The organism is Nonomuraea sp. NPDC004354 (assembly GCF_053602555.1).
Genome location: NZ_JBSGDV010000006.1, coordinates 284,888 through 342,558 on the forward strand (window position 1 = coordinate 284,888; position 57,671 = coordinate 342,558).

Consider the following 57,671-nt stretch of genomic DNA (forward strand, 5'->3'; position numbering starts at 1 on the left):
GGATGTGGATGGCCACGCGGTCGCGGGTCTGATCGGCGCCGGGCGGCTTGACGCCGATCTCCCGGAAGGCGACGGCGCCGTCCTGCCAGTCGACGCCGCCGTCGCCGTTGGCGTCGGGGGTGACGACGACCTTGGCCCACGGCAGTTCCTCGGTGAACGGCGCGCCCGCGGCCCGGTAGGTCCACTGGCCGCTCCACACCCCGACGGTGACCCGGCCTGCCGCGTCCTTGCGGGCCTGGTGCCAGAACCTGGCCGCGTCCACGTTGGTGGGGCCCGAGGGCTGGTCGTAGCTGGAGTTCGACTCGATGGCGGCGGCGAGCCCGCCGGTGTTCACGATGGCGTAGGTGGCGCCCACGGGGGCCGTCTCGGCCGGGGTGGCCGGGGTGACCTGCGCGAACCTGTCCGCGGTGCGGGTGGAGTCGGGGTCGAGCCTGGTGAAGGCGGTGGCGGCGCCCGCCTGGTCGCTGGAGACCGACACCAGGTCGTGCCCCGGGATGTCGATCGTGCCGACCCTGAAGGCCTCGGTGTCCTTGACGGCGTCGATCCTGAACGTGGTGGTCCGGCCGTCCAGGGCGATGCTGGCCTCCAGCTCGACGCCGGGCAGCGCGTCGAAGGTCAGCCGGTACCGGGCCGCCGCGGCGTCGCTCCCGATGGAGACGCCCTTGACCGGGTACGGCTTGCCGTTCAGCACCACGTCGGTGACCGGGGCGGCCGAGCCGCCGAGCTTGTCGCCGCTGGGGGCGGTGTAGCCGAGCACGCGGGGGAAGTCGCTCGCCACGGCGACGGTGAGCTCCGGCGAGGTGAGGGTGATCACCTCCTCGGCGGCGGCCGGGGGCGTGAGTGCTAATCCGGACAGCGTGAGGCCGCCCGCCAGGGCAGCCGAAAGCAGACGCATGGGCATCGCTCCTGCGCGTTAGGGGGGTGTAAGGGGGGTGTTGGGGGTGAGAAGGGGGTGGAGCAGGCTCAGAGCTTGACGCCGCCCGCGGCGAGGTCCGCTTTCCAGAACCTCTGCAGGCCGATGAAGGCGAGGATGACGGGGATGACGGACACGAACGCGCCGGTGATGACCATGTCGCGGTAGAAGCCGTAGCGCAGGCTGTTCCACTTGACCAGGCCGAGCGTGATCGGCCACAGCGACTCGTCGTTCAGGACGATATTCGGCAGGAAGAAGTTGTTCCAGATCGCCACGAACTGGAACAGGAAGAGCGTGACGAGGGCGGGGGCCATCAGCCTGATGGCGACGGTGAAGAAGATGCGCAGCTCGCCGGCGCCGTCCAGCCGGCCCGCCTCCAGCAGCTCGCCGGGCACCGCCGCGTCGGCGTAGACCCTGGCGAGGTAGACGCCGAACGGGCTGACCATGCTCGGCAGCAGCACCGCCCACATGGTGTTGAGCAGGCCGATCTGGGTGAGCAGCAGGTACAGCGGCAGGCCCAGCAGCGGGACGGGGATGAGCACCGCGAACATGATCGTGGCGAAGACGGCGCCGCGTCCCCTGAAGGGGTACTTCGACAGCGCGTAGCCCGCCATGGCGGAGATCACGGTCGCGCCGAGCGCGCCGCCGACGGAGTAGACGACCGTGTTGAGCATCCAGCGGGGGTAGACGCCGCCGTCCTGCTCCATCAGCCTGGCGAGGTTGGTGCCGAGGTTGAGGTCGCCGAACCACAGCGCTGGCGTGTCGAACAGGTCGCCGCCCGACTTGGTGGCCGAGACCAGCAGCCACCAGATCGGCAACAGGATGTAGACCGCGACGAGGAACATGAACGCGGTGGTCAGCGTGCGCGAGCGCACGGTCGGCTTCATCGGTTCACTCCCCGGGCGGTCAGCCAGGCCGACAGTCGGATGAACAGGTAGGACAGGCCGGCCGCGAGCACCGCGAGCGTGAGCGCGATGGCCGTGCCCTGGCCGTAGTCGTTGTTGTCGAGGGCGACCTGCAGCGACCGCATCAGCGGCGTGTAGTCCCTGCCGACGGCGGGGGTGATCCTGCTGAGCACCATCGGTTCGTTGAACAGCTGCAGGGTGCCGATGATGGAGAACACTCCGGTGAGCACCAGCGAAGGGCGCACCAGCGGGATCTTGACGTACCAGGCGGTCTTCCAGCCGCCGGCGCCGTCCAGCTCGGCCGCCTCGTACAGCGAGGAGGGGATCGACTGCAGCGCCGCGTAGATGACCAGCATGTTGAAGCCGACCCAGGTCCAGGTGACGATGTTGGCCATCGACCACATCACCACGTTGTCCGACAGCAGGTCGAAGGGGAGCAGGTCGGCCACCGGGGAGATGTCGGGGGTGTAGAGGAACGACCAGACGATGGCGGCGATCACGCCCGGCACCGCGTACGGCAGGAAGTAGGTCAGCCGGAAGAAGCCCTTGAACCGGGCGCTCGCGCTGTCGAGCAGGAGGGCCAGCACCAGCGAGAGACCCAGCATGATCGGCACCTGGACGACGCCGAACAGCAGCAGCCTGCCGACGCCGGCCACGAAGCTGCCGTCGGCGAAGACGGCGGTGAAGTTGTCCAGCCCGGAGAAGACCCGCTCCGGGGTGCCGAAGCCGAGCCCCGAGCGCTTCACCCGGTAGAAGCTCTCGTTGATCGCGTAGCCGATCGGGACCAGGAAGAAGACGACGAACAGCACCGTGAACGGCAGCAGGAAGACGAACGCCGCCTTGTTGCTGGTCGGCCTGCCGCGTCTGCGGGCGGGGGCGGCTCTGGTCTCGTCGGCTCGGAGCTGGATTGCTGCCATCGGTCCTCCACGTCACCGCCGGTCGGGGCGGTGACGGTCTCGCACGGTCGAAGCTGTGGGGTGTCGTCGGGGGGTGCGGGCGGCGCGTCAGGGGGCGACGGTCAGGCCCTTGTCCTTCACGGTGGCCACCGCCTTGTCCTGGATGGTCGCCAGCGCCGAGCCGAGCGTGCCGCCCTTGCCGTTGGCGGCCTTGGCGAACTCCTCGCCGAAGACGGCGTTCACCGCCGGCATCGTCGGGCCCCACCCGAAGTCGGGGCTGACGTTCTTGCTCGCCTCGGCGAAGGTCTGGAAGACCTTCTGGTCGCCGTAGAAGGGCCGGCCCGCGTTCATGTTCGGCAGCGATGCGCCGTCGACGGTGACCGGGAACAGGCCGCCCTTGGCGATCAGCCCGTCGAAGGCGGCGGCGTCGGTCGACATCCAGGCGGCGAAGTCGACCGCCTCCTTGACGTTCCGGCAGCCCTTCAGCACGGCGCTGGGCGAACCGCCCGCGTTGCCGACGGCGGGGCTGGCCGGGTCCCACACCGGCATCGGCGCGACCGCCCACTTGCCCGTGGTCTTGGGGACGGAGTCCTCGAGGACCTTGGTCATCCAGACGGCGCCGACAACCGTGGCGCTCTTGCCGTCGGCGTAGTTCTTCCACATCGCGTCGGACCAGCCTGGCAGCACGTCGACGACCTTCTTGTCGATCAGGCCCTGCCAGTAGTCGGCGACCTTGACCGACGCGGGGTCGTTCATCTTGACGTGCCAGGCGTCGCCCTCGATGCCGAACCACTTGGCGCCGGCCTGCTGGGCGTACCCGGCGAACAGGTACATGTCGTCGGGGGTGAAGGTGGTGATGGAGACCTCGGGGTCGGCCTTGCGCAGCTTCTCGCCGGCGGCGGCGAACTCGTCCCAGGTCTTCGGCACCTCGATGCCGTGCTTGTCGAAGATGTCCTTGCGGTAGAACATGCCCATCGGGCCCGAGTCGACGGGGACGCCGAACTGCTTGCCGCCGAAGGTGACCGTCTTGAGCGTCCAGGGCTGGAACTTGGCGTTGTACGGCTGCGCGTGGGCGGTGATGTCCTCGAGCGCGCCCTCGACCAGGAAGCTGGGCAGCGTCTCGGCCCCCACCTGCGCCAGGCACGGCGCGTTGCCGGCCTTCACGGCGGCGAGCATCCGCTGGTAGCCGCCCTGCGAGCCCGGCTGCGTCTGGGTGAACGTCACCTGGACGTCGGGGTGGGTGGCGTTCCACGCCTTGACGGCGTCCTCGTAGCCGGGCGCCCAGCCCCAGAACTCCAGCGTCACGGGCCCGCCCTTGGCGCCGGTCGGCGCGGCGGCGGAGGGCGCCGCCGAGCTCGCGGTTCCCGCCTGCCCGCCGCACGCGGCCACCAGCGACACACAGACCAGCGCGCCCGCGGCGCCCAGGATCGTCCTTGACTTGCCCATCGTCTTTCCCTCCAGGCCACGCGGGTGCACCACCCGCGTCCGATGCCCGTAACCTTGGCCCGCGTGCCGGTCGGGAGCCATGGACAAACGATGAGCAGCCCTTGCACTTACGTGTTCAGAGGGCGGCGATATCGCACAGAAACAGAAACGCGGCTGTCTTGTTACGACAGCCGCGTCGCATCTGTTACTTCCATGCGAGCTGTATGAGCCATCTCCATGCCGGCGTGACGGCGGTCGCCGTCGGCGTGGCGGCACCCCACGGAGGGGACGGCGGCGCGCCGGGACGGCCGGTCGCCTCCCGCGGTAGCGAGCGGGTCAGCGGGCGGCGACGCCCGCGCGCATCTCGGCGGCCAGCGTGCGCACGTCGGCCAGGCCGGCGGCCTGGTCGGGCGCGTCGAGCAGGCGGCGGATGAAGGCCGAACCCACGATGACGCCGTCGGCGTAGCCGGCCACCTCGGCCGCCTGCGCGCCAGTGCCGACGCCCAGGCCCACGCACACGGGCAGCGAGGTGTGCGCCCGCGTGCGGGCCACCAGGCCCTCGGCGGCCACGTTCACGGTCTCCCTGGCGCCCGTGACACCCATCAGCGAGGCCGCGTAGACGAAGCCCGTGCAGCACTCCACGACGGCCTTGATGCGCTCCTCCGTCGAGCTGGGGGCCACCAGGAACACCGTGTCGATGCCCGCCTCGGCGGAGGCCGCCCGCCACGGGCCTGCCTCCTCGGGCGTGAGGTCAGGCGTGATGGTGCCCACGCCGCCGGCGTCGGCCAGGTCGCGGGCGAAGCGCTCGACGCCGTAGCGGTCGATCGGGTTCCAGTAGGTCATGACCAGCGTCGCCGCGCCGGTCCTGGCCACGCCCTCGACCGTGCGCAGCACGTCGGCGATGCGCGTGCCGTTGACCAGCGACCGGTGCACCGCATCCTGGATGGTCGGGCCGTCCATGAGCGGATCGGAGTACGGCAGGCCGATCTCGATGACGTCGCAACCGGCCTCGACCATGGCGGTGGCGGCCTCGACCGCGCCTTCCTTGGTCGGGAACCCCGCGGGCAGGTAGCCGACGAGCGCCGCCCTGTTGTCGGCCTTGGCCTTGGCGAACACCGTCTGAAGAGTCGTCATCTCACAGCCCAAAGTACTTCATGGCGGTGCCCATGTCCTTGTCACCGCGGCCGGACAGGTTGACCAGGATCGTGGCCTCGGGGCCGAGCTCGCGGCCGAGCTGCAGCGCGCCCGCCAGGGCGTGGGAGGACTCGATGGCCGGGATGATGCCCTCGGTCCTGGCCAGCAGGGCGAAGGCGTCCATGGCCTCGGCGTCGGTGATGCCGTGGTAGGTCGCGCGGCCGGTGTCCTTGAGCCAGGCGTGCTCGGGGCCGACGCCGGGATAGTCGAGCCCCGCCGAGATGGAGTGGGACTCGATGGTCTGGCCCTCGTCGTCCTGCAGCACGTAGGTGCGCGAGCCGTGCAGCACGCCGACCGAGCCCGCGGTGAGCGTGAGCGCGTGTTCGCCGGTCTCCAGCCCCCGGCCGGCGGCCTCGTAGCCGTGCAGGGCCACGTCGTGGTCGTCGAGGAAGGCGTGGAAGATGCCGATGGCGTTGCTCCCGCCGCCCACCGCGGCGCAGATCGCGTCGGGCAGCCCACCGGTCAGCTCGAGCATCTGGCGGCGGGCCTCGACGCCGATGATCCGCGCGAAGTCGCGGACGATCTCGGGGAAGGGGTGCGGGCCCGCGATGGTGCCGAACAGGTAGTGCGTGGTGTCGACGTTGGTGACCCAGTCGCGGAAGGCCTCGTTGATGGCGTCCTTGAGGGTCTGGCTGCCGTTGGTGACGGGCACGACCCTGGCGCCGAGCAGCTTCATCCTGGCGACGTTGAGCGCCTGGCGCTCGCAGTCGACGGCGCCCATGTAGATCACGCACTCCAGGCCCATGAGGGCGGCGGCCGTGGCCGTGGCCACGCCGTGCTGGCCCGCGCCGGTCTCGGCGATCACCCGGCTCTTGCCGAGCCGCTTGGTGAGCAGCGCCTGGCCGAGCACGTTGTTGATCTTGTGGGCGCCGGTGTGGGTGAGGTCCTCGCGCTTGAGCACGATCCTGGCGCCGCCGGCGTGCTCGGCGAAGCGCGGCACCTCGGTCAGCGTCGTGGGGCGGCCCGCGTAGGTGCGCAGCAGCTGGTCGAACTCGGCGATGAAGGCCGGGTCGGTCCTGGCCGCGGCGTAGACGGCGGCGACCTCGTCGAGGGCCGGGATCAGCGCCTCGGGGACGAATCTGCCACCGAAGATGCCGAACTTGCCGGCGGCGTCGGGGTCGTCGCCGCGGGCTCCGTTGCCAGCCAGGTCGGCGGCGGTCAGGACAGTCATCTCATCCCTCTGATCCGTGGTCGGGTCGCGTCGCGGGGTGGGCGCCGGCCGTCACCAGGGCCTCGACCGCCTTGCGCGGGTCCTTGCCGGTCACCAGGCTCTCGCCGACCAGGACCGCGTCAGCCCCCGCCCGCGCGTACGCTAGCAGGTCGTGCGGGCCGCGAACGCCCGACTCGGCGATCTTGATGATCCCGTCGGGAATCTTGGGCGCGAGCTTGGCGAAGACGTCACGGTCGACCTCCAGGGTCTTGAGGTTGCGCGCGTTGACGCCGATGATCCTGGCGCCCGCCGCGACCGCCCGCTCCACCTCCTCCTCGGTGTGGACCTCGACGAGCGGCGTCAGGCCGATCGACTCGGCGCGCTCGATGAGGGAGACCAGCGCGGGCTGCTCCAGCGAGACCACCATGAGCAGGACCAGGTCGGCGCCGTGGGCCCGCGCCTCCCACAGCTGGTAGGAGGTGACGATGAAGTCCTTGCGCAGGATCGGGATGTCGACCCTGGCGCGGACCGAGGCCAGGTCCTCGAGGCTGCCGCCGAAGCGGCGCCGTTCGGTCAGGACGCTGATGACGTGGGCGCCGCCCTCTTCGTAGTCGGCGGCGAGCGCCGCGGGGTCGGCGATGGCGGCCAGCGCGCCCTTGGACGGGCTCGACCGCTTGACCTCAGCGATGACCGAGACCTTGTCGCCGCCGAGCGCCGCGTAGGCGTCCTTGGCGGCCGGGGCGCGCCTGGCGCGCTCCTTCAGCTCGTCGAGCGACACCGCTTTCTGCCGTTCGGCAAGATCTTCTCGCACACCGGCCAGGATGTCGTCGAGAACGGTCCCGCTCAGGCTCCGCTCGTTCACGCGATCAAGATCCCTCCGGTCGGCTGTGGTGGGGGCGACGAGGAGTTCGCGCCGGCGTCCGCTCCCCTTCTTGTCTTGCGATGGTATCGGCCGCGCCGAGGTCACCTCGCCACAGCCCCCCTGCTACGGGGCAAGAAACGCGCCGAAAGGCAGGTTACGGACGACCCAGAAGACCAGGATGAGCGCCAGCAGCGACCAGATCAGGAGGGGCCGCGGCGCGGGCGGCCGCCAGGGCCGCCCTCGCCATCCGGCGACCAGCCATCTGGTCCAGAAGTAGGCCAGGACCGGCACCGCGAGCACGATCAGCGGGTTGAGGCCGAGCGCGGCCACCGGGTCGAGGTGCGCGAGCGCGTGGGCGGCCCGCAGCCCGCCGCAACCCGGGCAGTACCAGCCGGTGAGCGCGAGGAAGGGACACGCCGGATAGTGGCCGGGCTGGTTGGGGTCGACCAGCCCCACGTAGGCGAAAGCCGCCCCCGCCACCAGGGCCACGCCCAGCGGTGCGAGGACGGCTTTCCGGCCGCGTGTGCCGGTGAACACGCTTCCCACGTTCCTAGTAGGTGGCGCTCACCGAGGCCGCCCAGCCGAAGAGGCCGATCCAGAAGATCAGGAAGAGCACCCAGCCCGCGATGCCGACGTAGGACAGGATGAGACCGGCCAGGGCCATGCCCCTGCCCTCCTCGCCGGTCTTCTTGATCTGGCCGAGCGAGATGTGGCCGAGGATCACCCCGACGATGGAGGCCACACCACAGGTGATCAGACCCACGATGCCGCTGATCAGCGCGGCGATCGCCATGCCGTTGGTCTTCGTCGGCTGCGGACCGCCGTAGCCGTAGGGGTCGTAGCCGCCACCGGGAGGAGGCGGGTAGCCGCCGGCGGGCTGCGCTCCGTAACCACCCGAGCCGTAACCACCCTGCTGGTACCCGCCCGAGCCCTGGCCGGCGCCGTAACCACCGGAACCCTGGCCCGCGCCGTAACCGCCCGAGCCGGCCCCGTACCCTCCCGAGCCCTGACCCGCGCCGTAACCACCGGAGCCCTGACCACCCGCCGGCGGGCCGTAACCGCCACCCCCGGGCGGCTGTTCGCCGTAGCCCCCGCTACCGCCCTGGTTTCCGTAGCTCATACCGACGACTCCTCATGAATAGCGAATTGCCCGCCGAGCTTAGCGAGAAGCTGTCCGCCACGCGCAGAAGCCGCTGTTTTGTGGGCCTTTTGTGATCCTGCGATCAGGCGTGCCGCTCGCCGAGCCCCACCGGTTACGTGATCGTGCCGACCGTGACCCCCTGCCGTCTCGCCGAGCCCTCCCCAGCAGCCTAGCCCCGCGACCGGCGCCAGGCCGAGACGCACGGGGACCGAGCCGCCGGGCGATCCGCGCCGGGCTCTCACGGCGATCCGCACCGCCGTCCCACCGCGGTCCGGACCGGGATCCGCGCGGAAGGGTGCCCGGCTCCCGTCAGCGCTCCTCGGTCGGGTCGTCTCCCCTGTCGATCGCCTCCCACAGCGACCTGTCGTCGCGGGGCCCCGCGGCCGGCCCCGGGCGGTCGTAGCGGGCCGACATGCCGGCCCACCCCGTGGCGCGCAGCACGGCCAGCACGCCGCCCGCGCAGAGCAGCACGCCGCCCGCCACCGCCACGTACGGCCAGGCGGTGTGGGCGATCGCCACGGCGTCCTGCGTGGCCGCCCCGACGGGATTGCGCCGGGCGGCGAGCTCCAGGGCCGCCGAACCCGCCGTCGCCACCCAGGCCGACAGCGCCACGCCCAGCCCGCACAGCGCCAGCACCGCGCCGACGACCCTGCGCCACACGCCCCTGGTCGCGAACAGCGCCACGACCGCCGCCAGTCCGGCCAGGGCCAGCGGCTGCGCGGCCGGCGCCAGCTCGCCGCCGGTCAGCTCGACCGGCGCGCCCGCGCCGTACGTGACGGTGGTCCAGACGCGGCCGGCGGCCAGCAGCGACAGGCCGGCGCCCGCCGCGCACAGCAGCAGCCAGAGGGTGAGCTCTCGTTTCACGACAGGGGCAGCGGATCGGCGTCGAAACAGGTGCGGTCGCCGGTGTGGCAGGCGGCGCCCACCTGGTCGACCTTGACCAGGATCGTGTCGCCGTCGCAGTCGAGCGCGACGGACTTGACGTGCTGGACGTGGCCGGAGGTGTCGCCCTTGACCCAGTAGGAGGCGCGGCTGCGCGACCAGTAGGTGGCCCTGCCCGTGGTCAGGGTGCGATGCAGCGCCTCGTCGTCCATCCAGGCGAGCATGAGGACCTCGCCCGTGTCGTACTGCTGGACGATGGCGGGCACGAGCCCGTCGGGATTGCGCTTCAGTCGCGAGGCGACCTTCGGGTCGAGGGACATGCGGCCATTCAACCAGGCACGGGCGGCGATGCCGTCCCTCACCCCGGCGCACCGCCACCGCCGGTGAACCGGCACCGGCGCCCGCCGTCCTGTCACCCCCATACGGCACCGGCGCCCGCCCGTCCCGCCGCCTCATGCGGCACCGGCGCCCGCCCGTCCTTCCGCCCTCGCAGGGCACCGGCCGCCGCCCATCGTCCGCGGGCGGCGGCCGGTGCCCCTGCGCCTCGCGGGCAGGGGCGGGTCAGGAGCGGGCGGCGGAGACCCAGGAGGCGTGCAGGTCGGCGTAGACGCCGGGCTCGCGGACCAGGTCGGCGTGCGGGCCGCGCTGGACGAGGCGTCCGGCGTCGAAGACGAAGACCTCGTCGGCGTTCTCGGCCGTCGACAGCCGGTGCGCGATCGAGATGGCGGTCCGCCCCCTGGTGACCCCGTCGAGGGCACGGGCGAGCCGTACCTCGGTGGCCGGGTCGACGGCGGAGGTCGCCTCGTCCAGCAGCAGCAGGTCGGGGTCGGCGAGGTAGGCGCGGGCGAGGGCGACCAGCTGGCGCTCGCCCGCCGACAGTGACTCGCCGCGCTGTCCCACCGTGGTGGACAGCCCCTCGGGCAGGCCCTCCAGCCAGTCGGCGAGGCCCAGCTCGGTCAGCGCCAGCGCGATCTCCTCGTCGGTGGCCGACGGCCTGCCGAAGCGGACGTTGTCGGCGAGTGTCCCGTCGAACAGGAAGCCGTCCTGCGGCACCATGACGATCCGCTCCCGCAGCGAGGAGAAGCGCACGTCGCGCAGGTCGTGGCCGTCGACGGTGACGCGCCCGTCCACCGGGTCCATCAGCCTGGTCAGCAGCTTGGCGAAGGTGGTCTTGCCGGACCCGGTCTCGCCGACGACCGCGACGCGGGCGCGCGGGGGGATGGCGACCGACAGCTCGCGCAGGACCGGCGCGCCGCCGGGGTAGGCGAAGTGGACGTCCTCGAAGGCCACGGAGATCGGCCCGCGGGGCAGGCTGACGCCCTCCTCGCCGGGGTCGGCGACGTCGGGCGGCGTGTCGAGCACGCCGAGGACGCGCCGCCAGCCGGCGACCGCGTTCTGCGCCTCGTTCAGCACCTCGGTGGCGATCTGCAGCGGCGAGACGAACAGGGTGACCAGGAACAGGAAGGCGACCAGCCGGCCCGCGGTGATGTCGCCCGACAGGCCCAGCCTGACGCCGAGCAGGACGATCCCTGCGATGGCCGCGGCCGCCACGATCTCGGTCAGCGGGAAGACCAGGCCGACGATCTTCTGCGCCCTGACCTGCGCGCTCCGGTTGGCGTTGATCGCGGCGTCGATGCGGTCGGAGGTCCGGCGCTCGGCGCCGTAGGCGCGGATGACGGCCGCGCCGACGACCGACTCGCTCACGGCGGCGAGCATGTCGCCCGTGCGCTCGCGGACGATGGTGTAGGCGTTCGACAGCCAGCGCTGGAAGCGCGGCAGGGCGATCATCAGCGGGATGAAGCAGACCCAGACCAGCAGGGTCAGCTGCCAGGAGTAGACGAACATCAGCACCGTGGCGACCAGCAGCTGGCCGAACGCCACGATGATCATCAGGCCGCCCCACTGCATGAAGTTGCTGATCTGGTCGATGTCGTTGGTGACGCGGGAGACCAGGGCGCCGCGGCGCTCGGAGTTCTGGGTGAGCACGGACAGGTCGTGGACGTGCCGGAACCCGCGGACCCTGAGCGTGGCGAGGGAGGCCTCGGTGGCCTTGTAGAGGCGGACGTTCATCACGTAGCCGCACAGGGCGGTGATGACGACCGCCGCGGCGCACAGCAGGACCGCGCGCGAGATGTAGGAGATGTCCGGCGTGCCGGTCTTGAGGCCGGTGTCGATCGTCTGCTGCACGGCGATCGGCACGATGACCTTGCCGATGGTGGCGACGACGGCCAGGACGAGCGTGCCCGCGAGGCCCTTGCGGAACTCTGGCGTCAGCGAGAGCCCGTGGCGCACGGTGGCGAGCGCCGACCGCCCCGAGTCCTGGAAAGCGACGCTCATGCCACGACCTCTTCCTCTTCCTCTTCCGCCGTGATCGCGGCCCGCTCGGCCTCTTCGCGCTCGTAGGCGGTGACCAGGTTCCGGTAGCCGGGGCAGCGCTCGAGCAGCTGCTCGTGGCTGCCGCGGTCGACGACGTTGCCCCTGTCGAGATAGACCACCTCGTCGGCCAGCGCGATCGTGGCCAGCCGGTAGGCGATGACGACCACCGTCGAGGCGTCGCCCGGCCGGCCGGCCGTGTCCTGCTCGCCGGTCGCGGCCGCGTTCAGGTGGCGCAGGCCGTACAGGATCTTGGACTCGACCTGGGGGTCGACGCTGGAGGTGGCGTCGTCGAGGATGAGCAGGCGCGGGCGGCGGACGACCGCGCGGGCCAGCGCGATGCGCTGGCGCTGGCCGCCCGACAGGGTGGTGCCGCGCTCGCCGACCTTGGTGTCGAGCCCGGCGGGCAGCTTGGCGACGAAGCCGTCGGCCTGGGCCAGGCGCAGGGCGGCCCAGACCTGGTCCTCGGAGACGTCGAGGCCGAGCGTGATGTTGCCGCGCACGGTGTCGTCGAACAGGAACGTCTGCTGCGGTACCAGCGCGACCGTGTCGGCGATGCCGCCGTAGGCGATGTCGCGCAGGTCGACGCCGTCCAGGCGCACCTCGCCCTTGTCCGGGTCGACCAGGCGTCCCAGCGCCTGCACGAGCGTGGACTTGCCCGAGCCCGTGGGCCCGACCAGCGCCACGGTACGGCCCGCCGCCACCTCGAAGGTGACGTCGTGCAGCACCTCGGCCGTGCCGTAGGAGTAGGACAGGCCGGAGACCGCCAGCCCCACGGCGCCCGAACCGGGCACGCTCGAGCGGCCGTAGTCCATCGAGCCCGTCGCGTCGAGCACCGCCTGCACCCGCTGCCAGCCGACGACGCTGCGGGGCAGCTCGGCCAGCACCCAGCCGAGCGCGCGGATCGGGAAGGCCAGCAGCGTGAACAGGTAGGCGACCTGGACCAGTTCGCCCGAGGTGATGGAGGCGGCCGACAGCCGCAGCGCGCCGACCATCAGCACGATGAGCACGCCGAGCGTCGGCAGCGCCTCCAGCATCGGGTCGAACAGGCCGCGCACCCGGCCGACGGCGATGTTGGCGTCGCGCAGCTCGCGCGCCCTGCGCTCGAACCGCGCGGTCTCCAGGTCCTCGCGGCCGAGGGTCTTGACGACCAGGGCGCCGTCGAAGCTCTCGTGGGCGATCTCGCTGACCTCGGCGCGCAGCTGCTGGGCGCGCGTGGCCAGGGGGCTGAGCCTGCGCTGGTAGACCAGGTTCAGGACGGCGATGGCCGGGAAGATCAGGAAGCCGACGAGGGCGAGCACCGGGTCGGTGATCACCATCGCGACCGCGGCGGTGACCAGCATGACGATCACGCCCACGGCCATGGGCAGCGGCGCCAGCGGCGCCCAGGCGGCCTCGGCGTCGGCGCTGGCGTTGGACAGCAGCTGTCCCGTGGGGTGCTGCTGGTGCCACGACAGCGGCAGGCGCAGGTACTGCTTGGTGACGTCCCTGCGCGAGCGGGCCTGCATGCGGTACTGCAGGACGCCCGCCAGGATGCGCCGGCCCGCCACGCCGAGCGCCTTGAGCAGCGCGGTGCCGACGATGAGAAGGACCGAGATCCACAGCGCGCCCGCGGTGACCTCGCCCTTGGCGAAGGCGGGCAGGACGGCGTTCTCCGTGGCCCAGCCGAGCGCCCAGGCCGAGGCGACGGTCATGCCGCCGTACAGGGCGCTGCTCAGCACGGCGGCGGTGAACACCGTCTTCTCCGTGCGGATGGCGACCCCGAGAACGCGGAGTCCCTGGCGCATCACGGCTGAGGTGACCTTGGTCGCCACTCGAGGGAGATCCTTCCGCTGGGGATATTTGTACTTAAGTCCCTATCATGGTCGATCATCTGCTTATTCCCCGCCCCAGTAGAATCGTCTGGTGACTCACGCCCGCGGCGAACGCGCCGCACTGTGCGACCTGCTCGACACGCTCGGCCCCGACGCCCCCACGCTGTGCACGGGCTGGAGCACCCGCGACCTGGCCGCCCACCTCGTGCTGCGCGAGCGGAGGATCGACGCCAACCCCGGCATCGCGCTCAAGCCGCTGGCGGGCTACACCGCCTCGGTCCAGGAGGGCCTCAAGGCCAAGCACTCCTTCTCCGAGCTGGTCGGCCTCGTGCGCAGGCCAGGCGGCGTGTACGGCCTGCTGCCCCCGCTCGACGAGGCGGTCAACACGCTGGAGTACTTCGTCCACCACGAGGACGTGCGCCGCGCCCAGCCCGGATGGGAGCCGCGTGAGCTGCCCGACGACCTGGAGCGCCTGCTGTGGCGGCGCCTGGAGATGGGGGCCAGGATCATGCTGCGCCGGTCGCCGGTCGGGGTGGTCCTCCACCGCCTGGGCGGCGGGGTGGCCCTCGGCGGCGCCAAGGAGGGCCCCAAGGTGGAGGTCACCGGCAAGGGCAGCGAGCTGCTGCTGTTCTGCTTCGGGCGCCAGGAGCACACCAGGGTCGACCTGACCGGCGACGCCGACGCCGTCGCCCGCCTCACCCGCGCCCCGCTCGGCATCTGACCGGGCCCGGCGCGCGCGGGGCGGGCTCAGCAGGCGGCGGGCCCGGCCGTCCGGAGCGGCTGCGACCTCTCCACCTGGGCGATCCTGCGCAACGCCGCGACCAGCGCGTCCCCGAGCGAGGTGGCCACCACGACCAGTTCCATCGCGCGCTCCCTGTCGTCGGCCGGCCCCAGCACGCCGAGGTCGACCGCGGCGATCCGGTCGGCCGCGGCGGCGTAGGCGTCGAGCGCGGCGATCATGTCCTGCCGCCCGAGCTCCCCCAGCGCGGCCAGCACCCCGACGGCCATCCGCACCGCGGGATGGGCGGCCTGGGACCTGCTCCATCCCCTCCTGGTCATCATCTCGCCCATCAGCCGCTCGGCCGCGGCCAGGTGCGGGCCGCCCCGGGGCTCCTGGCGTCCGGTCATGGCCATCTGCGTGAGGGCGAGCAGGTCGTAGCCGGAGCGGTCGCCGCCGTCCAGGTGGCCGACCAGCTCACGGATCGTCGCGATCGGCAGCCCGCCGTAGTCGGCCAGCGCCCGTACGAGCCTGAGCCTGCGCACGTGCCCCCCGTCGTAGTCGGCCTGCCTGCGACCGACCGGGCGGCCCGGCGGCAGCAACCCCTCCCGCACGTAGAACTTGATCGTCGGGACGGGGATCCCCGTCGCCTCGCTCAGCTCCGCCATTCGCACGTGTTCCAGCCCCCTTATTGGATAGCAGGACTATCTTAGTCGGCGGCGCACGTGGTGATCCATCCCACACGAGGCCGTCCCCAGGGCTGGATTTCCGTATCCGGCAGCGAGTCCGCCGCCCGAATCGGGGTCGATGGCCGTACGATGGCCAGGTAAAGACGCCCCCCGGTTATGATCAAGAACATCTTCATAGAAGATGCCAGTGATCGCCCAGATCCGGGTATATACGGCTGGGAATGGACTGCAGGAGGCCCCCCATGCAGGTCAAGAAGGTCCTCACGTATCTCGCCGTGGCCTTCGTCGTCTTCTATCTGTTCACCCAGCCGAGGAACGCGGCGGCGGCGGTCAACAGTGTGTTCGACGGCATCGTCAACGGAGCCAATCAATTGGCCGTCTTCTTCACCAACGTCGTGACCTGACAGACGTGCCGACCCGTCTTGACCACGGGTCGCGCGTGTTGCCACCGACCTGAGATCGAAGAGCGTAGAGTCGATCGATGAGAGATCGCCGAAGCGTCATCGAGCGGGCCGAGACCGAGGGCGTCGAGCTCGTCCGGTTCCTCTATGCCGACCACGGTGGGGTGATCCGCGGCAAGGCGGTGTCCCGCACCCGGCTGGGCGAGCGGCTCGCCTCCGGCATCGGTCACACGGTGGCCATGATGGCGATGAACATGCTCGACCAGCTCCAGGAGGTCGAGCAGTTCGGGCCGGTCGGTGAGGTCCGGATCATGCCGGACCCGTCGACGTTCGTTCCTCTCCCCTACTCTCCTGGCGCCGCCGCCATGGTGTCCGACCTGGTCCAGCTGGACGGCACGCCGTGGGGCGCCTGCCCCCGCACCTTCCTCAAGGAGGCGATCGCCGAGCTCGGCAGCGAAGGCTACGCGCTCGTGGCCGCCTTCGAACCCGAGTTCACCCTCGGCCGCCGCCTGCCCGACCCGGCGGGCGGGGGCGACCGGCTGGTCCCGCTCGACGACAGCCTCTGCTACTCCACCACCGGCTTCGACCTGGCCCACGACTACGCCATCACGCTGGTCCGCGCGCTGGAGACCCAGGGGCTGCGGGTGGAGCACTACCACCCCGAGCTCGGCCACGGCCAGCAGGAGCTGTCGATACGGCACGCCCCCGCGCTCAGGGCCGCCGACAACCACGTCCTCTACCGCGAGACGGTGCGCGGCGTGGCCACGCGCATGTCCCTGTGGGCGTCGCTGGCTCCCAAGCCCATCGCCGACCAGGCCGGCAACGGCGCCCACCTGCACATGTCGCTGTGGGACCCCTCCCTGCACACCAACCTGTTCGACGAGCGGCCCGAGCTGATGAGCCGCTTCGTCGGCGGGCTGCTCGCCCACATGCCCGCGCTCACGGCGCTGACCTGCGGAAGCGTCAACAGCTTCCGGCGGCTGGCGCCGCGCATGTGGTCCAGCGCCTACGCCGTCTACGGGCCCGACAACAGGGAGGCCGCGGTGCGGGTCTGCTCGCCGGTCGGCGAGGAGGGCACGGCCAACCTGGAGCTCAAGCCGTCCGACTCCTCGGCCAACCCCTACCTGTCGCTCGGCGCGGTCATCCACGCCGGCCTCGACGGGATCCGGCGGGAGCTCGACCCCGGCGACCCCGTGCTCGTCGACCCCGACACCAGGCCGGGGGCCTACCCGCGGCTGCCCGCCACCCTCGACGAGGCGCTCGACGCCCTCGAGGCCGACCCGCTGCTCATGGCGGCGCTCGGACCGCTGCGCGCCGGCGCCTACCTGGCGGTCAAGCGCTCCGAGGCGGCCGCGTTCAAGGAGCGCGACGCGGCCTTCGAGGTCGCCCGGCACATGGGCGTCTTCTAGGACGGCCGGCCGTCAGGGCGCCGGCCGTCCGCGACCGTGGGACGGCCGGCTACCTGACCGGGTGGCCGGCCTGGCGCAGGCTGTCCTTCACCTCGGAGATCTTCAGCGTGCCGAAGTGGAACACCGACGCGGCCAGTACCGCGTCGGCGCCCGCGGCGACGGCCGGCGGGAAGTGCTCCAGCCGCCCGGCGCCGCCGCTGGCGATCACCGGCACGCTGACCGCGGTCCGCACGGCGCGCAGCATCTCCAGGTCGTAGCCGTCGAGGGTGCCGTCGCCGTCCATGGAGTTGAGCAGGATCTCCCCCACACCGAGCTCCTGGCCGCGCGCCGCCCACTCGACCGCGTCGATGCCGGTGCCGCGCCGCCCGCCGTGCGTGGTGACCTCGAAGCCCGAGGGCGTGCCCGGCGCCCTGCGGGCGTCGACCGACAGCACGACGCACTGGGCGCCGAACCGCCGGGAGGCCTCGGTCAGCAGCTCCGGCCGGGCGATGGCCGCGGTGTTGAGCGACACCTTGTCCGCGCCGGCGCGCAGCAGCCTGTCGACGTCGTCGACCGAACGGACGCCGCCACCCACGGTCAGCGGGATGAAGACCTGCTCGGCGGTCCTGCGGACCACGTCGAACATCGTCTCCCGCTCCCCCGACGAGGCGGTGATGTCGAGGAAGGTCAGCTCGTCGGCGCCCTCCTCGTCGTAGCGGCGGGCCAGCTCCACCGGATCACCCGCGTCGCGCAGGTTCTCGAAGTTGACGCCCTTGACCACCCGTCCCGCGTCCACGTCCAGACACGGGATGACTCGAACCGCGACAGTCATGCTCGAAACGCCTCGATCTCGATCTCCACCAGCATCCGCTTGTCGATCAGCCCGGCCACCCTGACGCCCGTGCACGCGGGCCTGACGTGCCCCAGCACCTCCGACAGCGCGGTGCCGACCGCGTCGTAGTGGCCGTCGTCGACCACGTAGTAGCGCACCATGACCACGTCCTCCCTGGTCAGCCCGGCCGCCTCCACCGCGTCGAGCGCGATGTCGAAGGCGGTCATGGCCTGCCGGTAGGGGTCGCCCTCGTGCTGCACCTCGCCGTCGACGGTGGCCGTGCAGCCGGAGACCACGACCCGCGGCCCCGCCACGACGGCGCGGGCGTAGCCGTACCTGTCCTCCCAGACGCCGCCGGAGAAGATCCTCGTCCCTTCGCGCACGCAGCCTGCCTGGCCCATCACGCGTCCCTCCCTCAGGTCCTAGCCGCGTACCGCGGCCAGGGCGTCTTCCAGCGTGAAAGCCTGCGCGTACAGTGCCTTGCCCACGATCGCGCCCTCCACGCCGTGGGGCGCGAGAGAGGAGAGGGCGACGAGGTCGTCGAGGGAGGAGACCCCTCCACTGGCGACGACGGGCTTGTCGGTTCGATCGCAGACCTGGCGCAGCAGGTCCAGGTTCGGTCCGCGCAGTGTTCCGTCCTTGGTCACGTCCGTCACCACGTACCGGGGGCAGCCGTCGGCATCGAGCCGGTCGAGCACCTCCCAGAGATCGCCGCCCTCCTCGGTCCACCCGCGGGCGGCGAGCGTGGTGCCGCGCACGTCGAGCCCGACCGCGATCTTGTCACCGTGCTCGGCGATGACGCGGCGGCACCAGTCCGGGTTCTCCAGCGCCGCGGTGCCGATGTTGACCCTGCGGCAGCCGGTGGACAGCGCCGCCGCCAGCGAGGCGTCGTCGCGGATGCCGCCGGTCAGCTCCACGTTGATGTCGAGCTTGCCGACCACGTCGGCCAGCAGCTCCCTGTTGGAGCCGCGGCCGAAGGCGGCGTCGAGGTCGACCAGATGGATCCACTCGGCGCCCGCCTCCTGCCAGGCAAGTGCCGCGGTCAGCGGGTCGCCGTAGCCCGTCTCGGTGCCGGCCTCCCCCTGCACGAGGCGTACGGCCTGGCCGTCGACGACATCCACGGCGGGCAGCAGTACGAACGACATGTTCCTCAGGTCCTCCGGTCAAAGGCGAGCGTGACGATCACAGGGACGAACAGCAGGGAGAGCACGAACACGGCCAGGCTGACCTGCCACGACGACCACAGCAGCCAGACCAGCAGCTGGGCGACGAGGAAGAGCACGGCGACGAGGCCGTTCTGCGCCCGCTGGCGGCGGGCGATGAGCCCGCCCTGCCTGGCGTAGCGGACCGGGCGCGGGACCAGCCGGGCGAGCAGGGCGCTGCGGCGCGACCTGCGCGCCATCCGCTCGGCGTTCAGCAGGGCGGCGCGCTCGCGCTCGGCCTCGCGGGCGGCCCGGCGCCGGGCCCGTTCCTTGCTCACGGCACCGCCCCCGACCTGCCGGTGGGCGGGGGCGCCATCACCGCGGCCCGTTCACAGCGTGCCGACCCAGTTCTTCAGCAGGGCCGCACCCGCGTCCCCTGACTTCTCCGGGTGGAACTGGGTGGCCATCAGCGGGCCGTTCTCCACCGCGGCCACGAACGGCACGCCGTGCTCGGCCCAGGTGACCAGCGGTGGGGCGAAGCCCTCGCCCGGATGCAGCTCCCATTCGCGCACGCCGTAGGAGTGGACGAAGTAGAAGCGGGTGTCGGCGTCGATCCCGGCGAACAGCACGCTGCCATCGGGCGCCTTGACGGTGTTCCACCCCATGTGCGGCAGCACGGGGGCCTCCAGGTGCTCGACCGTGCCGGGCCACTCGCCGCACCCCTCGGTGACCACGCCGTGCTCCACGCCGCGCTCGAACAGGATCTGCATGCCGACGCAGATCCCCAGCACGGGACGGCCGGCCGACAGGCGGCGGCCGATGATCCTGTCGCCGATGACGCTCTTCAGCCCCGCCATGCACGCCGCGAAGGCGCCCACGCCCGGCACGACGAGGCCGTCGGCGGCCATGGCGGCGTCGTAGTCGGCGGTGACCGTCACCTGGGCGCCGGTCCTGGCCAGCGCCCGTTCGGCCGAGCGCAGGTTGCCCGAACCGTAGTCGAGGACGACGACGTTCTTGCTCACCACCACAACACCCCCGCCACCAGCGCCATCGCGGCGCCGACGCCGCAGACCACCGCGCCGATCCGCAGGCCCTGCTTGATCAACGACACCACGCCGCCGACCAGGAACAGGCCGATGAAGACCATCACGATCGCCGTCCAGTTGTCGCTCATGCGGCCTCCCCCCGCGCCGGCCCGGTCGTCCGGCGGCACTCGGTCACAGCACGCCCTTGGTGCTCGGGACGCCGATGGCGCGCGGGTCGCGCTCGCTGGCCTCGCGCAGCGCCCTGGCCAGCGCCTTGAACTGGGCCTCGACGATGTGGTGGGCGTTGCGCCCGTACGGCACGCGCACGTGCAGGCAGACGGCCGCCTGGGCGACGAACGACTCGAGGATGTGCCGGGTCATCGTCGTGTCGTACTCGGGACCGATCATGGGGGCCATGCCGTCGGGCTCGGAGTGCACCAGGTAGGGGCGTCCGGACAGGTCGACGGTCACCTCGGCGAGCGCCTCGTCCAGCGGGCAGGACGCGTTGCCGTAGCGCCTGATGCCGGACTTGTCGCCCAGCGCCTCGCGGAAGGCGGCGCCCAGTGCCAGCGCGGTGTCCTCGATGGTGTGGTGCGAGTCGATGTGCAGGTCGCCCTCGGTCTTGACGGTCAGGTCGAACAGACCGTGCTTGCCGAGCTGGGCAAGCATGTGGTCGTAGAACCCGACCCCGGTGGCGACGTCGACCACGCCGGTGCCGTCGAGGTTCACCTCGACCAGGACCGACGTCTCCTTCGTCACCCGCTCGACACGTCCGACTCGAGCGCGGCCGCCTTCGTCGGCCACCTTCGATGCCGAGCTGTGTCGATCGGTTCGCTCGCTGCGCTCACTCACAGGACCCCCTCCAGGGCTGCACGGAATGCCGTCATCTCCTCAGTGGTGCCGATCGACACCCGCAGCCACTCGGGCGGCCCGACCTCGCGGATCAGGACGCCTCGCTGGAGCAGCCCCTCCCAGATCGTGCGCCGGTCGCCGAACCGGCCGAACAACACGAAGTTCGCGTCCGAATCGGCGACCGTCAAGCCCTTGCCGCGCAACCATTCGACGATGTCGTCGCGCTCGCGCCGGAGCGTGTCGACGGTGCCGAGCAGCTCGGCCCGGTGCCGCAGCGCGACCCTGGCCGTGGCCTGCGTGACCGTCGACAGGTGGTACGGCAGCCGGACCAGCAGCATCGCCTCGACCACGGCCGGGTGCGCGGCCAGGTAGCCCAGGCGGGTGCCCGCCATGGCGAACGCCTTGGACATCGTCCGCGTCACGATCAGCCGGGGGTGGTCGGCCAGCAGCGTCAGCGCCGACGGCGTGCCGGTGCGGGCGAACTCGGCGTAGGCCTCGTCCACCACGACCATGCCGGGAGCGGCCGCGGCGACCCGCGCGATGGTCTCCAGCGGCAGCGCGGTGCCGGTCGGGTTGTTGGGCGAGGTCAGGAAGACGATGTCGGGCCGGTGCTCCTCGACCGCGGCGACGGCCTTGCCGGGGTCGAGCGAGAAGTCCTCCTCGCGCGCGCCCGAGATCCACTCCGTGCTGGTGCCGGTGGTGATGATCGGGTGCATGGAGTAGGACGGCTCGAAGCCGATCGCGGTGCGCCCGTGGCCGCCGAAGGCCTGCAGGATCTGCTGGAGCACCTCGTTGGAGCCGTTGGCGGCCCAGACCATGTCGCGGGTCAGCCCGTGGCCCAGGTAGTCGGCCAGGTCCTGGCGCAGGGCCAGGGCGTCCCTGTCGGGGTAGCGGTTGAGCGCCGCCGCGCCGCGCCTGATCTCCTCGGCCAGGTCGTCGACCAGCGCCTGGGAGGGCGGGTAGGGGTTCTCGTTGGTGTTGAGCTGCACCGGCACGTCGAGCTGGGGAGCACCGTACGGCTTGCGCCCCCGCAGGTCGTCGCGGATCGGCAGGTCGTCGAACCTCATGAGGGGATCTCCCAGTCGAACCTCGCGCGGATGGCGGCGCCGTGGGCGGGCAGGTCCTCGGCGTCGGCGAGCACGCAGGTGTGCTCGGCCGCCCCGGCCAGCGCCTCGCGGGTGTAGTCGATCACGTGGATGCCGCGCAGGAACGACTGGACCGACAGCCCGCTGGAGTGGCAGGCGCACCCGCCGGTGGGCAGCACGTGGTTGGAGCCGGCGAGGTAGTCGCCCAGGCTCACCGGGCTGTAGGGACCGACGAAGATCGCGCCGGCGTTGCGCACCCTGGCCGCCACCTCGGCCGCTCCGGCCGTCTGGATCTCCAGGTGCTCGGCGGCGTAGGCGTCGACGACCCTGAGCCCGGCGGCCAGGTCGTCGACCAGCACGATGCCCGACTGCCGGCCGGCCAGCGCCTCGGAGATCCGCTCGGAGTGGCGGGTCGCGGCGACCTGTCCCGGCAGTTCCTTCTCGACCGCCTCGGCCAGCTCGACGCTGTCGGTGACCAGCACGGCCGCCGCGATGACGTCGTGCTCGGCCTGGCTGATGAGGTCGGCGGCCACGTGCCGGGGGTCGGCGGTGGCGTCGGCGAGGATGGCGATCTCGGTGGGGCCCGCCTCGGAGTCGATGCCGATGACGCCCTTGAGCAGCCGCTTGGCCGCGGCCACCCAGATGTTGCCTGGTCCGGTCACCATGGTGGCGGCCGGGCACTCCTCGGTGCCGTAGGCGAACATCGCCACGGCCTGCGCCCCGCCGACGGAGTAGACCTCGTCCACGCCGAGCAGCGCGCAGGCGGCCAGGATCGTGGGGTGCGGCAGCCCGCCGAACTCCTTCTGCGCGGGGCTGGTGACGGCCAGCGACTCGACGCCCGCCTCCTGGGCGGGGACGACGTTCATGACCACGCTGGAGGGGTAGACCGCGCGCCCGCCCGGCACGTAGAGGCCGACGCGCTCGACCGGCACCCACCGCTCGGTGACCGTGCCGCCGGGGACCACCTGGGTCGTGGTGTCGGTGCGCCGCTGGTCGCGGTGCACCTTCCTGGCCCGCGTGATCGACTCGACGAGGGCGGCCCTGACCTTGGGGTCAAGGTCGTCCAGCGCCTGCCGGATCGCCTCGGCGGGAACCCTGGCGGACGTGATCTCGACACCGTCGAACCTGGCGGTCAGCTCGCGAACGGCTGCCGCCCCGCGATGGCGCACCGCGTCGCAGATGGGCCGCACCTTCTCCAGGGCGGCCTCGACGTCGAGTTCGGCGCGGGGCAGCACGTCGCGCAGGTTCTCCGGCAGAGAGCCGCGCAGGTCGATACGGGAAATCACCCATACAGTCTACGGACAGTCTCAGGCACAACCGCTTCTGTCCATATTGCGGGACAGCCAGAGCATTCGCCGTATTTCTCCATGCATGGCGGGGCATTTCCGCAGGCACGGCGTGGCCGCCGATCCTCTACGATCGGCACCGTGAGCAAGGCGAAGAAGGGCGGGCAGGGCACCCCCGCGACGGTCGCGCTGGCCAAGGCACAGGTCGACTTCACGCTCCACCCCTACGAGCACGACGCCAACGCCCAGGCCTACGGCGAGGAGGCCGCCGACGCGCTGGGCCTGCCGTACGACAGGATCTTCAAGACGCTGGTGGCGGAGGTCGAGAGCGGGCTCGCGGTGGCGGTCGTGCCGGTGGCGGGCAAGCTCGACCTGAAGGCGTTCGCCGCGGCGCTGGGCGGCAAGCGGGCCGCGATGGCCGACGCGGCGAAGGTCGAGCGGGTCACCGGTTACGTGGTCGGCGGCATCAGCCCCCTCGGGCAGCGCAAGCGGCTGCCCACCGTGGTCGACGCCTCCGCGCTGAGCTTCGAGACGATCTACTTCTCGGCCGGCAAGCGCGGCCTGCAGATCGAGACCGCGCCGGCGAACCTGGTCGAGCTCACCGGGGCGGCCACCGCGCCGATCGCCAAGACCGGTTGAGGGCCGGTCAGCTGGCAATCCTTGCCATCGCCGGGCGCGGGCGCATGCGGCAGGATCGCAAGAGTGACCGAACTGCACTACCTCACCGCCACTGAGATGGCCCGCCTGGTGCGGGCCCGCGAGGTGAGCGCCGTCGAGCTGCTCGAGGCCCACCTGGCGCGCATCGAGCAGGTCAACCCGGCCGTCAACGCCATCGTGACGCTGGTCGCCGAGCGGGCGCTGGACCAGGCCAAGGCGGCCGACGCGGGCGAGCCCCGAGGCCCGCTGCACGGCGTGCCCGTGGCCCACAAGGATCTCGTCGACACCGCGGGCATCAGGACCACGTACGGCTCGCCGCTGTTCGCCCACCACGTCCCCGGCCAGGACGACCTGCTGGTCGAGCGGCTCAGGAAGGCCGGGGCGATCACGGTGGGCAAGACCAACACGCCCGAGTTCGGCACCGGCTCGCACACCGTCAACGAGGTGTTCGGCGCCACCCGCAACCCCTACGACCTGTCCAGATCCGCCGGCGGCAGCAGCGGGGGCGCCGCGGCCGCGCTGGCCACCGGGATGGTGCCGCTGGCCGACGGCTCCGACATGGGCGGCTCGCTGCGCAACCCGGCCAGCTTCTGCAACGTGGTCGGCCTGCGCCCGACGCCGGGCCGCGTTCCCGACATCTCCGACACCGCCGCCTGGTACACGCTGGCGGTCTCGGGGCCGATGGCCAGGACCGTCGAGGACCTGGAGCTCATGCTGTCGGTGATGTCCGGCTTCGACCCGCGCTCGCCGTACGCGATCACCGAGCCGTACACCCCCGCCCCGGAGACCTCCGTGCGCGGCCTGCGGGTGGCCTTCAGCCCCGACCTCGGCGGCCTGCCCGTCGACCCCGAGACCGCGGCGGTCACGGAGGCGGCGGTGCGGGTGCTCGACCGGCTCGGCGCCGTCGTGGAGCGCGTGGACCTCGACCTGTCCGACGCCGACGACGCCTTCAGGACCTACCGCGCCTGGTACTACGCGCTGAGCTTCGGCGAGCTGGAGAGGCTGGGCGCCAACACCGCCTGGAACGTCGAGCAGGGCCGTACGGTGACCGGCGCCGACCTGGCCCGCGCCGAGAAGCTGCGCAGCGGCCTCTACCAGCGCATGGCCGCCTTCTTCAACACCTACGACGTGCTGGTCGCGCCGGTCAGCCAGGTGCCGCCGTTCCCCGTCGAGCGGCCCTACGTCGACGAGATCAACGGTGTGAAGCTGCCCGACTACCTGGCCTGGATGCGCTCGGCGTACTGGATCAGCGTCCTGCACGCCCCCGCGGCCTCGGTGCCGGCCGGCTTCACCTCGACGGGGCTGCCGGTGGGCGTGCAGATCGTCGGCCGGCCGTTCGCCGACGCCAGGGTGCTGCGCGTGGCCCGCGCCTTCGAGCAGGCCACCGGGTACGGCTCGCGCCGCCCCGATCTGTAGCCCGGCCTGTAGCGCGGCCTGAAGAGCGGTCTAGAGCCCCTCGATCTCCCCGTACGGCCGGCGCAGCGGCGACTCGCGGTAGGCGACCACGGCCTCCATCGTCCCGTAGAGCCCCACCGCGAGCAGCGGCCAGGCCACCAGCACGCCCTTGGCGGTCAGGACGAGCGCTCCGGCCACCACCTTCACGCCGGGCACGGCGGCGGCGGCCTCCACGGTGACCGTGGCGAGGGTGAAGGTCGTGCCGGCCCACTGCGCGACGAAGGCCGCGGCGGCGCCACCGGCCGCCAGCCCGAGCAGCACCTCCAGGCGCCTGTCACGGGCCAGGTTCCACGCCACGACCGCGCAGACCAGCCCGATGCCGCCCGTGACCACGGCGAACCAGCCGTCGGCGGCGATGAGGGCCTGGGTGGAGGGGTCGGCCAGCACCGGCCGGCCGTTGACGATCGCGTAGGGCGCCCGGGGCGCGAGCAGGGACCAGGCCAGACCCGCGGGGACGCCGAGGGCGGCCAGCGCCAGAACGGTCACCGCGAAAGCCCGCACATGCCCCACGAGGCCACTCCCCCTCACAAGTGTGTCCGAACCTGCTCGATGGTATCCCCCGGCTAGGCTCATGCCGTGATTGAAGACAAGGTCTGGCTGATCGAGCCCTCAGGTCCGCTGCGTGGCGATGTGGAGGTCCGCGGATCCAAGAACGCGGTGTCGAAGCACATGGTGGCGGCCATGCTCGGCACCGGTGAGAGCTCCATCCACAACGCCCCCGAGGTGGGTGAGGTCGGCATCACCGCGGCGATGCTGGAAGCGCTCGGCATCCACGTGGAGATCACCAAGAAGGAGATCAGGATCGCGAAGGGGCAGGAGATCCAGCCCCGCGTGCCCAACGCCTTCAGCGGCCTGAACCGCATCCCCATCCTCATGCTGGGCCCGCTGCTCCACCTGGCCGGCGAGGCGTTCGTGCCGCTGGTCGGCGGCGACCCCATCGGACGCAGGCCGGTCAACTTCCACGTCGAGGCGCTGCGCACCATGGGCGCCGAGGTCGAGGTGGGCGAGGACGGCATCCACGCCAAGGCGACCAGGTTGCGCGGCGCCAGGATCCAGCTGCCCTACCCCAGCGTCGGCGCGACCGAGACGATCCTGATGTCGGCGGTGCTCGCCGAGGGCAAGACCGTCATCAAGAACGCCGCCATGGAGCCCGAGGTGGTCGAGCTGGCGCTGTTCCTGCAGCGGATGGGCGCCAGGATCGAGCTGTCCCCCGACCGGCGGATCGTCATCGAGGGCGTGCCCGAACTGCACGGCGCGCAGACCTGGCTCGCGGGCGACCGCATCGAGGCCTTCTCCTACCTGGCGGCGGGCCTCATCACCAGGGGCGAGGTGCGGGTGCACGGCTGCCCGCAGGACCGCCTGGTCACCGCGATCACCACGCTGGCCAGGATGGGCGCCCAGTTCGACATCAACGACGACTACATCTGCGCCACCGCGCCGCCCGAGGGGCTGCGTTCGGCGGCCGTGCAGACCGACACCCATCCCGGGTTCATGACCGACTGGCAGACGCCGCTGATGGTGCTGTTCACCCAGAGCCAGGGCATGTCGGTGCTGCACGAGACGGTCTTCGAGAACCGCCTGGTCTACGTGCCCGCGCTGCAGCAGATGGGCTGCGAGATCGAGGTCTTCGACCAGTGCCTCGGTGGTCCGGCCTGCCGCTACCACGACACCAACGCCAAGCACTCGGCCGTGGTGCGCGGGGTGTCCAAGCTGCGCGGCGCCGACGTGATGCTGCCCGACATCAGGGCGGGCTTCTCGGCGGTGCTGGCCGCCGCGGTGGCCGACGGCTCCTCCAGGCTGCGCGGCGTGCACCACATCGAGCGCGGCTACCACCGCCCGTTCGAGCAGTTCCGCTCGCTCGGCCTGGACCTCCACCGAGAGGGCTGACCGGGCACGGCCGTCAACCGGACAGAGGAGGCTGACCGGGCACGGCCGTCAACCGGGGACACAGAGGAGGGTGACCGGGCACGGCCGTTAACCGGACAGAGGGGGCCGATCGGGCGCGGCGCGCGTTCCATGAGCGCGTTTGCAGATCGCAAAGGCTGCTGAAGCAGGCGTTTGGCGCCCTCGTCCGCGTTGCAGATCATCTGAGTGACTGTGCTCAGATGCGTCGTCGGGCTCGGCATGGCGGGCGCGATCGGCGGCGTGCTGACCGCGGCGGTGGCGGTCCCGGCGGTCAGCGGGGCCGGAATCGCCGTCCGCGAAGCCGCCGCCACCTTCACCGACCTGCCACCCGCCCCGCGCGAGGAGCCGCTGTCGCAGGTCACCACGCTGCTGGACAAGAACGGCAAGCCGTTCGCGCAGTTCTACAAGGCCAACCGGACGCCCGTGACGCTCGCCCAGGTGGCGCCGGCGATGCGCGACGCCATCGTGGCCATCGAGGACGCCCGCTTCTACGAGCACGCCGGCCTGGACATCAAGGGCACGCTGCGCGCGATCATCACCAACACCCAGGCGGGCGGCATCAAGCAGGGCGGCTCGTCGCTGACCCAGCAGTTGGTGAAGAACATCCTGGTCGAGAACGCCGACACCGAGAAGGAACGGCAGGCCGCCCGCGCGCCCAACCTGTCCCGCAAGATCAGCGAGCTGCGTTACGCCCTGGCGCTGGAGGACAAGTACCGCAAGGACGAGATCCTCGAGCGTTATCTCAACATCGCCTACTTCGGGGCGGGCGCCTACGGGGTCGAGGCTGCGGCCCGGCGCTTCTTCTCCACCACGGCCGGCAGCCTCACGCTGGCCCAGGCGGCGACGCTGGCGGGGGCGGTGCGCCTGCCGTACACCACCGATCCTTCACTGGGCCCTGAACGGCGGGCGCGGCTGCTGGAGCGCCGCGACATCGTCCTGGACCGCATGGCGAGCCTGAACATGATCTCCGCCGAGACGGCGGCGGCCACCAAACGGCAGCCGCTGGACATCAGGCTGCGGCCCGAACCCGGCGGGTGCGCCGAGAGCGAGTACCCGTACTTCTGCCTCTACGTGCAGCGCGAACTGCTGACCAACCCCGTCTTCGGCGACACCACGGCCGAACGGGAGCGCCGCCTGTCCATGGGCGGGCTCGTGCTGCGCACCACGCTCGACCCCGTCGCGCAGCGCGCCGCCGAGCAGGCGATCAGGCAGCGGGTCCACCCCGTGGACACCGAGGTCGCCGCCGAGGCGATGGTCGAGCCCGGCACGGGCAGGATCAGGGCGCTGGCGGCCAGCAAGAGGTTCGGCCGCAATCCCGGCGACCGCAAGAACGGGCCCAGGACCACCTTCAACCTGCCCGCCGACGTCAAGCACGGCGGCGGGATGGGACTGCAGGCCGGCTCGACGTTCAAGGCGTTCACCCTGGCCACCGCGCTCAAGCAGGGCTGGCGCTTCGACCAGGGCTTCAAGACGCCCGGCAGCTTCGTCCCCGCCGACGGCTACCGCAACTGCGCGGGCCGGCCGGTCAACGCGCCGGCCACCACGATCTACAACGCCAGCGGCGAGGGCAAGGGCGGCCCGCACAGCCTGTCCACGGGCACGTGGAACTCGGTGAACATCTTCTACATGATGCTGGAGCGCAGGGTCGGCCTGTGCGAGGTGGTCAAGACGGCCAAGTCGCTGGGCATCGTCAGGGCCGACGGCACTCCGCTGCGCGAGGTGCCCACCTTCACGCTCGGTGTCAACGAGATGGACCCGCTCACCGTGGCCGCCGCCTTCGCCGCCTTCGCCGCCCGCGGGCGCTACTGCCGTCCGATGGCGCTCGTCGACATCACCGACAGCCAGGGGCTGCGCACCACCGTGCGGCCCACCTGCTCGCAGGCGCTGGAGCGGGACGTGGCCGACGCGGTCAACCACGTGCTGTCCGGGGTGTTCACCAAGGGCACGATGAAGGGGCAGGGCATCGGCAGGCCCGCGGCGGGCAAGACCGGCACCACCGACGGCTACACCGCGGCCTGGTTCGCCGGATACACCCCTGACCTCGCGGCGGCGGTGAGCGTGGGCGACATCCGCGGCTCCTACCGCTATCCGCTGCAGGGGGTGACGATCGGCGACGAGTCGTACGGCTCGGTGCAGGGCGCGTCGCTGCCGGGGCCGATCTGGGTGGCCTCGATGGAGTCGGCGCTGCGCGACACCGACCCGACGTCGTTCACCCGCCCCGACATGAGCCGCTTCGGCGGCGGGCACACCCCGGGGCTGGCCAAGGCGGAGGCCGCGGCCCGGCGCGCCGAGATCCGCCGCTACGTGCAGAAGTACCGCGAGCGGTACCGCCGGTTCTACCGGTGGATGACCAGACACCAGGCCCGCCGCCGCTGACCGGACGGGTGACGAGGGCGGGCCGCCGGTGCCGGTGTCAGCCGCCCAGGCAGGCGGGGCCGAGGAGTTGCTTGAGGTCGCCCATGAGGGCCGGTGAGGGTGTCACCCGCAGCCGGTCCTCCACCCGCATGACCGTGGTCTTGGGGCCGTTGTGCACCTGCAGGTGCACCTCGGAGGTGCCGGGGTGGGTGGTCAGGATCTCCTTCAGCCGGCCGACCACCGGCGGCGTGCACCGGCTCAGCGGCAGGCTGACCAGCAGCGGGCCGCCCGCCTCCTGGGTGAGGTCGGGCGCCGTCACCTCCATCGCGATGATCTTGGCCACGTCTTCGCGCTTGTCGATGCGCCCCTTGACGAAGACGATGGCGTCCTCGGCCAGGATCGTCGAGCACAGCTGGTAGGCCGACGGGAAGATCATCACCTCGATCGCGCCCTCGAGGTCCTCCAGCTGGGTCAGCACCCAGGTGTCGCCCTTCTTGGTGACCTTGCGCTGCACGCCCGACAGGATGCCGCCGACCGTCACGACCTGACCGTCGGCGCGGCTCTCGTCCTGCAGCGAGGCGATCGAGCAGTCGGCACCGGAGGCCAGGATGTGCTCCACGCCGAACAGCGGGTGGTCGGAGACGTAGAGGCCGAGCATCTCCCGCTCGAACTGCAGCAGGGTGTTCTTGTCCCACTCGCCGACCGGAATCTGCACGTCGAAGGTCTGGTCCTCGCCGCCGTCGACGGCGCCGAACAGGGAGTCCTGGCCGATGGCCTCGTTCTTCTTGATGTCGATGATCGCGTCGACGGCCTGCTCGTGCACCATGACCAGGCCCTTGCGGACGTGGCCGAGGGAGTCGAAGGCGCCCGCCTTGATCAGCGACTCGATCACCCGCTTGTTGCAGACGATCGCCGGCACCTTGCGCAGGAAGTCCTTGAAGTCGGCGTAGCGGCCCTTCTCCTTGCGGGCCGCCAGGATGCCGTCGACGACGTTGCCGCCGACGTTGCGGATGGCCGACAGGCCGAAGCGGATGTCGGTGTCGTGCGGCGTGAAGTCGAAGTCGGAGTCGTTGACGTCCGGCGGGAAGACCTTGATGCCCATGCGGCGGCACTCGTTGAGGTAGAGGGCCGACTTGTCCTTGTCGTCCTTGACCGAGGTGAGCAGCGCGGCCATGTAGGCGGCCGGGTAGTTGGCCTTGAGGTAGGCGGTCCAGTACGCGACCAGGCCGTAGCCGGCGGTGTGGGCCTTGTTGAAGGCGTAGTCGGAGAAGGGCAGCAGGATGTCCCACAGGGCCTTGATGGCAGCCGGCGAGAAGCCGTTGTCCTTCATGCCCTTCTCGAAGTACTCGTACTGCTTGTCCAGCTCGGACTTCTTCTTCTTGCCCATGGCGCGGCGCAGCAGGTCGGCGCCGCCGAGGGAGTAGCCGGCCACCCGCTGGGCGATGGCCATGACCTGCTCCTGATAGACGATCAGGCCGTAGGTCGTGTCGAGGATGTCCTTGAGCGGCTCCTCCAACTCCGGGTGGATCGGGGTGATCTCCTGCTGGCCGTTCTTGCGCAGCGCGTAGTTGGTGTGCGAGTTGGCGCCCATCGGGCCGGGCCGGTAGAGCGCGAGGGCGGCGGAGATGTCCTCGAAGTTGTCGGGGCGCATGAGCCGCATGAGCGAGCGCATGCCGCCGCCGTCGAGCTGGAAGATGCCGAGGGTGTCGCCGCGGGCCAGCAGCTCGTAGGTCTTGACGTCGTCGAGCGGCAGGTCGAGCAGCTCGATCTTCTCGCCGCTGGTGAGCTCGATGGCCTTCAGGCAGTCGTCGATGATCGTGAGGTTGCGCAGGCCCAGGAAGTCCATCTTCAGCAGGCCGAGCGTCTCGCAGGTCGGGTAGTCGAACTGCGTGATGATCGCGCCGTCGGAGTCGCGGCGCATGATCGGGATGTAGTCGGTGAGCACCTCGGCGGACATGATGACGCCGGCGGCGTGGACGCCGGTCTGCCTGATCAGGCCCTCCAGGCCCCTGCCGAGGTCCATCGTCGCCTTGACGTCGACGTCCTCCTCGTACAGGCGGCGCAGCTCGCCGGCCTCGGCGTAGCGGGGGTGGTCCTTGTCGAAGATGCCCGACAGCGGGATGTCCTTACCCATCACCGCGGGCGGGAAGGCCTTGGACACCCGGTCGCCCAGCGCGTACGGGTAGCCCAGCACGCGACCGGCGTCCTTGATGGCGGCCTTCGCCTTGATGGTGCCGAACGTGGCGATCATGGCGACCTTGTCGGCGCCCCACTTCTCGGTGACGTAGCGGATCACGTCGGCCCGCCTGCGCTCGTCGAAGTCGATGTCGACGTCGGGCATGGAGACACGTTCGGGGTTGAGGAACCGCTCGAAGATCAGGCCGTGCGGGATCGGGTCGAGGTCGGTGATGCCGAGCGCGTAGGCCACCAGCGAACCGGCCGCCGAACCACGGCCGGGACCCACCCTGATGCCGTTGTTCTTGGCCCACATGATGAAGTCGGCGACCACGAGGAAGTAGCTCGGGAAGCCCATCTGGAGGATGACGCCGAGCTCGTTCTCGGCCCAGGCCCGGTGCTCCTCGTCCACGCCGTCGGGGAAGCGCCGCTCCAGGCCCTTCCACACCTCCTGGCGGAAGAACTCCTCCTCGGTCATCCCGTCGGGGATGGGGAAGGTCGGCATGAGGTTCTTGTGCGTGAAGAACCCCGTCGGGTCGACCTTCTCGGCCACCAGCAGCGTGTTGCGGCAGCCCTCGGCCCACAGGTCCGAGGAGTCGACGGCGCGCATCTCGTCGGCCGACTTGATGTAGTAGCCGCTGCCGTCGAAGCGGAAGCGGTCGGGGTCGGACAGCTGCTTGCCGGTCTGGATGCACAGCAGGGCGTCGTGGGAGGCGGCGTCGGACTCGTAGGTGTAGTGCGAGTCGTTGGTGACCAGCGGGGGGATGCCCAGTTCCTTGCTGATCCTGGTCAGCCCGTCGCGGACCCTGCGCTCGATGTCGAGCCCGTGGTCCATGATCTCCAGGAAGTAGTTGTCCTTGCCGAAGATGTCCTGGAACCTCGCGGCGGCCTTGACGGCCTCGTCGTACTGGCCGAGGCGCAGCCTGGTCTGCACCTCGCCGGAGGGGCAGCCGGTGGTGGCCATCAGGCCGTCGGCGTGCTCGGCGAGGATCTCGGCGTCCATGCGCGCCCACTTGCGCACGAAACCCTCGGTGTAGGCCCGCGACGACAGGCGCATCAGGTTGTGCAGGCCCGCCCTGTTGCGCGCCCAGATCGTCATGTGGGTGTAGTAGCCACCCGCGGAGACGTCGTCCTTCTTCTGGTGCGGCTCGCCCCAGAGCACCGGCCGCTTGTTGTGGCGCAGCTCGGGGGCGACGTAGGCCTCGATGCCGATGATCGGCTTGATGTCGGCTGCGGTCGCCTGCCTGTAGAAGTCGTAGGCGCCGTGCATGTTGCCGTGGTCGGTGATGGCGATGGCGGGCATGCCCAGCTCGCCGACCTGTTTGAACATCTGCTTGAGGCGCGCGGCCCCGTCCAGCATGGAGTACTCGGTGTGTACGTGCAGGTGTACAAACGAGTCGCTGGACGACATGGAGCGGCGCCTCCTCGATCGAGAGCGGATGTGCAGGCTTCGAGCCTAGTGCTCCGCACCGACTTTTCCGGCCGTCGACGCCACCGTCTGACGAGGTGTACGGCCTCGGCTACAGGTTGCCCGGCGAGCCCTCGCGAACCTTTCCAGCCTGCGCATATATCGTTCTTGTGACGAAGGAGACACGGTGTGCGCGCAGCTGGAAGAGGGGTACTCCCACGCGCTGGGCAACCGCCAGGTGCAGATGATCGCGATCGGCGGTGCCATCGGCGTCGGGCTGTTCCTCGGCGCGGGCGGGCGTCTGGCCGCGGCGGGGCCCGCGCTCGTGCTGTCGTACGCGGTGGCCGGCCTGGCCGCCTTCTTCGTCATGCGGGCGCTCGGCGAGCTGGTGCTCTACCGGGCCACCTCGGGCTCCTTCGTGGAGTACGCGGCCGAGTTCATCGGACCGTGGGCCGCCTTCACCAGCGGCTGGATGTACTGGATCAACTGGGCCTTCACCGGCATCGCCGAGCTGACGGCGGTCGCCACCTACGTCCACTACTGGGCGCCACGCTTCCCGCAGTGGCTGACCGCGCTGATCGCGCTGGGCTTCGTGCTGACGGTCAACCTGCTGTCGGTCCGCGTCTTCGGCGAGCTGGAGTTCTGGTTCGCCCTGCTGAAGGTGCTTGCCATCTGCGCCTTCCTGGTCGCCGGCCTGTTCCTGGTGATCACCGGCGCGAACGTGGGCGGCACCCAGGCCGGCGCGGCCAACCTCGTGGCCCACGGCGGGTTCTTCCCCAACGGCTTCCCCGTCGTGCTGATGAGCCTGCAGGCGGTCGTCTTCGCCTACGCCTCGATCGAGCTGGTGGGCATCGCGGCGGGTGAGACCAAGAACCCCCGGCAGGTCATGCCGAGGGCGATCAACGGCGTGGTGTGGCGCATCGCGGTCTTCTACGTGGGCTCGATCCTGCTGCTGGCCATGGTGCTGCCGTGGACCGCCTACAGCGCCGACGAGTCACCGTTCGTCACGGTCTTCGACCACCTGGGGGTGCCCTGGGTGGCCGACGCGATGAACCTCGTCGTCATCACGGCGGCCACCTCCTCCTTGAACTCGGGCCTGTACTCGACCGGGCGCATCGTGCGGGCCATGGCGCTGAAGGGCGAGGCGCCGCACTTCACCGGCAACCTGAGCTCCCGCCACGTCCCCTACGGGGGGATCCTGATGACCGCGGCGGTCTTCCTCGCGGGGGTCGTGCTGTTCTACTTCCTCCCCGAGCGGGCCTTCGCCATCGCCACCGCCGTCGCCTCGCTCGGCGTGATCACCACGTGGGGCACCCTGGTGTACTGCCAGCTGCTGCTGCGGCGTACCGGGCACCGCTCGAGCTTCCCGATGCCGGGCTCGCCGTACGCCAACTGGTTCACGCTGGGCTTCCTGGCGCTGGTGGTGGTGCTGATGGCCTTCGCCGACCAGGACCAGCGGGTGGCCTTCTTCCTCATCCCCGTGCTCGCCGCGGCCATCGCCCTCGGGTGGAAGGTGGTCAGCTCTCCTCGGCGAGGTGCAGGCCCGCTTCGATGACCGCGTTCATGATCGGGGCGAGGCGCTCGACGCCGAGCCTGGGCGCGCGCTCGGCCATCCTGGCCACCAGCTGACGTTCCCGCTCCATGTCGCGGCCGGCGAACCCGCCGACGGGCTTGAGCGACTGGATGACACCGGCCAGCTCGGCCCGCCGTTCGAGGAGGGTGGCGAGGGCGGCGTCCACCCTGTCGACGGCGGCTCGGGCCTCGGCAAGGGTCTCGGGGGTGTCGTGGCGCGCCAGCGCGCCGAAGAGCGTGGCCGCCTCGCGCGCCTGGGCGACCTCCTCGTCGGCGGCCGAGGGCGACAGCAGCAGGCCGTCGGCGCCCGCCGCGACGGCGGCGCCGGCCAGGGAGGGGTCGGCGGAGACCTCGGCCAGCACCGGCCGTCCCGAGCGGGCCTTGGCGGCGCGCAGCAGCGACAGGTCGAGGGCCAGGTGGCCGGCGGGGGTCTGACCGCCGCTCTCGCACAGGGCCACCTGGTCGTTGCCCTCGGCCGCGCAGGAGTCGGCGACGGCCAGCCACTCCTCCAGGGTCGCGGCGTGGCCGCGCTGGACGATCACCGGCAGGCCGAGCCTGGCCGCCGCCCGCACCAGCGGGAGGTCCCGCATCCAGGCCGCCCCCACCACCACGCCCGCGGCGCGCTCGGCGATGGCGGGCAGGTCGTCGGCCGAGGACGGCTCGACGTACACCGGGCCGTCGAGCACGTCCTCCACCCGCACCCGCCCGTGGTGCGGGCGCAGGCTGATCCATCGGGTGACGGCGGGACGCTTTTCGAGGGTGGAAGACATCTCGATCCCAACGCTCAAGCCGGTCCGTGCGGAGCCGGCGGTCTCCAGGAAAGAAAAAAGGCAGAGACCTCGGGTCTCTGCCTGTCGCCGGCTCCAGGTGGTCGCTACCGCATGACCGGCCCTCCGGGAGCCGGCTCGATAAACGTGTAGCGAGGAGTCATGGATCTAAGACTACACGGGTCGCTGCTACCCGATCCCTATGGGAGTATTTCTAGGCTTAGAAGGGGGTTTGAGGCCGTTGATGTCGGATGGACAGCAGCACGCCGGACGCCGCGTCGCCGGCCGGTACCACCTGAAGGAGCCCATCGGGCGCGGCGGCATGGGCATCGTATGGCGCGCCCATGACGAGCTGCTCGACCGCGAGGTCGCGGTCAAGGAGGTCCGCTACGCGGCCGTGCTGGGCGACGAGGTGCAGCTGCTCAACCGGCGCACCATGCGCGAGGCGCGTGCGGCGGCCCGGTTCACCCATCCGAACGTGATCGTCGTCCACGACGTGATCGAGGAGGACGACCGGCCGTGGATCGTCATGCAGCTGGTCCCCTCCCGCTCGCTGGGCCAGGCGATCAAGACCGAGGGGCCGCTCCCGCCCCGGCGGGTGGCCGAGATCGGCCTGGCCGTCCTGGAGGCGCTCAAGGGCGCCCACGACGCAGGCGTGCTGCACCGCGACGTCAAGCCCGAGAACGTGCTGCTGGCCGAGGACGGCAGGGTCGTCCTGACCGACTTCGGCATCGCCACGCTGGAGACCGAGACCGCGCTGACCATGACGGGCCTGGCCGGCACGCCCGCGTTCATCGCGCCCGAGCGGCTCAAGGGCCTGCCCGCCCGGCGAGAGTCGGACCTGTGGTCGCTGGGCGCCACGCTCTACACCGCGGTCGAGGGCAAGGCCCCGCACGAGCGCGGCATGGCGATGGCGACCATGATGGCGGTGCTCAACGACGACCCCGCGCCCGCCGCCAAGGCAGGGCCGCTCGAGCCGGTCCTGGACGGCCTGCTGGCCAAGGAGCCGGTCCAGCGGCTGTCCGTCGACGAGACGGCCAGGATGCTGCGCAGGATCATCGAGCAGACCCAGAACGAGACCGTCAGGGTCGCGCGCCCGCCCGCCGTACCCGACGTGGACGACACCCCCACCGACCCCAGCCTGCCCGCGATCGAGCCGCCCGCCGGAGCCAAACCCGCCGCCACGAAGTCTTCCCCGCCCAAGACCGCGCGGGACAGGACGGCCACGAACAGGCCGGCCGCGCCCAAGCGCCCCGCACCGGCCGGCTCCAGCGCGGCCGCCGCCAGGACCGGATCCGCGCCGGCCAAGGCGGGGACACCCACCGCCAAGCCCGCCAGGCCCACGGCGCGCACCGCGCCCACCGGCTCCGCCGCGTCCGCCAGGGCCGCCGGTGCCGCGCCCGAGGCTCCCCCGCCCACCGCGGCGCTGCCGGCCGCGTCCGACTCGCCGGCCGAGCTGTTCGAGACGGGCATGCGCCTGCCCGAGACGCCCACGGTCGTCCCCGAGCCGGCGACGCCGGCCCGCCGCGTGCTCCCTTTCGTCGCCGTGGCCATCGCCATCCTGGTCGTCGGCGGCGTGGCCGGCCTGCTCGGGCTGCGCTCCGCCGAGAACGAATCCCCCCGCACCTCGCAGGAGCCGGCCCAGAAGGTGACCACCACGGTCACCGCGACGGCGACGACGACCACCGCCGCCGCGCCCTCGGCGGCGGCGACCCCGCCTGCCACCCCTGCCCCGACGCCCTCGGCCACCGCGGAGGCGCTTCCGGAGGGCTGGCGGATGTACAAGGACGAGGAGATGGGCTTCTCGATCGGCATGCCCCCCGAGTGGAAGACCTACCAGCGCAAGGGCAACCAGGTCTACTTCCGCGGACCGGGCGCCTCGTCCAACTCCTACGTCATGATCGAGGAGGCGACCAACCCCGGCGACGATCCCCTGGGCGACTGGAAGAAGCAGGAGCCGAGCGCCAAGTACAACTTCGGCGGCTACAAGCTGCTCCGCATCAAGAAGGTCGACTACATGAAGGCCGCGGCCGACTGGGAGTTCACCTGGAACACCAACACCGGCAAGACCAGGGTGCGCAACCGCGGGTTCGTCACCGACAACGGCCGCGGCTACGCGATCTATTGGCACACCCTTGACGAGAACTGGAAGCGTGACCTGCGTTTCTTCGACGCCTTCGCGGCGAGTTTCAAACCCGCCAAGTAGGCTTCGGTGGTGCGAGTCGGCAACAGGTACCGCCTGATCGAACCCATCGGCGAGGGCGGGATGGGCATCGTGTGGCGCGCCTACGACGACCTGCTCGACCGGACGGTGGCGATCAAGGAAGTCCGCTACACCGGGATCGGCGAGCAGAAACGCGCACAGCTCAACGAGCGCACCATCAGGGAGGCGCGCGCGGCCGGTCGGCTCGACCATCCCAACGTGATCGTCATCCACGACGTGATCGAGGAGGACGGCCGGCCCTGGATCGTGATGCAGCTGGTGCGCTCGCGGTCGCTGGCCGAGGTGATCAGGCAGCGGGGTCCGCTGCCCGTGCCGGAGGCGGCCAGGGTCGGCGGCGCCGTGCTGGGCGCGCTGCGGGCCGCGCACGCGGCCGGCGTGCTGCACCGCGACGTCAAACCGGAGAACGTGCTGCTGGCCGAGGACGGCCGGGTGGTGCTGACCGACTTCGGCATCGCCGCCGTCGACGCCGAGGCGGGCCTGACCGCCACCGGCAACCTGGTCGGCACGCCCGCCTACATGCCCCCGGAGCGGCTCAACGGCCTGCCCGCCACCCCGGCCTCCGACCTGTGGTCGCTGGGCGCCATGCTGCACACGGCGGTGGAGGGCGACGCGCCGTACCGGCGGGACTCGTGGGCGGCGACGGTGGCGGCGGTCCTGCGTGACCCGCCCGAGCCGCCGCGCCTGGCCGGCCCGCTCACTCCCGTGATCACGGGGCTGCTGCGACGTGACCCTGCGGCGCGGATGGGCGCCCATGAGGTGGCCGCGAGGCTCGCGGTGCTGGAGCCCCCCGCCCGGCCGCCGGGACTGGAGCCCGCCGCGCCGTACGGCCTGCACCCCGCCGGACCGCAGAGCCTCCACCCCGCCGGACCGCAGGACGGCCAGCCCGCCGGACCGCAGGACGTCCACCCTGCCGGGCCGCAGGACGTCAACCCCGCCGGGCCGCGGGGCGTCCAGCCCGCCATGCAGCGGGGGCTCGAGAACGCCGCCGGGCCGCCCGCGACCCGGCCGCCCGCCACGCTCACCGAGCCCGGGACCGGGCAGGCCGGCCACGCGCCGCGCACCCCTCCGGCGGCCCGCGACGCCGCCACGACCACGCGGCCGGCCAGGCGGCGCTCGCCGCTGCTGTGGGCCGTCCCGAGCGCCGTGCTGGCCGCCGCGCTGGCCGGTGGCGGCGTCTGGCTGGCGATGCGGCCCGACGCTTCACCCCCCTCACCCACCGCGCGGCCCACGCCGACCAGCGGTACGCCGACCTCCTCCAGCACTCCCTCCGCTGCCGGCAGTCCGTCGGCCGGCCCCGGCTGGCGCGAGCTGACCAGCAAGCTGGGCCGCTTCTCCGTCTCGGTGCCCGCCGGGTGGACCGCGAAGAAGACCCCCGGCCGCGACAGCGTGAGCGTGACGGGTCCCGGCGCTCCCGGCACGCTGATCATCGAGTGGACCGAGGCGGACGACCCGGTGCGCGACCCCGTCGAGGCATGGCAGCGCCTGGAGAAGGAGATCCGCGCCAAGGGGCAGTTCGCGGGCTACCGGCGACTGGACATCCGGCCGCTCACCTACCTCGGGGTGTCCGCCGCCGACTGGGAGTTCACCAGGATCAGGGACGGCGAGACCATCCACGTGGTCAACCGCGGGTTCAGGCTCGAGGACGGCCGGCCGTACGCGATCTACTGGGAGACGCCGGAGGCTTCGTGGCGGAAGGGCCTGGCGTTCTTCGACACGTTCGTGAAGACCTTCCAGCCCACGTGAGCTCCGGCAATTACGGGGTAGTCCGTCCTTCATGTCCGAATCCTCGGAGATCATCGGCGGACGCTATCGCCTCCTCAAGACCATCGGCCGCGGCGGCATGGGGACGGTGTGGCAGGCCCACGACGAGGTCCTCGGCCGCGACGTGGCGGTCAAGGAGGTGGTGCCGCCGCCTGATCTGCCGGGGCCGGAGCGCGAGGTCTTCACGGTGCGCACCCTGCGCGAGGCCAGGGCCGCCGGCAGGGTCGCCCATCCAGGAGTGGCCACCGTCTACGACGTGGTCGAGGACGCGGGCCACCCCTGGATCGTGATGGAGCTGGTCCGCTCGCGCACGCTGGGCGCCATGGTGCGCGACGCGGGGCCGCTCGAGCCCGCCAGGGTGGCGGCCATCGGGGTGGAGCTCCTGGGGGCGCTGCGGGCCGCGCACGCGGTGGGCGTGCTGCACCGCGACGTCAAACCGGACAACGTGCTGCTGGCCGAGGACGGCAGGGCGGTGCTGACCGACTTCGGCATCGCCACCACCGAGGACGACGTCCCCGTGACCAGGACGGGGGTCCTGGTCGGCACCCCGGCCTACATCGCGCCCGAGCGGGCCGCCGGCGGCTCCGCGCTGCCCGCCTCGGATCTGTGGTCGCTGGGGGTCACGCTCTACACGGTCGTGGAGGGGCACTCGCCCTTCCAGCGCGGCCACCCGCTGGCCACGATGGCGGCCGTCATGCACGAGGAGCCGCTGCCGATGTCGACGGCGGGGCCACTGGCTCCGGTGATCTCCGGGCTGCTGCGCAAGGACCCGGCCGAGCGGATGGGCCTGGACGAGGCCGAGCGGCGCATGCGCATGATCGTGCTGGGCATCGCGCCCGAGTCGACCGCGCCGGTCGCGATGGCGGCGGACATGATGGCGGCGGACACGGCCTCGCGGCCGGCCGTACCGGCTGTCACGCGGGCCGGAGCGGGCCAGGGCGGCCGCTTGCCCGCCCGGCGCCGGCCCCCGCTGGTCGCGCTCGCCGCGGCGGCGGTCGCGGTGGCGCTGGCCGCCGGCGGGATGGCCTGGATGTCGAGCCGTGACCCCGGCCCCCAACGGCAGCAGCCGAAGCCGGCCTCCGTGCCGCTCATCGTCTCCACGCCCACGGCGACCGCCGCGCCGGTGCCGGCGCCCGCGCGGACCCGCTCGGTGTCAGAGGACCGCCGGAGCACGGGCACCTACGACGAGCGGCGGGACCCGCCCGCCACGAGCGACGCCTCGCCCGAGGCGCCGCCCGACAGCCGCTCCAGCCCGTCCGACGCCGACCGGCCGTCACCGACGAAGTCGAAGGAGAAGACCTCCGCGCCACCCGCCGAGACGCGGACGCAGGAGCCGTCGGACAGCGCTCCCGGCCAGGTGGAGCCCGACGAGGGCCTGGGCGGCATGGCCCGCAGGACCCAGGACAGGGGTCACGCCAAGGACAGGAGCACGACCAAGGACGGCGCCAAGGCCACTGACAAGGCAAAGGACAGGGACAAGGACAGGGCCTAGGACTCCGCCCGCACGGTGTCGAGCGCCTTCTGCAGGTCGTCGGGGTAGTCGCTGCTGAAGGACATCCACTCGCCGCTCGACGGGTGCTCGAAGCCGAGCGAGACCGCGTGCAGCCACTGCCTGGTCATCCCGAGCCGGGCCGCGAGCGTGGGGTCGGCGCCGTACAGCAGGTCGCCGACGCACGGGTGGCGCAACGCGGCCATGTGGACGCGGATCTGGTGGGTGCGCCCCGTCTCCAGCTTGATGTCGAGCAGCGACGCCGCCCTGAACGCCTCGACGGTGTCGTAGTGGGTCACCGACGGCTTGCCGCCGGCCACCACCGCGAACCTGCCGTCGCCCGACGGGTGGCGGTCGATGGGCGCGTCGACCGTGCCCCTGAAGGGGTCGGGGTGGCCCTGCACCAGCGCGTGGTAGCGCTTGTCGACGGTGCGCTCCTTGAAGGCGCGCTTGAGCACGGAGTAGGCGTGCTCGCTCTTGGCCACGACCATCGCGCCGGTGGTGTTGGCGTCGAGGCGGTGCACGATGCCCTGCCGTTCGGCCGCGCCGCTGGTGGCCACCCGGTGGCCGGTGCCGAGCAGGCCGCCGATCACCGTCGGGCCCGTCCAGCCCACGGTGGGGTGGGCGGCGACGCCGATCGGCTTGTTGACCACGACGATGTCGTCGTCCTCGTAGATGATCGTCATGCCGGGGACGGGCTCGGCCACGGGCATGGGCGTGGTCGGCGGGGGCGGCAGCGTGACGTCGAGCCACGCGCCGGCGTGCACCCGGTCGGATTTGGCGGCCGTGGCGCCGTCGACCAGGACGTCGCCCGAGCCGATCAGTTCGGCGGCCCGGGTGCGGGAGAAGCCGAACAGCCGCGACAGGGCCGCGTCGAGGCGTTCTCCTTCGAGCCCGTCGGGGACGGGCAGGCTGCGCTGTTCAGCCATTCTTGCCGGACACCTCCCTGGTGCCGTCGATCTGGTAGCCGCGCCAGGCCAGGAAGACCGCCAGGATGCCGCCGCACACGATCATCGAGTCGGCGACGTTCCAGACGGGGAAGTACCCGGGGAAGGTCTCGATGAAGTCGACCACGTGGCCCTGCAGCTGGCCGGCGGCGGGACGGCCGAAGCCGGCGGGGTAGCGCAGCAGCCGGTCGGTGAGGTTGCCGAGCGCCCCGCCGAGCAGCATGCCCAGCGTGATCGCCCACGGCAGGCTGCGCAGCTTGCGCGCGGTGCGCAGGATGGCGATGACCACGCCGGAGGCGACGATGGTGAAGACGAAGGTCATCCCGGTGCCGATGCTGAAGGCGGCCCCCGAGTTGAAGATGACCCTGAACTGCAGCAGGTCGGGGATGATCACCAGCGGCGGGCCGCCTTCCAGCGACCGCAGCACCAGCGTCTTGGTGAGCAGGTCGAGGGCGTAGATCACGACCGCGATCAACGCGAGAAGGCCGATCAGGCGTCGCCCGACCGGCCTTCCGCTCGTCTCACCATCGGCCTTCAGCGGCGCTCCTCCCGCTGCTTGCACGACACGCACAGCGTCGCCCTCGGGAACGCCTGCAGGCGTTCCTTGCCGATCGGCTTGTGGCACGATTCGCACACTCCATAGGTTCCGGCGTCGATCCTGGCGATCGCACGTTCGTTCTGCGCGACCAGGTCGCGTGTGTTCAGGGTAAGGGCGATCTCGCGTTCGCGCTCATAGGTCTTGGCCCCGGCGTCGGCCTGGTCGTCACCGGCGCCCTGCGTCACATCTCCAGAGGCGATCTCGGACTCGTGCCGCAGGATGTCCGCCTCGAGATCGGCGATCTCCTGCGCGAGCGCCTCGCGCACCTCGGCCAGCTCCTCTGCCGACCACATCGCAGGGGTCGCGGTCTGCGTGACTGCCGCCATGGCTGCCTCCATGCTGATCAAGGCTCAAACGGTGCGGGCAGCATAGGCCGTCGATAACGACCCGGCAAACGACCCGCCGTACGGATTACCCCTCCCGTACTATCCCGCCTCGACCAATCAACTCCTCACCATAAGCATCCATTCCCGGTTCTTTGTCGCCATTTGCTGCGCTGCACAAACGGGAAGCAGGCAGCCTCCACTCTGCGTTATGGTTTTAGCCTGCGAGGCGTTGACGGAGCCCTGTGGTCCACATCACAGGGGCATCACTCCCGAGCCGCCGGAAGAACGGCTCGCCAGAGCTCACTAGAACCGGCAGCAGACCAAATGAAGTGGGTCCCTGCGGGGGTCAAGAGGGGTGGTACCGCGGAGCCGTACGGCTTCGTCCCTTCACACCGTCACCGAGCCTGACACGTGGAGGTCCCGCCCGAGATGTCCCACTATTTCCGCTCTCTACCCGCGCAGGTCGACCTGCCCGCGCTCGAGCGTGAGGTCCTCGACCGGTGGCGGGACGGGAAGATCTTCGAGCGCTCCGTCGAGCAGAACGAAGGCGCCCCCACCTGGGTCTTCTACGAGGGCCCGCCCACCGCCAACGGCCTGCCGGGCGTCCACCACGTCGAGGCGCGCGTCTTCAAGGACCTCTTCCCCCGGTACAAGACCATGCGTGGCTTCAGCGTGCCCCGCAAGGCCGGATGGGACTGCCACGGCCTGCCCGTCGAGGTGGGCATCGAGAAGGAACTCGGCCTCACGGGCAAGAAGGACATCGAGGCGTACGGCATCGCCGAGTTCAACGCCAAGTGCCGCGAGTCGGTGCTGCGCCACGTCGACGCCTTCGAAGAGCTGACCGAGCGGATGGGCTACTGGATCGACCTGTCCACGGCCTACCGCACGATGGACCCCGACTACGTCGAGTCCGTCTGGTGGTCGCTCAAGGTCATCTTCGACAAGGGCCTGCTGTTCCGCGACTTCCGCATCACGCCGTACTGCCCGCGCTGCGGCACCGGCCTGTCCGACCACGAGCTGGGCCAGCCCGGCGGCTACGAGACGATCTCCTCCCCGTCGGTCTACGTCAGGATGCCCGTCACCTCCGGCCCGCTGGCCGAGCTGAACGCCTCCCTGCTGATCTGGACCACCACGCCGTGGACGCTGGTGTCCAACACGGCGGTGGCCGTCCACCCCGAGGTGACCTACGTCGCCGCCCGCACCGCCGACGGCGAGGTGCTCGTCGTCGCCGAGCCGTTGCTGGCGCAGGTGCTCGGCGAGGGCTACACCGAGGTCGCCCGCTTCAGCGGGCGCGAGCTGGAGCGCACGTCCTACTCCCGGCCGTTCGACCTGGTCGACATCCCCGGCGCGCACTACGTCGTGCTCGGCGACTACGTGACCGTCGAGGACGGCACCGGCCTGGTCCACCAGGCGCCCGCCTTCGGCGCCGACGACATGACCGTCTGCAAGACGTACGGCATGCCGATCGTCAACCCGATCGGCCCCGACGGCCGCTTCCTGCCCGACGTCCCCATGGTGGGCGGCCGGTTCTTCAAGGACGCCGACGAGGAGCTCACCGCCGACCTGCGCGCCCGCGGCCTGCTGCTCCGCGGCGGCCACTTCGAGCACAGCTACCCGCACTGCTGGCGCTGCCACACCGCGCTGCTCTACTACGCCCTGCCCGCCTGGTACATCCGCACCACCGCGGTCAAGGACCGGATGCTCGAGGAGAACGAGAAGACCAACTGGTTCCCCGAGACCATCAAGTGGGGCCGCTTCGGCGAGTGGCTGCGCAACAACGTCGACTGGTCGCTGTCGCGCTCCCGCTACTGGGGCACGCCGCTCCCCCTGTGGGTGTGCTCGGCCGACGAGTCGCACGTCACCTGCGTCGGCTCGCTCGAGGAGCTGGGCTCGTACGCGGGGCAGGAGCTGTCGGCCCTCGACCCGCACCGCCCCTTCGTCGACGACATCACCTTCGCCTGCCCCACCTGCGGTGCCGAGGCGCGCAGGGTGCCCGACGTGATCGACGCCTGGTACGACTCGGGCTCGATGCCGTTCGCCCAGTGGGGCGCCAAGGGCAAGCCGGAGGGCGTCTACCCGGCCCAGTTCATCTGCGAGGCGACCGACCAGACCCGCGGCTGGTTCTACTCGCTGATGGCGGTCGGCACGCTGGTCTTCGACCAGTCCTCCTACGAGAACGTGCTCTGCCTCGGCCTCATCCTGGCCGAGGACGGCCGCAAGATGAGCAAGCACCTGGGCAACGTGCTGGAGCCCATCCCGCTGATGGACCAGCACGGCGCCGACGCCCTGCGCTGGTTCATGGCCGCCTCCGGCTCGCCGTGGGCGGCGCGCCGCGTCGGCCACCACGCGCTGGAGGAGATCGTCAGGAAGGTCCTGCTGACCTACTGGAACACCGCCTCCTTCTTCACCCTGTACGCCAACGCCGAGTCGTGGTCGCCCGCGCTGGCCGCCGAGGCGCCGCCCGTCGCCGAGCGCCCGCTCATCGACAGGTGGGCGCTGGCCGAGCTGCACCGGACGGTCGCCGAGGTGTCGGCCGCGCTCGACTCCTTCGACACCGTACGGGCCGGCCGCAGGCTCGCCGACTTCCTCGACGACCTGTCCAACTGGTACGTCAGGCGCTCGCGCCGCCGCTTCTGGCAGGGCTCGCGCGAGGCGTTCGCCACGCTGTACGAGTGCCTGGAGACCGTCACCAGGCTCATGGCGCCGATCACCCCGTTCATCACCGACTACCTGTGGGACGTGCTGCGCGGCGTCGACGCGCCGTCGTCTGTCCACCTGGCCGGCTGGCCGCAGGTGAAGGACGACCTGCTCGACCCTGAGCTGTCGGCCCAGATGGCGCTGGTGCGCCGGCTGGTCGAGCTGGGCCGCTCGGCCCGCGCCACCTCGGGCGTCAAGACGCGGCAGCCGCTCGGCAGGGCCCTCGTGGGCGCGCCGGGCTGGGCGGGGCTCACCGCCGAGCTGCGCGACCTGATCGCCGACGAGCTGAACGTGCAGGCGCTGGAAGACCTGTCCGGCTTCAGCTCGGACCTGGTGTCCTTCACCGTCAAGCCCAACTTCAGGGCGCTCGGCAAGCGGTTCGGCTCGCAGACCAAGCTGGTCGCCGCGGCCGTCTCGGCCGCCGACCCCGCCACGCTGGCGGCCTCGCTCCGCTCCGGGTCGGCCGTCTCGGTCGAGGCGGGCGAGCTCGGCGCGGTGTCGCTCACGGCGGACGAGGTGATCGTCACCGAGCAGCCCAAGTCGGGATGGGCCGTGGAGACCGGCGCGGTCGACACCGGCACCGGCGAGACGGTCGCGCTCGACCTGACCATCACCGACGAACTGCGCAGGGCCGGACTGATCCGCGAGGTGATCCGCCTGGTCCAGGACGCCCGCAAGTCCACGGGGCTGTCCATCACCGACCGGATCGAGCTGTGGTGGTCGGCCTCGTCGCCCGAACTGGCCGAGGCGCTGCGCGCGGACGGCTCGCAGGTCGCCGAGGAGGTCCTCGCCACCAGCCTGGCCGAGGGGCAGACCGACGGCCTGCCCGTCCTGTCCGACGCCGACCTGGGGCTGACCTTCCAGCTGCGGCGCGCCTGACAAGTAAGGAGAGCGCGGCCCCCTCTCCCGGGGGCCGCGCTCTTCGCGTTCCCGTGACCCACCCGGCCGCGAACCCCGACCCCGGGGTCCACCCGGCCACGGAACCGACCCCGGAGTTCCGCCCGACCACGAACCCCGGCCCCGGGGTCCGGTGTCCACCCGACCACGAAACCGGACCCCAGATCCCACCCGACCACGAACGCGACCCCGGAGTTCCGCCCGATCACGAACCTCGACCCGGAGTCCACCCGGCCACGAAACGGGACCTCAGGTCCCACCCGACCACGGAACCGACGCCGGGGTCCGCCCGTCTGCGAAGACCGATCTCAGGTACGGCCAGCCTGCCTCACCCGCGTTGATCGTCCGGCACGGCCCGCCACCGGGTGGCACGACCCATTCGGCCGGCCATGCTGATCGCCTGACACGGTGGCCCTCAGAACTGGCGCCGACCGCCGCTCCCGCTCTGAGGCGATCCCACTCCCGGCGGGCCCGTCCCTTCCCAGGCACGCCCCCGCACCCGTCGCCCCTTGCCCGCATCCCACCCCACGCCGGATCGCCCCGGCTCACCGCGTTCTCACCGCGTCGCACCTGAAGAGGGGCCCGCACTCGGTATCCGGCATCCCCCACCCGATGTCCGGCATCCAGGGTCAGACAACCGACATCCGGCACGCGACATCGAGCGTCAGACACCCGACATCCGACATCCGACACCCGGCGTCCGGCATCCGGCATCCAGCTCCAGGCACCCGACATCCGGCGTCCGGCTCTGGCCGGCATCTGGCATATGGCAACTGGTAGCCCACTCCCCGGTGGCCGGTATCGGAGCGAGCCTGGCTCGTCCTGTCCAGGAAACGGCGCCGCCGCCCGGGGAAGGTCCCGCGGGTGGCGGCGCGAAGGCGTCTCAGGCCGGGATCAGCCGACGGTCTGGTGCTCGTGCATGCACACCGAGCACGGGGTGAGGCCCTTCGCCTCGGCCTCGGCGCGTGGCATCGACAGCACGCCACCCGCCTCGGCGGCCCGCACCAGCGGGCAGGAGGAGTTGTGGAAGCGCTTGGTGCCGCCGATCACCTTGACGATGCCGGGCCGGTCGAGCCTGACGGTGTCGTTCGCGCTCTCGCCCTTCTCGGCGCCGCCTGCCGTACCGGGGGCGGGTGGGGTGGGACCGGAGGCGACCGGAGGCCCGGCGCGCCCGGGTGCGGTCACCTCCGGCTCCACCGGCTCCTTGGCCATGGACTCGGGGCGGTCGAACCATCCTCCGCGGGAGGTCGCGGACTTGCCGCCGGGACGCTCGGCCTCCGGCTCCGACTCCGGCTCAGGGCCGGAGGAGGCGGCACCGGCGGGCGGACGCAGCCGCTGGGTCTGCTGGGTGGCGGTGTCCTCGTCGGCCGCCTGCTCCTCCTGGACGGCGGGCTTGCGCTGGGCGGAGCCTGGAACGCCCGCTACGAGCCTGCCCGGCATGGCCGGTGGCAGGGGAAGGCCACCCGGCGCCGTGTCGCGCTCGTCGTCCTCAGCCTCGGCTGGAGCACTCTGAGCGGCCTTCCCCGACGGCTGCGGACGGCCGGCGGCACCGGCCGCCTTGCCGTCGGCCGGCCCGGCCTTCTCGGCGGCGCTCCCGACCTTGTCGGCGGACGTCTCAACCTTGTCGGCGGACGTCCCGACCTTGCCAGCGGGCGTCCCGACCTTCTCGGTGGGCGTCTTCGCCTTGCCCGGGGACGGCTCCTCATCGCCGCCGGGGGCGACCTCCGCGCCACCGGACGTTCCGGGCTTGCCGGCCGACGTCGCGGGCCTGCCGCCGGGCGTCGCAGGCTTGCCGACCGACGCGGCGGGCTCGGCGCTCGCCGCCTCCGCCTTGCCGCCCGATGCCGCAGACGCGCCGTCCGACGCCGCAGGAGTGCCGCCGGAGGTCGCGGACGTGCCACCGGAGGTCCCGGACGTGCCGTGCAAAGCCGTAGACGTGCTGTCCGAGGTCGCGGACGTGTCGTCCGAGGTCGCGGACGTGTCGTCCGAGGTTGTGGATCCGGCGGTGGGCGTCGCCTGCGTGCTCGCAGCGGTCTCCGGCGCGCCGGCGGAAGGGGTGCTCGTGGGCTTGGCACCGGCCGGACGGCCCTGGGGACTGTCGTTGTCGTCGGTGGATGCCGGTGCGCCGGGCCCGCCCGCTGGGGGGCGAGAGCCGGTCTGCGCCGCGCTCTCACGCTCGCGGGCCGGAGCGGCCTCGGTCGGCGAGGCGGCTTCGACGGGTGAGGCGGCGCCGGCAGGTGAGACGGCTCCGGCAGGTGAAGCGGCTCCGGCGGGCGGAGCGGAGGAGGCGGGACGGCCTGCGGGCGCGGTGTCCCTGGGACCCTGGGCGGCCGTGTAGGGGGCGCGACCGGCGGGCTGGCCCTGCCGCGGCTCGGCGGCAGGTGGTACCTGCCGCCCTCCGAGCGCGGCGTCGGGCAGGCACGTCGTGCAGGGCGTGAAGCCCTCCTCGCGTGCCTCCTCGAAGGTGAGTTCTTCGTACTCCCGCCCGGCCAGCTGGCGGCAACCGGCCACGTGGTAGCGCTTGCGACCGGGAATCACCAGCACGATCGCGTCGGGCGAGATCCCTCTCGGCGCTCCCGCCGCGGGCCGGGGCGGCGCCCCGGGGGCGGTCGCCGGCCGCGGCCCCATCCCCGAGGGGACGGGCGATGCGGGGGTGAGCGGCCTGGGGGGCTGCTGGTGCGGCATCGTGGGCGCCGTGGCCGCCCCCGCGGGCGTGATCGCCGTGGGGGTGACCATCGGGGCGTTCGCCTGCGGAGTCTTCGCCCCGGCACCACCGCCGCCGGGGAAGAGCTCGTGACGCCGCAGGAACGCCCCGATCACGAGGAAGAGCGCAGACAGCACGCTGACCACGATCGACCACATGATCAGGAACGGTTCAGCCATGATGAAGCCCGCGATCAGCAACACGACCGCAGCGAGCACCAGACCAGCGCTGATGAGGATCACAGGGGGCTCTTTCGAGTGACGGACCAGAAGCGAACCTGACCCGTTACCTTACCGGCGTTAGCGACGGTCGTTGTGCGGTCCGTCGGCGCCCTGGAAGGCACCCTGGTGCTGCGACTGGTCGCCGCCGAACGGGCTGGGCGCGCCGGGCAGGGGCTGCTGTCCGCCCTGCGGGACCGCGTGGGTCATGGCGGGGGCGCCACCCATCGGGCCGCTGGGGATGACGGGGAAGCCGCCGCTGCCGCCCTCCGCGGAGACGGTCAGCTCGGCGAGCTGGTTCTCCAGGTAGAGCTTGAGCCTGCTGCGGTACTCGCGCTCGAAGCTGCGCAGCTCCTCGACCTTGCGCTCGAGCTCGTCACGGGTCTGCACGAGGGAACCCATCGCCTGGCGGTGCCGCTCCTGGGCGTCGCGCTCGAGCGTCTCGGCGCGGGCGCGGGCGTCGCCGATGACCTGCTCGGCCTGGCGGCGGGCCTTGGTGAGGATGTCGTCGGCCTCGCGGCGGGCGCGGGTGACGGTCTCGTCGGCCTCGCGGCGCGCGTCGGCGATCGCCTGGTCGGCGGTCTGCTGCGCGAGGGCGAGCACGCGGGCCGCGGTGTCCATGTTGTCCTCGGCGGGAGGCATGCTCATGGCCACGGGAACCGGCTGCGGCGGCGGCGGAGCCTGCATGGGCTCCGGCTGCGGGGGCGCCATCATCTCCGGCTTGGGCTGCTCCTGCACGGGGGCGGAGGCCATCGGCATGTTCATGCCGCCGGGCACCTTGCCACGCAGGCACTCGGCCAGCTTGGCGCGGAGCTCCTCGTTCTCTTGGATCAGGCGGTCAAGCTCAGCCTCGACCTCGTCGAGGAAGGCATCCACCTCTTCCTCGTCGTAGCCCGGCCGCAGCCGGGTGGTACTGAATTGCTTGTTCCGCACATCAGCGGGCGTCAGCGGCATCTTTTTGGTCTCCTTGGCGCGCTTGGAGTCTGTCCGGAGGGACGGTACCCGATCACTACAGCGCGGACACGAGTTGGATCATGACCAAGACCACAATGAAAAGCACTGTGAAGCTTAGGTCAAAGGCCACCGTACCCAACCGGAGGGGAGGAATGAAACGGCGGAGAAACTTGAGAGGTGGGTCGGTTGCGGTGTATGTGGCCTCGGCGAGCACCAGGACGAATCCCGATGGACGCCACTGCCGGGCGAACGCCTGCACCGTCTCAAAGATCATTCTGCCGATGAGCAACACCAGATACAGAGACAGGACAACGACCAAGATCTCGCCTACGATCCCCACGGTCCGGCCGCGCCTCCACTTCTAGGTGCCCCTCCCGGCCTCGGTGAGACCAGGGTCGGGTCGATAGACATACACAGACTCTAACTCTGGTTGAAGAACCCGCGTTCCGCGATTCGGGCCTTGTCCTCGGCGGTCACCTCGACATTGGCTGGGGACAACAGGAACACCTTGTTGGTAACACGTTCGATGCTCCCGTGTAGGCCAAAGACCAGACCTGCCGCGAAATCGACAAGCCGCTTGGCGTCGGAGTCAACCATCTCGGTCAGGTTCATGATGACGGGAGTGCCGTCGCGGAAGTGCTCGCCGATGGTGCGCGCCTCGTTGTAGGTGCGCGGGTGGAGCGTGGTGATGCGCGCCAGATCGGTCGTGCGGCGCTCCAGGACAGTCGTGGCCGGCCGGGGCGCGGGCACACCGGGGTCGGAGTCGTCGTCACGGTCGTGGGAGGCCGCCGGACGGTCCTGCTCGGTCCGGCGCGACTCCTCCTCGTACTCGTAGTCGTCGTCGGTGTAGGTCTCGTACCTCTCGTAGCGGTCGTCCTCCACGAGACCGAGGTAGACCGCCATCTTGCGCATCGCGCCGGCCATCGCTACGTCGTCCTCCTGCTCATGGTCGCACTCGCTCGGGCCTTCCGCCGGGGTGCGTGTCGGCGGCCGGGCCGAGGCGGTAGCCGTACCCCCTTGGAGCTCACCGCTGATCGACCTCTACTTCTGCCGCGGACCTCACGATCCGCTGGAGGGGACATTACCTGACGAAGGGCTTGCGACGACCGAGCAACGCCGTACCGACGCGCACGTGTGTCGCGCCGTGCGCGATTGCCTGCGCCAGATCGCCGCTCATCCCCGCCGAGATTATGGTCGCACCAGGATGCCCGGCCTGTACGGCCAGTGCCAGTTCCCGCAGCCGGGCGAACGACTTGCCCGGTTCCTCCCCCAGCGGGGCGACGGCCATGACGCCGCCGAGCCTGAGCCCGTCGGTGGCCGCGATCTCGTCGGCCAGTGCCGGCACGTCGACGGGGCGGACCCCGCCCCGGTCAGGATCGTCGTCAAGGGCGACCTGCACCAGGCAGCCGATCCGCCTGCCCGCCCTGACGGCCTCGCGCCCGAGCGCGGCGACCAGCCGCGAGCGGTCGACGGAGTGGACCACGTCGGCGTACCCGGCCACCGAGCGCACCTTGTTGGTCTGCAGCTGGCCGACGAAGTGCCAGGTCAACGGCAGGTCGGCGCACTCGCGGGCCTTGAGGGAGGCCTCCTGGTCGCGGTTCTCCCCGATCTCCCGCACGCCGAGCCCAGCCAGGATCCTGACGTCGGCGGCGGGGTAGGTCTTGGTGACCGCGATGAGCGTGACCTCGTCACGGGCGCGACCGGCGGCCGCACAGGCCTCGGCGATGCGCGCCTCGACCTCCGCCAGGCCCGCCGCTATCTGCGATGTGCGTGTTACGTCCACAAGGCATCCATCGTGCACCGTTCCTACCGTTCCCGCGAACCGGGGTCAGGGCCGGCGAGTCGTCGCCGGCTCCGAACGCACCGAACCCCCACCGCGACGGCCCATGAGCCTCGCAGCGGGGGTGTGATCCCCTCCCCCGGCCTCACCGGGTGAGGAATCTCACTTCAGGAAGTCGGGTACGTCCAGCTCTTCCTCTTGCTCCTCGAAGACCACCCTGGGCCGCCTGGGCGGCTCCGACATGCGGGAGGAGATCGGGGTCGGCGGGTTGGTCACCTCGGGCGCGGGGCGCGGGATCGACACCGGCGGAGGCGGCTCCTCCTCCGGCGCGACGACCGCCGGGGGCGGCGGCGTCTCCACCGCGCGCACCGGCTCGGGGCGCGGCTCCGGCCTCGGCTCGGGACGGATCTCGGCACGCGGCTCGGGACGGGGCTCCGCACGCAGCTCGGGCCGCAGGTCGGAGCGCGGCTCGGCGCGCAGCTCGGGCCGCGGGGGCTCGGGCCTGACCTCGACGCGGGGCTCGACGCGCGGCGGCTCGGCCTTCACGCTCGGCGCCGGGGCGGGCGCGGGCCGTACGGGGGCCGAGACGGCGGGCGCGGCCTGGGACGTGCCGGCCGCGGGCCTGGGCTGCTGGCGGGTCTGCTGCAGCATGGGCTTGTCGGCCGGGGCCAGCTCGTCGAAGCCCGCGGCGATGACGGTGACGCGCACCTCGTCGCCGAGCGCGTCGTCGATGACCGTGCCGAAGATGATGTTGGCGTCGGGCGCGGCGGCGTTCGAGACCAGCTGGGCCGCCTCGTTGATCTCGAACAGGCCCAGGTCGGACCCGCCCGCGATCGACAGCAGCACGCCGTGGGCGCCGTCGATGGAGGCCTCCAGCAGCGGGCTGGAGACGGCCATCTCGGCGGCGGCCACCGAGCGGTCGTCGCCGCGCGCGTGGCCGATGCCCATCAGCGCCGAGCCCGCTCCGGACATGACCGACTTCACGTCGGCGAAGTCGAGGTTGATCAGACCGGGCGTGGTGATCAGGTCGGTGATGCCCTGGACACCCGACAGCAGCACCTGGTCGGCCGCCTTGAAGGCGTCCAGCACGCTGACCTGCCGGTCGGAGATCGACAGCAGCCTGTCGTTGGGGATCACGATGAGGGTGTCGACCTCGTCGCGCAGGGTCTCGATGCCCGCCTCGGCCTGCATGGCGCGGCGGCGGCCCTCGAAGCTGAAGGGCCTGGTGACCACACCGATGGTCAGCGCGCCGAGGGAGCGCGCGATGTTGGCGACGACGGGGGCGCCGCCGGTGCCCGTGCCGCCGCCCTCGCCGGCCGTGACGAAGACCATGTCGGCCCCCTTGAGGACCTCCTCGATCTCCTCACGGTGGTCCTCGGCCGCCTTGCGGCCCACATCCGGGTTGGCGCCGGCCCCGAGGCCGCGCGTGAGCTCCCTGCCCACGTCGAGTTTGACGTCGGCGTCACTCATCAGCAGCGCCTGGGCGTCGGTGTTTATCGCGATGAACTCGACGCCCTTGAGTCCCTCCTCGATCATCCGGTTGACGGCGTTGACTCCGCCGCCGCCGATGCCGACGACCTTGATGACCGCGAGGTAGTTCTGCGGTGCTGCCACGACGAGGGGCCTTTCCGCTCGTTGACTTGCCATTTCAGCTGTTCGAAAAACTCTCAACCTCAAGTTGAGATTCAGATTTATGTCAACCTGAGGATTGATACGGACAGTAGGAGTCGCCTACCGGGCGGGTCAACTAACCGCGCCGCAAGGCCGTCCGGCGTGTCGCGCGCTGTCCCATTCGCGACCACCATCTCATTTCATCGACACCACGTCGGGCGAACTGACGTCATACACCGTCGCCGTGCGCCGGAGCAGCGTTTCGAGCACCCGGACCTTGTCCGCGATCCGGTCGGCGCCGCCCCAGACGACCGTGCGGCCGTTGGTCAGCCGGAAGGAGATGCCCTCGGGCGACGTGGCCCGCACCTCGTCGATGCGCGCCAGCAGGCTGTCGGGCAACTCCCCGATCACCTTGATCGCCGCCACGGTCGAGGGGTCGGCGGGACCTGGCCGGTCCACCCGCAGGACGGGCAGCTGGGGCGGGGCGATCACGCGCACCTCGGTCACGAAGCCCTTGCGGTCGATCAGCGCCGCCTTGCCGCCGTACGGCACGACGGCGACGGGCCGGCGCTCGACCACCTCGATGGTGAGCGTGCTCGGCCACATCCGCTCGACCTTCGCCGAGGCGAGCTGCCTGATCTGCAGCACCCTGCCCTGGACCGCGTCGAGGTCGACGGTGGCCAGCGGATGCAGCTCGGCGACCGCGGCCTGTTTCCTGATCTGGTCGGCGGGGACTGTGAGATTTCCCACGATCTCCACCGACCGTACGCCCAGGACCGGCGAGAAGAACACCAGCCACACCGTCGAGCCCACCACGCCCGCGGTGAGCAACGCCACGAACGCCTGACGCGCTCTCACCTGGCTGACAGCTCCGCCACGATCCTCGGGCCGAGTTCGGTCACGTCGCCCGCGCCCATCGTGAGCACCACGTCGCCGGGCCTGGCCAGCGCGGCCACCAGGGCGGGCACGGCGGCCTTGTCGGGGGCGTAGGTCACGCTGCCCTCGGGCAACGGCACCCGGGAGGCCACCATGGCCCCTGAGACGCCGGGCTCGGGGTCTTCGCGCGCTCCGTAGACGTCGAGCACCACGGCCTGGTCCGCCAGGCCGAGCGCCACGCCGAACTCGTCGGCGAAGAACCTGGTGCGCGAGTAGAGGTGCGGCTGGAAGACCGCGATCACCCTGCCGTCGCCGGAGTAGGAGGCGACCACGTCATGCGCGGCGCGCAGGTCGGCGACCAGCTCGGTCGGATGGTGGGCGTAGCTGTCGAAGACGGCCACGCCGCCGGCCTCGCCCTTGGCCTCGAAGCGCCGCTTGGCCCCTGTGAAGGCCGACAGGCCCATTCTGATGTCCTCGAACGGCAGGCCCAGCTCGTCGGCCACGGCGATGACCGACGCGGCGTTGAGCGCGTTGTGGGCGCCCGGGACCGACAACCTGACCTCGCCCCTGCCGGCGACCTCGAAGACGACGCCGAAGCCGTCGGGGCGCACGCCGGTGATCCGGTAGTCGGCGTCGCCCGCCACGCCGTAGGTGACCACCTTGAGGCCCGCCTGGCGTGCCGGCTCGGCCAGCGCCGCGGCGCCCGGGTCGTCGACGCACAGCACCAGCGTGCGGCGCACCCGCTCGACGAAGCGGGCGAAGCTGTCGTGGACCGCCCGCGGGTCGCCGTAGTTGTCGAGATGGTCGGCCTCGACGTTGGTGACGACCGCGATGTCGGGGGCGAGCATGAGGAAGGAGCCGTCGCTCTCGTCGGCCTCGGCCACGAACACCTCGCCCGACCCCTCGTCGGCGCCGAGGCCCGTGGTGACGAGCTGGCCGCCCACGCAGTAGGAGGGGTCGGCGCCGCACTTCTGCAACGCGACCGTGAGCATCGAGGTCGTGGTGGTCTTGCCGTGGGTGCCCGCGATGGCCACGCCGGAGCGCCCGGCCATGACCGAGGCGAGCGCGGCGGCCCTCGGGATGATCCGCACGCCCTGCTTGATCGCCTCGCCGAGCTCGGGGTTGGAGTCGCGGATGGCGGTGGAGACCACGACGGTGTCGACGTTCTTGATGTGGGAGGCGGCGTGGCCGATGTGGACGGTGGCGCCCAGCTCACGCAGCTCCGTCACCAGCTCCGAGCTGCGCGCGTCGCTGCCGGAGACGTCGACGCCGCGCTTGAGCAGGATGCGGGCGATCCCCGACATGCCCGCGCCGCCGATGCCGATGAAGTGGACCCTGCCGAGGTCTTCGGCGGCCACCGGGTCGACCAGCCGTACCAGGTTCATGAGCGGCCTCCCGCGATCTCGAGCACCTTGCGGGCCAGGGCGACGTCGGCGTCCCTTCGCCCCATCGAGGCGGCGGCCTCCGACATCGTGGCGACCCGCTCGGGGTCGCGGAGGATGGGCAGCACGTTCTGGATGATCCAATCAGGTGAAAGGTCGGAGTCGTCGATCATGAGGCCGCCGCCCCCCTGCACGATCGGGGTGGCGTTGAGCTGCTGCTCGCCGTTGCCGTGCGGCAGCGGAACGTAGGCGGCCGGCAGCCCGACGGCGGTCAGCTCGGCGCAGGTGAGCGCGCCGCTCCTGCAGAGCGCGAAGTCGGCGGCGGCGTAGGCGAGGTCCATGCGGTCGACGTAGGGCAGCACGACGTACTGCGGGTCGCCCGGCGGAGGCTCCTCCTCCAGGGCGTTCTTCGGGCCCAGCACGTGCAGCACCTGCACGCCGGCCCGGCGCAGGGTGGGACCGGCCGCCAGCGCCGCCTGGTTGAGCGAGCGGGCGCCCTGCGAGCCGCCGAAGACCAGCAGCGTCGGCAGGTCGGTGCGCAGCCCGAACCACGAGCGGGCCTTGTCGCCCATGGAGAGCCGGTCGAGCTCGACGATCTGCCGGCGCAGCGGGATGCCGATGTACTCGGCCTTGGCCATGGTGCTCTGGGTGTGGCCCGTGAAGACGTGGTCGGTCAGCCGCGCGCCCAGCCGGTTGGCCAGGCCGGGGCGCGCGTTGGCCTCGTGGACCACGATCGGCAGCCCGCGCCGCCTGGCCGCCAGGTAGGCGGGGGTGGCCACGTAGCCGCCGAAGCCGACCAGGATGTCGGCCTGGACCTTGTCCATGACGCCGGCGGCCGCGTTGATGGCGCCCGCCAGCCGTCCAGGGACGGTCAGCAGCTGCGGGGTCAGCGCCCTCGGGAGTGGTACGGCCGGCACCAGCTGCAGGTCGTAACCCCTGGCCGGGACGAGCGTGGTCTCCAGGCCCCGCTCCGTGCCGAGACAGGTGACGCCGACGCCGGGCACGAGCCTGCGCAGCGCGTCACCCAGGGCCAGAGCCGGCTCGATGTGGCCGGCCGTCCCGCCACCGGCGAGGACCACCCTCATGTCGGTTTACTCCCTACTGATGAGAAACGTGCCGCCTTAACGTTCCGCATCTGGCCTGACTCGTCCAGTCGGCACATTCCTTGTTGGTCGTCTCGGTCGGCCCCGTTGCGCACCCCCCAGGCCCAGCCAGCTTAGAGCCCTCGCGGCCGGTCCGGGGCCACGCGCGGCCAGAGCCTCCTTGGCGCCAGGTTCGCGTTTGGCGAAAGACAGCAACATGCCGAGCGCGGCGAGCGTCGGCAACAACGCCGAACCACCGTAGGAGACCAGTGGGAGCGGGATGCCGGTGATGGGCAGCACGCCGATCACGGCGCCGATGTTGACGATCGCCTGCCCGGCGACCCAGGCGACCACGGCCGCGGCCGCCAGCCTGATGAAGGCGTCGTTGACGCGCATCGCCACCCGCAGGCCCGCGTAGCCGAGCAGGCCGAACAGCGCCATCACCGACAGCGTGCCCATCAGCCCCAGCTCCTCGCCGAGGATGGAGAAGATGAAGTCGCTCTCCGCGTGGGGGATCCAGCTCCACTTGCCCCTGCTGCTGCCGAGCCCGAGGCCGAACCAGCCGCCGGAGCCCATCGCGATCTGCCCCTGCACGGCCTGGTAGCCGGCGCCCTGGGCGTGGCCCCACGGGTCGAGCCAGCCGGTGATGCGGTCGGACCGGTAGCCCTCAGTCGTGATCATGAAGACGGTGGCGACCGTCATCATCGCGATGATGCCGCCGAACAGCTTCAGCGGCGCTCCCACCACCCACAGCAGCGCGAGGAAGATGAGCATCAGCACGAGCGTGGTGCCGAGGTCGCGGCCCAGCATGACCATGACGGCCAGGATCGCGGTGCCGGGCAGCAGCGGGATCAGCAG

The 57,671-nt window shown here is 71.5% G+C and carries 51 protein-coding genes and 1 pseudogene (2 of these 52 running past the window's edge); 12 read left to right on the forward strand and 40 right to left on the reverse strand.

Features of this window, described 5'->3' with window-relative positions; genetic code table 11:
* The 13 genes from ACWENQ_RS20665 to ACWENQ_RS20725 all read right to left on the reverse strand — a co-directional run.
* A protein-coding gene (locus ACWENQ_RS20665; RefSeq protein ID WP_452415677.1) for an endo-alpha-N-acetylgalactosaminidase family protein crosses the window boundary here: on the reverse strand, window positions 1-895 show its 5' end (the start). Its footprint begins 2,861 nt before the window's first position; the window shows 895 of its 3,756 coding nt (coding positions 1-895); it begins with the start codon at window positions 893-895; its stop codon lies beyond the left edge, outside the window.
* A 68-nt stretch (window positions 896-963) separates the two neighbouring features.
* Entirely contained in the window at window positions 964-1,800 is an 837-nt protein-coding gene (locus ACWENQ_RS20670; RefSeq protein ID WP_449920927.1) for a carbohydrate ABC transporter permease, read from the reverse strand.
* Window positions 1,797-2,735: a carbohydrate ABC transporter permease gene (locus tag ACWENQ_RS20675; protein ID WP_354910435.1), complete on the reverse strand. Its 939-nt coding sequence runs from the start codon at window positions 2,733-2,735 to the stop codon at window positions 1,797-1,799. The genes ACWENQ_RS20670 and ACWENQ_RS20675 overlap by 4 nt, the downstream gene beginning before the upstream one ends.
* Window positions 2,736-2,822: 87 nt before the next feature.
* Window positions 2,823-4,160 (reverse strand): ABC transporter substrate-binding protein, encoded by a 1,338-nt coding sequence (locus ACWENQ_RS20680; protein WP_452415678.1) that lies wholly within the window; start codon window positions 4,158-4,160, stop codon window positions 2,823-2,825.
* Window positions 4,161-4,475: 315 nt separating this feature from the next.
* Window positions 4,476-5,273, reverse strand: coding sequence for a tryptophan synthase subunit alpha (gene trpA, locus ACWENQ_RS20685; protein ID WP_354910431.1), 798 nt, complete (start codon window positions 5,271-5,273; stop codon window positions 4,476-4,478).
* 1 nt (window position 5,274) lies between these two features.
* Entirely contained in the window at window positions 5,275-6,504 is a 1,230-nt protein-coding gene (gene trpB / locus ACWENQ_RS20690) for a tryptophan synthase subunit beta (protein ID WP_354910429.1), read from the reverse strand.
* Between the two features lies 1 nt (window position 6,505).
* Window positions 6,506-7,345: an indole-3-glycerol phosphate synthase TrpC gene (trpC, locus tag ACWENQ_RS20695; protein WP_354910426.1), complete on the reverse strand. Its 840-nt coding sequence runs from the start codon at window positions 7,343-7,345 to the stop codon at window positions 6,506-6,508.
* 123 nt (window positions 7,346-7,468) lie between these two features.
* Window positions 7,469-7,882 (reverse strand): DUF2752 domain-containing protein, encoded by a 414-nt coding sequence (locus ACWENQ_RS20700; protein ID WP_449920934.1) that lies wholly within the window; start codon window positions 7,880-7,882, stop codon window positions 7,469-7,471.
* A 13-nt stretch (window positions 7,883-7,895) separates the two neighbouring features.
* Entirely contained in the window at window positions 7,896-8,465 is a 570-nt protein-coding gene (locus ACWENQ_RS20705) for a DUF4190 domain-containing protein (protein WP_449920936.1), read from the reverse strand.
* Between the two features lie 330 nt (window positions 8,466-8,795).
* Window positions 8,796-9,350, reverse strand: coding sequence for a Trp biosynthesis-associated membrane protein (locus ACWENQ_RS20710; RefSeq protein WP_449920939.1), 555 nt, complete (start codon window positions 9,348-9,350; stop codon window positions 8,796-8,798).
* The gene (hisI, locus tag ACWENQ_RS20715) at window positions 9,347-9,688 is read right to left on the reverse strand and encodes a phosphoribosyl-AMP cyclohydrolase (protein WP_354910418.1); all 342 of its coding nucleotides are present in this window, start codon (window positions 9,686-9,688) and stop codon (window positions 9,347-9,349) included. The genes ACWENQ_RS20710 and hisI overlap by 4 nt, the downstream gene beginning before the upstream one ends.
* A gap of 241 nt (window positions 9,689-9,929) precedes the next feature.
* The gene (locus ACWENQ_RS20720) at window positions 9,930-11,705 is read right to left on the reverse strand and encodes an ABC transporter ATP-binding protein (protein WP_452415680.1); all 1,776 of its coding nucleotides are present in this window, start codon (window positions 11,703-11,705) and stop codon (window positions 9,930-9,932) included.
* Complete coding sequence (locus ACWENQ_RS20725; protein ID WP_452415719.1) at window positions 11,702-13,528, reverse strand: ABC transporter ATP-binding protein; 1,827 nt, start codon at window positions 13,526-13,528, stop codon at window positions 11,702-11,704. Before ACWENQ_RS20725 ends, ACWENQ_RS20720 begins: the two co-directional genes overlap by 4 nt.
* A gap of 118 nt (window positions 13,529-13,646) precedes the next feature.
* On the opposite strand from ACWENQ_RS20725, the gene ACWENQ_RS20730 reads away from it, so the two are divergent.
* Window positions 13,647-14,276 (forward strand): TIGR03085 family metal-binding protein, encoded by a 630-nt coding sequence (locus ACWENQ_RS20730; protein ID WP_449920944.1) that lies wholly within the window; start codon window positions 13,647-13,649, stop codon window positions 14,274-14,276.
* 26 nt (window positions 14,277-14,302) lie between these two features.
* Here ACWENQ_RS20730 and ACWENQ_RS20735 read toward each other — a convergent pair whose 3' ends face one another.
* Window positions 14,303-14,941, reverse strand: a complete 639-nt coding sequence (locus ACWENQ_RS20735; RefSeq protein WP_449921435.1) for a MerR family transcriptional regulator — start codon at window positions 14,939-14,941, stop codon at window positions 14,303-14,305.
* 263 nt (window positions 14,942-15,204) lie between these two features.
* Here ACWENQ_RS20735 and ACWENQ_RS20740 point away from each other — a divergent pair, with 263 nt between their 5' ends.
* Window positions 15,205-15,366, forward strand: a complete 162-nt coding sequence (locus tag ACWENQ_RS20740; protein ID WP_354910408.1) for a hypothetical protein — start codon at window positions 15,205-15,207, stop codon at window positions 15,364-15,366.
* A gap of 77 nt (window positions 15,367-15,443) precedes the next feature.
* A complete protein-coding gene (locus ACWENQ_RS20745; RefSeq protein ID WP_449920947.1) occupies window positions 15,444-16,772 on the forward strand; it encodes a glutamine synthetase family protein in 1,329 nt (442 codons plus the stop codon).
* A gap of 49 nt (window positions 16,773-16,821) precedes the next feature.
* On the opposite strand, the gene hisF is transcribed toward ACWENQ_RS20745, so the two are convergent.
* The 9 genes from hisF to hisD are packed head-to-tail and all read right to left on the reverse strand — an operon-like array spanning window position 16,822 to window position 22,973.
* Window positions 16,822-17,583 (reverse strand): imidazole glycerol phosphate synthase subunit HisF, encoded by a 762-nt coding sequence (hisF, locus tag ACWENQ_RS20750; protein WP_452415681.1) that lies wholly within the window; start codon window positions 17,581-17,583, stop codon window positions 16,822-16,824.
* Window positions 17,580-17,984: a Rid family hydrolase gene (locus ACWENQ_RS20755; protein WP_354910537.1), complete on the reverse strand. Its 405-nt coding sequence runs from the start codon at window positions 17,982-17,984 to the stop codon at window positions 17,580-17,582. The genes hisF and ACWENQ_RS20755 overlap by 4 nt, the downstream gene beginning before the upstream one ends.
* A gap of 21 nt (window positions 17,985-18,005) precedes the next feature.
* The gene (gene priA / locus ACWENQ_RS20760; RefSeq protein WP_354910400.1) at window positions 18,006-18,728 is read right to left on the reverse strand and encodes a bifunctional 1-(5-phosphoribosyl)-5-((5-phosphoribosylamino)methylideneamino)imidazole-4-carboxamide isomerase/phosphoribosylanthranilate isomerase PriA; all 723 of its coding nucleotides are present in this window, start codon (window positions 18,726-18,728) and stop codon (window positions 18,006-18,008) included.
* A 5-nt stretch (window positions 18,729-18,733) separates the two neighbouring features.
* Complete coding sequence (locus ACWENQ_RS20765; protein ID WP_449920951.1) at window positions 18,734-19,063, reverse strand: hypothetical protein; 330 nt, start codon at window positions 19,061-19,063, stop codon at window positions 18,734-18,736.
* A 51-nt stretch (window positions 19,064-19,114) separates the two neighbouring features.
* A complete protein-coding gene (hisH, locus tag ACWENQ_RS20770) occupies window positions 19,115-19,747 on the reverse strand; it encodes an imidazole glycerol phosphate synthase subunit HisH (RefSeq protein ID WP_354910398.1) in 633 nt (210 codons plus the stop codon).
* Complete coding sequence (locus tag ACWENQ_RS20775) at window positions 19,744-19,899, reverse strand: hypothetical protein (RefSeq protein WP_354910395.1); 156 nt, start codon at window positions 19,897-19,899, stop codon at window positions 19,744-19,746. Before ACWENQ_RS20775 ends, hisH begins: the two co-directional genes overlap by 4 nt.
* Before the next feature lie 43 nt (window positions 19,900-19,942).
* Entirely contained in the window at window positions 19,943-20,554 is a 612-nt protein-coding gene (gene hisB / locus ACWENQ_RS20780) for an imidazoleglycerol-phosphate dehydratase HisB (RefSeq protein ID WP_354910535.1), read from the reverse strand.
* A gap of 44 nt (window positions 20,555-20,598) precedes the next feature.
* Entirely contained in the window at window positions 20,599-21,669 is a 1,071-nt protein-coding gene (locus ACWENQ_RS20785; RefSeq protein WP_449920954.1) for a histidinol-phosphate transaminase, read from the reverse strand.
* On the reverse strand, window positions 21,666-22,973 hold the full coding sequence (gene hisD, locus ACWENQ_RS20790; RefSeq protein WP_354910390.1) for a histidinol dehydrogenase: 1,308 nt from the start codon (window positions 22,971-22,973) through the stop codon (window positions 21,666-21,668). Before hisD ends, ACWENQ_RS20785 begins: the two co-directional genes overlap by 4 nt.
* 141 nt (window positions 22,974-23,114) lie before the next feature.
* Between hisD and ybaK the strand changes: the two genes are divergently transcribed.
* Window positions 23,115-23,612: a Cys-tRNA(Pro) deacylase gene (gene ybaK, locus ACWENQ_RS20795; RefSeq protein ID WP_452415683.1), complete on the forward strand. Its 498-nt coding sequence runs from the start codon at window positions 23,115-23,117 to the stop codon at window positions 23,610-23,612.
* 63 nt (window positions 23,613-23,675) lie between these two features.
* Complete coding sequence (locus ACWENQ_RS20800; protein ID WP_452415684.1) at window positions 23,676-25,046, forward strand: amidase; 1,371 nt, start codon at window positions 23,676-23,678, stop codon at window positions 25,044-25,046.
* A gap of 30 nt (window positions 25,047-25,076) precedes the next feature.
* Here the strand turns inward: ACWENQ_RS20800 and ACWENQ_RS20805 are convergent, their stop codons facing one another.
* Window positions 25,077-25,595, reverse strand: coding sequence for a hypothetical protein (locus ACWENQ_RS20805; RefSeq protein ID WP_449920964.1), 519 nt, complete (start codon window positions 25,593-25,595; stop codon window positions 25,077-25,079).
* Between the two features lie 66 nt (window positions 25,596-25,661).
* Between ACWENQ_RS20805 and murA the strand changes: the two genes are divergently transcribed.
* Both murA and ACWENQ_RS20815 read left to right on the forward strand, forming a co-directional pair.
* Complete coding sequence (murA, locus tag ACWENQ_RS20810; protein ID WP_449920966.1) at window positions 25,662-26,972, forward strand: UDP-N-acetylglucosamine 1-carboxyvinyltransferase; 1,311 nt, start codon at window positions 25,662-25,664, stop codon at window positions 26,970-26,972.
* 204 nt (window positions 26,973-27,176) lie between these two features.
* A complete protein-coding gene (locus ACWENQ_RS20815) occupies window positions 27,177-29,366 on the forward strand; it encodes a transglycosylase domain-containing protein (protein ID WP_452415686.1) in 2,190 nt (729 codons plus the stop codon).
* A gap of 37 nt (window positions 29,367-29,403) precedes the next feature.
* Here the strand turns inward: ACWENQ_RS20815 and dnaE are convergent, their stop codons facing one another.
* Window positions 29,404-32,931 (reverse strand): DNA polymerase III subunit alpha, encoded by a 3,528-nt coding sequence (gene dnaE, locus ACWENQ_RS20820; protein WP_452415687.1) that lies wholly within the window; start codon window positions 32,929-32,931, stop codon window positions 29,404-29,406.
* 184 nt (window positions 32,932-33,115) lie between these two features.
* Between dnaE and ACWENQ_RS20825 the strand changes: the two genes are divergently transcribed.
* Window positions 33,116-34,483: an amino acid permease gene (locus tag ACWENQ_RS20825; RefSeq protein ID WP_354910373.1), complete on the forward strand. Its 1,368-nt coding sequence runs from the start codon at window positions 33,116-33,118 to the stop codon at window positions 34,481-34,483.
* Here the strand turns inward: ACWENQ_RS20825 and ACWENQ_RS20830 are convergent.
* Together ACWENQ_RS20830 and ACWENQ_RS20835 are read right to left on the reverse strand one after the other, a co-directional pair.
* Window positions 34,446-34,724, reverse strand: coding sequence for a chorismate mutase (locus ACWENQ_RS20830; RefSeq protein ID WP_449921437.1), 279 nt, complete (start codon window positions 34,722-34,724; stop codon window positions 34,446-34,448). The two genes, ACWENQ_RS20825 and ACWENQ_RS20830, sit on opposite strands and share 38 nt — an antisense overlap.
* 129 nt (window positions 34,725-34,853) lie before the next feature.
* Window positions 34,854-35,270, reverse strand: a pseudogene (locus ACWENQ_RS20835) (chorismate mutase); the annotation flags it as partial.
* 241 nt (window positions 35,271-35,511) lie between these two features.
* Between ACWENQ_RS20835 and ACWENQ_RS20840 the strand changes: the two are divergent.
* From ACWENQ_RS20840 to ACWENQ_RS20850, 3 genes are read left to right on the forward strand one after another with little or no spacing between them, the layout of a single operon-like run.
* Entirely contained in the window at window positions 35,512-37,473 is a 1,962-nt protein-coding gene (locus tag ACWENQ_RS20840; RefSeq protein WP_452415689.1) for a serine/threonine-protein kinase, read from the forward strand.
* 9 nt (window positions 37,474-37,482) lie between these two features.
* Window positions 37,483-39,234, forward strand: a complete 1,752-nt coding sequence (locus ACWENQ_RS20845; RefSeq protein WP_452415691.1) for a protein kinase domain-containing protein — start codon at window positions 37,483-37,485, stop codon at window positions 39,232-39,234.
* 31 nt (window positions 39,235-39,265) lie between these two features.
* Window positions 39,266-40,744: a serine/threonine-protein kinase gene (locus ACWENQ_RS20850; RefSeq protein ID WP_452415692.1), complete on the forward strand. Its 1,479-nt coding sequence runs from the start codon at window positions 39,266-39,268 to the stop codon at window positions 40,742-40,744.
* On the opposite strand, the gene ACWENQ_RS20855 is transcribed toward ACWENQ_RS20850, so the two are convergent.
* Genes ACWENQ_RS20855 through ACWENQ_RS20865 form a run of 3 tightly spaced genes read right to left on the reverse strand, consistent with a single transcriptional unit; the run spans window position 40,741 to window position 42,612 of the window.
* Window positions 40,741-41,670, reverse strand: coding sequence for an RluA family pseudouridine synthase (locus tag ACWENQ_RS20855; RefSeq protein ID WP_354910362.1), 930 nt, complete (start codon window positions 41,668-41,670; stop codon window positions 40,741-40,743). The two genes, ACWENQ_RS20850 and ACWENQ_RS20855, sit on opposite strands and share 4 nt — an antisense overlap.
* Window positions 41,663-42,163 (reverse strand): signal peptidase II, encoded by a 501-nt coding sequence (locus tag ACWENQ_RS20860; RefSeq protein WP_452415693.1) that lies wholly within the window; start codon window positions 42,161-42,163, stop codon window positions 41,663-41,665. The genes ACWENQ_RS20855 and ACWENQ_RS20860 overlap by 8 nt, the downstream gene beginning before the upstream one ends.
* A gap of 59 nt (window positions 42,164-42,222) precedes the next feature.
* Complete coding sequence (locus ACWENQ_RS20865) at window positions 42,223-42,612, reverse strand: TraR/DksA family transcriptional regulator (protein ID WP_449920982.1); 390 nt, start codon at window positions 42,610-42,612, stop codon at window positions 42,223-42,225.
* Between the two features lie 429 nt (window positions 42,613-43,041).
* Between ACWENQ_RS20865 and ileS the strand changes: the two genes are divergently transcribed.
* Window positions 43,042-46,188: an isoleucine--tRNA ligase gene (ileS, locus tag ACWENQ_RS20870; protein ID WP_449920984.1), complete on the forward strand. Its 3,147-nt coding sequence runs from the start codon at window positions 43,042-43,044 to the stop codon at window positions 46,186-46,188.
* A 912-nt stretch (window positions 46,189-47,100) separates the two neighbouring features.
* On the opposite strand, the gene ACWENQ_RS20875 is transcribed toward ileS, so the two are convergent.
* The 10 genes from ACWENQ_RS20875 to ftsW all read right to left on the reverse strand — a co-directional run.
* Window positions 47,101-49,152, reverse strand: a complete 2,052-nt coding sequence (locus ACWENQ_RS20875; RefSeq protein ID WP_452415694.1) for a hypothetical protein — start codon at window positions 49,150-49,152, stop codon at window positions 47,101-47,103.
* A gap of 57 nt (window positions 49,153-49,209) precedes the next feature.
* Window positions 49,210-50,082, reverse strand: a complete 873-nt coding sequence (locus ACWENQ_RS20880; protein WP_354910351.1) for a DivIVA domain-containing protein — start codon at window positions 50,080-50,082, stop codon at window positions 49,210-49,212.
* 55 nt (window positions 50,083-50,137) lie between these two features.
* Entirely contained in the window at window positions 50,138-50,422 is a 285-nt protein-coding gene (locus tag ACWENQ_RS20885; protein WP_183659086.1) for a YggT family protein, read from the reverse strand.
* 80 nt (window positions 50,423-50,502) lie between these two features.
* Window positions 50,503-51,006 carry a cell division protein SepF gene (locus tag ACWENQ_RS20890; RefSeq protein WP_449920989.1) on the reverse strand — a complete coding sequence of 168 codons (504 nt, stop codon included), beginning with the start codon at window positions 51,004-51,006 and terminating at the stop codon, window positions 50,503-50,505.
* Between the two features lie 157 nt (window positions 51,007-51,163).
* Window positions 51,164-51,865: a YggS family pyridoxal phosphate-dependent enzyme gene (locus ACWENQ_RS20895; protein ID WP_449920992.1), complete on the reverse strand. Its 702-nt coding sequence runs from the start codon at window positions 51,863-51,865 to the stop codon at window positions 51,164-51,166.
* Between the two features lie 159 nt (window positions 51,866-52,024).
* Window positions 52,025-53,476 carry a cell division protein FtsZ gene (gene ftsZ, locus ACWENQ_RS20900; protein WP_452415695.1) on the reverse strand — a complete coding sequence of 484 codons (1,452 nt, stop codon included), beginning with the start codon at window positions 53,474-53,476 and terminating at the stop codon, window positions 52,025-52,027.
* Window positions 53,477-53,668: 192 nt separating this feature from the next.
* On the reverse strand, window positions 53,669-54,331 hold the full coding sequence (locus ACWENQ_RS20905; protein ID WP_354910345.1) for a cell division protein FtsQ/DivIB: 663 nt from the start codon (window positions 54,329-54,331) through the stop codon (window positions 53,669-53,671).
* Window positions 54,328-55,734 carry a UDP-N-acetylmuramate--L-alanine ligase gene (murC, locus tag ACWENQ_RS20910; RefSeq protein ID WP_449920997.1) on the reverse strand — a complete coding sequence of 469 codons (1,407 nt, stop codon included), beginning with the start codon at window positions 55,732-55,734 and terminating at the stop codon, window positions 54,328-54,330. Before murC ends, ACWENQ_RS20905 begins: the two co-directional genes overlap by 4 nt.
* Window positions 55,731-56,816 (reverse strand): undecaprenyldiphospho-muramoylpentapeptide beta-N-acetylglucosaminyltransferase, encoded by a 1,086-nt coding sequence (gene murG / locus ACWENQ_RS20915; RefSeq protein WP_449920999.1) that lies wholly within the window; start codon window positions 56,814-56,816, stop codon window positions 55,731-55,733. The genes murC and murG overlap by 4 nt, the downstream gene beginning before the upstream one ends.
* Window positions 56,817-56,852: 36 nt before the next feature.
* Window positions 56,853-57,671, reverse strand: partial view of a putative lipid II flippase FtsW gene (gene ftsW / locus ACWENQ_RS20920; protein ID WP_449921001.1) — the 3' portion only. Its footprint extends 498 nt past the window's final position; only the last 819 of its 1,317 coding nucleotides appear in the window; its start codon lies off the right edge, out of view; the stop codon is at window positions 56,853-56,855.

Bases quoted from the DNA above. Each gene is read 5' to 3' on its own strand.
- ACWENQ_RS20745 (WP_449920947.1), top strand. From the start codon at position 15,444: ATGAGAGATCGCCGAAGCGTCATCGAGCGGGCCGAGACCGAGGGCGTC.
- trpB (WP_354910429.1), bottom strand. From the start codon at position 6,504: ATGACTGTCCTGACCGCCGCCGACCTGGCTGGCAACGGAGCCCGCGGC.
- ACWENQ_RS20785 (WP_449920954.1), bottom strand. From the start codon at position 21,669: ATGAGGTTCGACGACCTGCCGATCCGCGACGACCTGCGGGGGCGCAAG.
- ACWENQ_RS20705 (WP_449920936.1), bottom strand. From the start codon at position 8,465: ATGAGCTACGGAAACCAGGGCGGTAGCGGGGGCTACGGCGAACAGCCG.
- ACWENQ_RS20740 (WP_354910408.1), top strand. From the start codon at position 15,205: ATGCAGGTCAAGAAGGTCCTCACGTATCTCGCCGTGGCCTTCGTCGTC.
- priA (WP_354910400.1), bottom strand. From the start codon at position 18,728: ATGTCGTTCGTACTGCTGCCCGCCGTGGATGTCGTCGACGGCCAGGCC.
- ACWENQ_RS20735 (WP_449921435.1), bottom strand. From the start codon at position 14,941: ATGGCGGAGCTGAGCGAGGCGACGGGGATCCCCGTCCCGACGATCAAG.
- ACWENQ_RS20855 (WP_354910362.1), bottom strand. From the start codon at position 41,670: ATGGCTGAACAGCGCAGCCTGCCCGTCCCCGACGGGCTCGAAGGAGAA.
- ACWENQ_RS20880 (WP_354910351.1), bottom strand. From the start codon at position 50,082: ATGCCGCTGACGCCCGCTGATGTGCGGAACAAGCAATTCAGTACCACC.
- ACWENQ_RS20890 (WP_449920989.1), bottom strand. From the start codon at position 51,006: ATGGCCGGCGCGATGCGCAAGATGGCGGTCTACCTCGGTCTCGTGGAG.
- ACWENQ_RS20840 (WP_452415689.1), top strand. From the start codon at position 35,512: ATGTCGGATGGACAGCAGCACGCCGGACGCCGCGTCGCCGGCCGGTAC.
- ACWENQ_RS20670 (WP_449920927.1), bottom strand. From the start codon at position 1,800: ATGAAGCCGACCGTGCGCTCGCGCACGCTGACCACCGCGTTCATGTTC.
- ACWENQ_RS20725 (WP_452415719.1), bottom strand. From the start codon at position 13,528: ATGCGCCAGGGACTCCGCGTTCTCGGGGTCGCCATCCGCACGGAGAAG.
- hisI (WP_354910418.1), bottom strand. From the start codon at position 9,688: ATGTCCCTCGACCCGAAGGTCGCCTCGCGACTGAAGCGCAATCCCGAC.
- ACWENQ_RS20675 (WP_354910435.1), bottom strand. From the start codon at position 2,735: ATGGCAGCAATCCAGCTCCGAGCCGACGAGACCAGAGCCGCCCCCGCC.
- murC (WP_449920997.1), bottom strand. From the start codon at position 55,734: ATGAACCTGGTACGGCTGGTCGACCCGGTGGCCGCCGAAGACCTCGGC.
- murG (WP_449920999.1), bottom strand. From the start codon at position 56,816: ATGAGGGTGGTCCTCGCCGGTGGCGGGACGGCCGGCCACATCGAGCCG.
- hisF (WP_452415681.1), bottom strand. From the start codon at position 17,583: ATGACTGTCGCGGTTCGAGTCATCCCGTGTCTGGACGTGGACGCGGGA.
- ACWENQ_RS20775 (WP_354910395.1), bottom strand. From the start codon at position 19,899: ATGAGCGACAACTGGACGGCGATCGTGATGGTCTTCATCGGCCTGTTC.
- ACWENQ_RS20720 (WP_452415680.1), bottom strand. From the start codon at position 11,705: ATGAGCGTCGCTTTCCAGGACTCGGGGCGGTCGGCGCTCGCCACCGTG.
- ACWENQ_RS20755 (WP_354910537.1), bottom strand. From the start codon at position 17,984: ATGGGCCAGGCAGGCTGCGTGCGCGAAGGGACGAGGATCTTCTCCGGC.
- ileS (WP_449920984.1), top strand. From the start codon at position 43,042: ATGTCCCACTATTTCCGCTCTCTACCCGCGCAGGTCGACCTGCCCGCG.
- ACWENQ_RS20865 (WP_449920982.1), bottom strand. From the start codon at position 42,612: ATGGCGGCAGTCACGCAGACCGCGACCCCTGCGATGTGGTCGGCAGAG.
- trpA (WP_354910431.1), bottom strand. From the start codon at position 5,273: ATGACGACTCTTCAGACGGTGTTCGCCAAGGCCAAGGCCGACAACAGG.
- dnaE (WP_452415687.1), bottom strand. From the start codon at position 32,931: ATGTCGTCCAGCGACTCGTTTGTACACCTGCACGTACACACCGAGTAC.
- ACWENQ_RS20680 (WP_452415678.1), bottom strand. From the start codon at position 4,160: ATGGGCAAGTCAAGGACGATCCTGGGCGCCGCGGGCGCGCTGGTCTGT.
- ACWENQ_RS20850 (WP_452415692.1), top strand. From the start codon at position 39,266: ATGTCCGAATCCTCGGAGATCATCGGCGGACGCTATCGCCTCCTCAAG.